Source organism: Clostridium sp. KNHs214 (genome assembly GCF_000744935.1).
GTDB lineage: Bacteria > Bacillota > Clostridia > Clostridiales > Clostridiaceae > Haloimpatiens.
This window is the reverse complement of the sequence record NZ_JQMW01000011.1, coordinates 461,372-519,042: the sequence shown is the minus strand read 5'-3', so window position 1 is coordinate 519,042 and position 57,671 is coordinate 461,372. Positions and strand designations below refer to the sequence as shown.

General features: G+C 29.5%; 49 protein-coding genes, 1 pseudogene, 1 riboswitch and 2 other annotated features (1 of these 53 cut by a window edge). Of the genes and pseudogenes, 33 read left to right on the top strand and 17 right to left on the bottom strand.

Translation table 11 applies throughout. The annotated features are described in order from the left end of the window. Window positions 1-4,450 carry the 3' portion of a glycoside hydrolase family 94 protein gene (locus tag CC89_RS10995; protein WP_035292121.1) on the top strand. Its footprint begins 4,121 nt before the window's first position, so only the last 4,450 of its 8,571 coding nucleotides appear in the window; its start codon lies off the left edge, out of view; the stop codon is at window positions 4,448-4,450. Window positions 4,451-4,594: 144 nt separating this feature from the next. On the opposite strand, the gene CC89_RS10990 is transcribed toward CC89_RS10995, so the two are convergent. Then, entirely contained in the window at window positions 4,595-4,789 is a 195-nt protein-coding gene (locus CC89_RS10990) for a hypothetical protein (protein WP_035292119.1), read from the bottom strand. Between the two features lie 468 nt (window positions 4,790-5,257). Here CC89_RS10990 and CC89_RS10985 point away from each other — a divergent pair, with 468 nt between their 5' ends. From CC89_RS10985 to yidA, 6 genes and pseudogenes are all read left to right on the top strand, one after another. Continuing rightward, window positions 5,258-5,641, top strand: coding sequence for a desulfoferrodoxin (locus CC89_RS10985; RefSeq protein ID WP_035292118.1), 384 nt, complete (start codon window positions 5,258-5,260; stop codon window positions 5,639-5,641). 104 nt (window positions 5,642-5,745) lie between these two features. Beyond that, window positions 5,746-5,982: a binding site (T-box leader), on the top strand. A gap of 64 nt (window positions 5,983-6,046) precedes the next feature. Beyond that, a complete protein-coding gene (trpS, locus tag CC89_RS10980; RefSeq protein WP_035292116.1) occupies window positions 6,047-7,045 on the top strand; it encodes a tryptophan--tRNA ligase in 999 nt (332 codons plus the stop codon). A 750-nt stretch (window positions 7,046-7,795) separates the two neighbouring features. Further along, complete coding sequence (locus CC89_RS10975) at window positions 7,796-9,106, top strand: hemolysin family protein (RefSeq protein WP_035292114.1); 1,311 nt, start codon at window positions 7,796-7,798, stop codon at window positions 9,104-9,106. A gap of 310 nt (window positions 9,107-9,416) precedes the next feature. Further along, window positions 9,417-9,613 (top strand): annotated as a pseudogene (locus CC89_RS21135) (MerR family transcriptional regulator); the annotation flags it as partial. After that, window positions 9,591-10,760, top strand: a complete 1,170-nt coding sequence (locus CC89_RS10970; RefSeq protein ID WP_185750745.1) for an RNA-guided endonuclease InsQ/TnpB family protein — start codon at window positions 9,591-9,593, stop codon at window positions 10,758-10,760. The pseudogene CC89_RS21135 and the gene CC89_RS10970, both read left to right, overlap by 23 nt. Before the next feature lie 164 nt (window positions 10,761-10,924). Continuing rightward, on the top strand, window positions 10,925-11,755 hold the full coding sequence (yidA, locus tag CC89_RS10965) for a sugar-phosphatase (protein ID WP_035292111.1): 831 nt from the start codon (window positions 10,925-10,927) through the stop codon (window positions 11,753-11,755). Window positions 11,756-11,836: 81 nt separating this feature from the next. On the opposite strand, the gene CC89_RS20545 is transcribed toward yidA, so the two are convergent. Beyond that, window positions 11,837-11,995 (bottom strand): DUF5670 family protein, encoded by a 159-nt coding sequence (locus CC89_RS20545; protein ID WP_185750744.1) that lies wholly within the window; start codon window positions 11,993-11,995, stop codon window positions 11,837-11,839. 324 nt (window positions 11,996-12,319) lie between these two features. On the opposite strand from CC89_RS20545, the gene CC89_RS10960 reads away from it, so the two are divergent. Beyond that, window positions 12,320-13,912: a peptide chain release factor 3 gene (locus CC89_RS10960; RefSeq protein WP_035292109.1), complete on the top strand. Its 1,593-nt coding sequence runs from the start codon at window positions 12,320-12,322 to the stop codon at window positions 13,910-13,912. A 672-nt stretch (window positions 13,913-14,584) separates the two neighbouring features. On the opposite strand, the gene CC89_RS20540 is transcribed toward CC89_RS10960, so the two are convergent. Then, a complete protein-coding gene (locus CC89_RS20540) occupies window positions 14,585-14,752 on the bottom strand; it encodes a hypothetical protein (protein ID WP_185750743.1) in 168 nt (55 codons plus the stop codon). Window positions 14,753-15,661: 909 nt separating this feature from the next. Here CC89_RS20540 and CC89_RS10955 point away from each other — a divergent pair. From CC89_RS10955 to CC89_RS10930, 6 genes are all read left to right on the top strand, one after another. After that, the gene (locus CC89_RS10955; protein WP_035292108.1) at window positions 15,662-16,816 is read left to right on the top strand and encodes an AlbA family DNA-binding domain-containing protein; all 1,155 of its coding nucleotides are present in this window, start codon (window positions 15,662-15,664) and stop codon (window positions 16,814-16,816) included. Between the two features lie 81 nt (window positions 16,817-16,897). Then, complete coding sequence (locus CC89_RS10950) at window positions 16,898-17,308, top strand: hypothetical protein (protein WP_035292107.1); 411 nt, start codon at window positions 16,898-16,900, stop codon at window positions 17,306-17,308. 150 nt (window positions 17,309-17,458) lie between these two features. After that, complete coding sequence (gene tyrS, locus CC89_RS10945) at window positions 17,459-18,676, top strand: tyrosine--tRNA ligase (protein WP_035292106.1); 1,218 nt, start codon at window positions 17,459-17,461, stop codon at window positions 18,674-18,676. Between the two features lie 117 nt (window positions 18,677-18,793). Continuing rightward, window positions 18,794-20,512 (top strand): ring-infected erythrocyte surface antigen domain-containing protein, encoded by a 1,719-nt coding sequence (locus CC89_RS10940; protein WP_035292105.1) that lies wholly within the window; start codon window positions 18,794-18,796, stop codon window positions 20,510-20,512. Window positions 20,513-20,525: 13 nt separating this feature from the next. Continuing rightward, window positions 20,526-20,786, top strand: a complete 261-nt coding sequence (locus tag CC89_RS10935) for an EscU/YscU/HrcU family type III secretion system export apparatus switch protein (RefSeq protein ID WP_035293554.1) — start codon at window positions 20,526-20,528, stop codon at window positions 20,784-20,786. Window positions 20,787-20,802: 16 nt separating this feature from the next. Continuing rightward, window positions 20,803-21,492, top strand: a complete 690-nt coding sequence (locus CC89_RS10930) for a metallophosphoesterase (protein WP_035292104.1) — start codon at window positions 20,803-20,805, stop codon at window positions 21,490-21,492. Between the two features lie 75 nt (window positions 21,493-21,567). On the opposite strand, the gene CC89_RS10925 is transcribed toward CC89_RS10930, so the two are convergent. Together CC89_RS10925 and CC89_RS10920 are read right to left on the bottom strand one after the other, a co-directional pair. Further along, complete coding sequence (locus tag CC89_RS10925; protein WP_035292103.1) at window positions 21,568-22,572, bottom strand: methyl-accepting chemotaxis protein; 1,005 nt, start codon at window positions 22,570-22,572, stop codon at window positions 21,568-21,570. An 11-nt stretch (window positions 22,573-22,583) separates the two neighbouring features. Beyond that, window positions 22,584-23,372, bottom strand: coding sequence for a DUF2225 domain-containing protein (locus tag CC89_RS10920; protein ID WP_051931728.1), 789 nt, complete (start codon window positions 23,370-23,372; stop codon window positions 22,584-22,586). A gap of 128 nt (window positions 23,373-23,500) precedes the next feature. On the opposite strand from CC89_RS10920, the gene yjbM reads away from it, so the two are divergent. Next, window positions 23,501-24,289, top strand: a complete 789-nt coding sequence (gene yjbM / locus CC89_RS10915; RefSeq protein ID WP_035292102.1) for a GTP diphosphokinase — start codon at window positions 23,501-23,503, stop codon at window positions 24,287-24,289. Between the two features lie 176 nt (window positions 24,290-24,465). Here yjbM and leuS read toward each other — a convergent pair whose 3' ends face one another. The 5 genes from leuS to CC89_RS10890 form a co-directional block, all read right to left on the bottom strand. Continuing rightward, window positions 24,466-26,904, bottom strand: coding sequence for a leucine--tRNA ligase (gene leuS / locus CC89_RS10910; protein ID WP_035292101.1), 2,439 nt, complete (start codon window positions 26,902-26,904; stop codon window positions 24,466-24,468). A 113-nt stretch (window positions 26,905-27,017) separates the two neighbouring features. Further along, window positions 27,018-27,222, bottom strand: a binding site (T-box leader). A 97-nt stretch (window positions 27,223-27,319) separates the two neighbouring features. Further along, window positions 27,320-27,832 carry a hypothetical protein gene (locus tag CC89_RS10905; protein WP_035292100.1) on the bottom strand — a complete coding sequence of 171 codons (513 nt, stop codon included), beginning with the start codon at window positions 27,830-27,832 and terminating at the stop codon, window positions 27,320-27,322. Window positions 27,833-27,844: 12 nt separating this feature from the next. After that, complete coding sequence (locus tag CC89_RS10900) at window positions 27,845-28,462, bottom strand: J domain-containing protein (RefSeq protein ID WP_035292099.1); 618 nt, start codon at window positions 28,460-28,462, stop codon at window positions 27,845-27,847. Further along, a complete protein-coding gene (locus CC89_RS10895) occupies window positions 28,446-29,327 on the bottom strand; it encodes a DUF5685 family protein (protein WP_035292097.1) in 882 nt (293 codons plus the stop codon). Before CC89_RS10895 ends, CC89_RS10900 begins: the two co-directional genes overlap by 17 nt. Further along, window positions 29,327-29,875 (bottom strand): class IV adenylate cyclase, encoded by a 549-nt coding sequence (locus CC89_RS10890; RefSeq protein ID WP_035292095.1) that lies wholly within the window; start codon window positions 29,873-29,875, stop codon window positions 29,327-29,329. Before CC89_RS10890 ends, CC89_RS10895 begins: the two co-directional genes overlap by 1 nt. A 140-nt stretch (window positions 29,876-30,015) precedes the next feature. Between CC89_RS10890 and CC89_RS10885 the strand changes: the two genes are divergently transcribed. From CC89_RS10885 to CC89_RS10870, 3 genes are all read left to right on the top strand, one after another. Continuing rightward, the gene (locus CC89_RS10885) at window positions 30,016-30,237 is read left to right on the top strand and encodes a hypothetical protein (protein WP_353601274.1); all 222 of its coding nucleotides are present in this window, start codon (window positions 30,016-30,018) and stop codon (window positions 30,235-30,237) included. Window positions 30,238-30,376: 139 nt separating this feature from the next. Then, on the top strand, window positions 30,377-30,655 hold the full coding sequence (locus CC89_RS10880; RefSeq protein WP_035292093.1) for a spore coat protein: 279 nt from the start codon (window positions 30,377-30,379) through the stop codon (window positions 30,653-30,655). Window positions 30,656-31,157: 502 nt separating this feature from the next. Continuing rightward, window positions 31,158-32,381 (top strand): IS701 family transposase, encoded by a 1,224-nt coding sequence (locus CC89_RS10870; protein ID WP_035288835.1) that lies wholly within the window; start codon window positions 31,158-31,160, stop codon window positions 32,379-32,381. 562 nt (window positions 32,382-32,943) lie between these two features. Here CC89_RS10870 and truA read toward each other — a convergent pair. Continuing rightward, complete coding sequence (gene truA / locus CC89_RS10865; protein WP_035292090.1) at window positions 32,944-33,681, bottom strand: tRNA pseudouridine(38-40) synthase TruA; 738 nt, start codon at window positions 33,679-33,681, stop codon at window positions 32,944-32,946. A 657-nt stretch (window positions 33,682-34,338) separates the two neighbouring features. On the opposite strand from truA, the gene CC89_RS10860 reads away from it, so the two are divergent. Then, entirely contained in the window at window positions 34,339-35,373 is a 1,035-nt protein-coding gene (locus CC89_RS10860; RefSeq protein ID WP_035292088.1) for a nucleoid-associated protein, read from the top strand. Between the two features lie 86 nt (window positions 35,374-35,459). On the opposite strand, the gene fba is transcribed toward CC89_RS10860, so the two are convergent. The 3 genes from fba to CC89_RS10845 form a co-directional block, all read right to left on the bottom strand. Next, window positions 35,460-36,407: a class II fructose-1,6-bisphosphate aldolase gene (gene fba, locus CC89_RS10855; RefSeq protein ID WP_035292086.1), complete on the bottom strand. Its 948-nt coding sequence runs from the start codon at window positions 36,405-36,407 to the stop codon at window positions 35,460-35,462. A gap of 348 nt (window positions 36,408-36,755) precedes the next feature. After that, complete coding sequence (locus CC89_RS10850) at window positions 36,756-37,136, bottom strand: DUF4363 family protein (protein ID WP_035292084.1); 381 nt, start codon at window positions 37,134-37,136, stop codon at window positions 36,756-36,758. After that, complete coding sequence (locus CC89_RS10845) at window positions 37,133-37,825, bottom strand: YetF domain-containing protein (protein WP_035292081.1); 693 nt, start codon at window positions 37,823-37,825, stop codon at window positions 37,133-37,135. The genes CC89_RS10850 and CC89_RS10845 overlap by 4 nt, the downstream gene beginning before the upstream one ends. A 124-nt stretch (window positions 37,826-37,949) precedes the next feature. Between CC89_RS10845 and CC89_RS10840 the strand changes: the two genes are divergently transcribed. The 3 genes from CC89_RS10840 to sdaAA all read left to right on the top strand — a co-directional run bounded on the left by CC89_RS10840 (window position 37,950) and on the right by sdaAA (window position 41,344). Beyond that, window positions 37,950-39,608, top strand: coding sequence for a nucleoside kinase (locus tag CC89_RS10840; RefSeq protein WP_035292078.1), 1,659 nt, complete (start codon window positions 37,950-37,952; stop codon window positions 39,606-39,608). 172 nt (window positions 39,609-39,780) lie between these two features. After that, on the top strand, window positions 39,781-40,464 hold the full coding sequence (gene sdaAB / locus CC89_RS10835) for an L-serine ammonia-lyase, iron-sulfur-dependent subunit beta (RefSeq protein WP_035292076.1): 684 nt from the start codon (window positions 39,781-39,783) through the stop codon (window positions 40,462-40,464). Window position 40,465: 1 nt separating this feature from the next. After that, a complete protein-coding gene (sdaAA, locus tag CC89_RS10830) occupies window positions 40,466-41,344 on the top strand; it encodes an L-serine ammonia-lyase, iron-sulfur-dependent, subunit alpha (protein WP_035292074.1) in 879 nt (292 codons plus the stop codon). A gap of 678 nt (window positions 41,345-42,022) precedes the next feature. Here the strand turns inward: sdaAA and CC89_RS20535 are convergent. Next, on the bottom strand, window positions 42,023-42,181 hold the full coding sequence (locus CC89_RS20535) for a hypothetical protein (protein ID WP_185750742.1): 159 nt from the start codon (window positions 42,179-42,181) through the stop codon (window positions 42,023-42,025). An 853-nt stretch (window positions 42,182-43,034) separates the two neighbouring features. Here CC89_RS20535 and cax point away from each other — a divergent pair. After that, window positions 43,035-44,099 carry a calcium/proton exchanger gene (gene cax, locus CC89_RS10825; protein WP_286161341.1) on the top strand — a complete coding sequence of 355 codons (1,065 nt, stop codon included), beginning with the start codon at window positions 43,035-43,037 and terminating at the stop codon, window positions 44,097-44,099. Window positions 44,100-44,159: 60 nt separating this feature from the next. Next, complete coding sequence (locus CC89_RS10820; RefSeq protein WP_035292070.1) at window positions 44,160-44,489, top strand: hypothetical protein; 330 nt, start codon at window positions 44,160-44,162, stop codon at window positions 44,487-44,489. Between the two features lie 37 nt (window positions 44,490-44,526). Here CC89_RS10820 and pssA read toward each other — a convergent pair whose 3' ends face one another. Continuing rightward, complete coding sequence (gene pssA / locus CC89_RS10815) at window positions 44,527-45,039, bottom strand: CDP-diacylglycerol--serine O-phosphatidyltransferase (RefSeq protein WP_035292068.1); 513 nt, start codon at window positions 45,037-45,039, stop codon at window positions 44,527-44,529. A 195-nt stretch (window positions 45,040-45,234) separates the two neighbouring features. On the opposite strand from pssA, the gene CC89_RS10810 reads away from it, so the two are divergent. From CC89_RS10810 to CC89_RS20530, 3 genes are all read left to right on the top strand, one after another. Then, window positions 45,235-45,663, top strand: a complete 429-nt coding sequence (locus tag CC89_RS10810; RefSeq protein ID WP_035292066.1) for a CBS domain-containing protein — start codon at window positions 45,235-45,237, stop codon at window positions 45,661-45,663. A 141-nt stretch (window positions 45,664-45,804) separates the two neighbouring features. Beyond that, a complete protein-coding gene (locus CC89_RS10805) occupies window positions 45,805-46,689 on the top strand; it encodes a YegS/Rv2252/BmrU family lipid kinase (RefSeq protein WP_035292064.1) in 885 nt (294 codons plus the stop codon). Between the two features lie 489 nt (window positions 46,690-47,178). Beyond that, a complete protein-coding gene (locus CC89_RS20530; RefSeq protein ID WP_185750741.1) occupies window positions 47,179-47,469 on the top strand; it encodes a hypothetical protein in 291 nt (96 codons plus the stop codon). Here the strand turns inward: CC89_RS20530 and CC89_RS10795 are convergent. Then, a complete protein-coding gene (locus tag CC89_RS10795) occupies window positions 47,466-49,505 on the bottom strand; it encodes a YgiQ family radical SAM protein (RefSeq protein ID WP_035292062.1) in 2,040 nt (679 codons plus the stop codon). The two genes, CC89_RS20530 and CC89_RS10795, sit on opposite strands and share 4 nt — an antisense overlap. Window positions 49,506-49,771: 266 nt before the next feature. Then, a riboswitch (M-box (ykoK) riboswitch) is annotated at window positions 49,772-49,945 on the top strand. A gap of 263 nt (window positions 49,946-50,208) precedes the next feature. Here CC89_RS10795 and CC89_RS10790 point away from each other — a divergent pair. The 6 genes from CC89_RS10790 to CC89_RS10765 all read left to right on the top strand — a co-directional run bounded on the left by CC89_RS10790 (window position 50,209) and on the right by CC89_RS10765 (window position 57,539). Beyond that, entirely contained in the window at window positions 50,209-51,471 is a 1,263-nt protein-coding gene (locus tag CC89_RS10790; protein ID WP_035292060.1) for a magnesium transporter, read from the top strand. 1,400 nt (window positions 51,472-52,871) lie between these two features. Then, the gene (gene sleB / locus CC89_RS10785) at window positions 52,872-53,570 is read left to right on the top strand and encodes a spore cortex-lytic enzyme (protein WP_035292058.1); all 699 of its coding nucleotides are present in this window, start codon (window positions 52,872-52,874) and stop codon (window positions 53,568-53,570) included. Window positions 53,571-53,910: 340 nt separating this feature from the next. Next, window positions 53,911-54,609, top strand: a complete 699-nt coding sequence (locus CC89_RS10780) for a lysophospholipid acyltransferase family protein (protein ID WP_035293547.1) — start codon at window positions 53,911-53,913, stop codon at window positions 54,607-54,609. 54 nt (window positions 54,610-54,663) lie between these two features. Next, complete coding sequence (gene nth / locus CC89_RS10775; protein WP_035292056.1) at window positions 54,664-55,302, top strand: endonuclease III; 639 nt, start codon at window positions 54,664-54,666, stop codon at window positions 55,300-55,302. Window positions 55,303-55,519: 217 nt separating this feature from the next. Then, on the top strand, window positions 55,520-55,774 hold the full coding sequence (locus CC89_RS10770; protein WP_035292054.1) for a hypothetical protein: 255 nt from the start codon (window positions 55,520-55,522) through the stop codon (window positions 55,772-55,774). A 106-nt stretch (window positions 55,775-55,880) separates the two neighbouring features. Further along, a complete protein-coding gene (locus tag CC89_RS10765; protein WP_051931724.1) occupies window positions 55,881-57,539 on the top strand; it encodes a PAS domain-containing sensor histidine kinase in 1,659 nt (552 codons plus the stop codon). The last annotated feature ends 132 nt before the right edge of the window (window positions 57,540-57,671 follow it).

Here is a 57,671-nt window from a genome sequence, read left to right as displayed (position 1 = left end):
ATATTTTATGCCTCTTTTAATAATGAGAGATTATAAAGATACGCTACTTCATGAGACCTACAATGCTGTACTTCAAGGGCAAATAAACTATGCATCTTCTAAGGGAGTGCCTTGGGGAATATCTGAGTCTGCTTTTTATTATTTCGATAGAGATATGAATTATCAGTATAAGGCTTTTGGAGTGCCAGGTATAGGTGTAAAGCGTGGATTAGCAGATGAACTAGTGGTATCACCGTATTCCACAGTACTGGCTATGCAGGTAGATAAAAAGGGATCCATAGCTAATTTACATGCTTTAGAAAAGTTGGGTGCTCTAGGTAAATATGGATTTTACGAAGCTATAGATTATACAAAAAATAGATTAAAAGGTAAGGATAGTAGAGTAGTAAAATGCTTTATGGTACACCATGAAGGCATGAGTTTCATGGCATTAGATAATGTATTAAATGGTAGTATACTTCAAAAAAGATTTCACAATATACCTAGAGTTAAAGCTGCGGAGCTATTATTGCAGGAAAGAATACCAAAGGCAATAGTATATGATAGAGAAGAAAACTATTCCAAAAAAGAAAAAAATGAAACTGAAAAGAGAAACATTATAGTTAGACAATATCATTCTGCTAAAACAGCCATTCCTAGAGTGCATTTATTATCTAATGGAGAGTATAGCTTAATGATTTCTAATAGCGGAAGTGGATATTCTAAAAAGGGAGATATGCATGTATATAGGTGGAGGGAAGATGTAACCTTAGATGACAAGGGAATGTTTTTTTACATTAAGGACCTTAAGGATAATCATTATTATAGTGCTACTTATGAACCTTGTAAAAACCAGGGAGAAGATTATCAGGTTTTATTTTCTTTAGATAGAGTGGGTTTTAAAAGAAAAGATGGGGATTTAACTACTTTTACAGAAATAATAGTTTCTGGGGAAAATAATGGAGAGATAAGAAAAATAGCCATAACTAATAATAGTGCTGAGGAGAAAGTTTTAGAGGTAACTAGCTATTGTGAGGTAACTTTAAATAATTACAGTAGTGATTTGGTACATCCAGCATTTCAAAATTTATTTATACAGACAGAATACAATGAGGAAAGAGAATGTATAATTGCCACAAGACGTGGAAGAAAGAAAGAAGAAAAAAAACCTTGGCTTATGCAGGTATCTACAGTCAAAGGTCAGTCAGTAGCGGCGGTGCAATATGAAACCAGCAGAGCTAATTTTATTGGCAGAGGGAGAGACCTTAAAAATCCTATATGTATGGATAATGATACTCCTCTTAAAAATACAGTAGGCACAGTTTTAGACCCAATAATAGCTATAAGAAGAAAAATAAAAATACAGCCAGGAAGTAACTGTGAGGTAATTTACACTACTGTTTTAGGAGATTCTAAGGAAGAATTAATAGAACTTGCTAAGAAGTACAGTGAATATGGAAACATAGAGAGAAACTTTACATTAGCTTGGACTGAAGCACAACTAAATATGAAGTACTTAGGAATAAAATCTTCTCAGGCCAACTTATATCAATCAGGAGCTGCTAATATAATATTTACTAATTTATCCCATAAAGGAAGACAACAGTGGATTAAAAACATTAAAAGCTCCCAAAAGGATTTATGGAAGTATGGTATATCTGGAGATTTACCTATAGTGCTCCTTATCTGCAGAGAAAAGAAACATATTGATTCTGTAAGGCAAGTTATAAAAGCTCATGAATATTGGAATTCTAAGGGACTTACAGTGGATTTAGTAATATTAAATGAGGAAGAAGTTTCGTATATGGAGCCAATTCAAAACTTAATAAGAGAACTTATTTTAGGAAGTCCTTTAAGAGAGAAACAAAATAGAAATGGAGGAGTGTTTCTATTAAATAGGGCTTCTATGGAACAGGAGGATATTAATTTTATAAAAGCAATTGCTAGAATAGTTATAGATGGAGAAAAGAATTCATTTATAAATTGCATGAAGGATGGAGAAGAGCAGTACAGGGAAGAGGCAACATTACAGGTAGCACATAAAGATTATAATATACAAGAATATAAGTATGAAGTGGGAGAATTGCAGTATTTTAATGGCTATGGAGGGTTTTCGCCACAGGGACATAAGTATATTATTATTTTAAAGGATAGCAAGGACACTCCAGCTCCATGGATAAATGTAATAAGCAATAAATGGTTTGGATTTCATGTATCAGAAAGAGGAAGCTGTTATACTTGGTGTTTAAATAGCAGAGAAAATAAAATAACCACTTGGTCCAATGATCCAGTGATAGACCCTAGTGATGAAGTGATTTACTTAAGAGATGAATTTACTGGAGAGTTATGGAATGTGACCCCTTCACCTATAAGGCATAAGAAAGAGTACGTTATAGAGCATGGCTTTGGATATTCTACTTTTACTCATGCATATAATGGTATACTGGGAAAACTAACAATGTTTGTACCTATAGACCAAAAAGTAAAGGTATGTAATCTTACCCTTAAAAATTTATCTTCAGAATCAAGAGAAATATCTGTTACCTATTATTCAAGATTGGTTTTAGGAGTAGCACCGCAGCAGACGGCAGCATATATATCCACTTATTTTAATGAAGAGAAAGGTTATATATATGGAAGTAACCCTTATAATGAAAGCTTTGGAAATCTAAAGGCCTACTTAAAAGTTATAGGAGGAAAAGAAGAGAGTTATACAGGAGATAGAAAAGAATTTATAGGAAGAGGTGGAGATTATAAGTCGCCAAAAGCATTGCAAAACAGGAAGCTTTCCAATACAGTAGGTGCAGGTATGGACCCTTGTCTAACTTATAGTTCTAAAGTACATTTAGAGCCTAATGAGGAAAAAATATTAGTGATTTTATTAGGACAGGAAGAGGATATAAGTACCATAAACAAAATAGTTTCGTCCTATGAAGATGTAAATTATTCTTTCAATAAATTAGAAGAAGCTAAGAATTATTGGAGAGATATTCTGGGAACCATAAGGGTTAAAACACCAGAGCCTACCTTTGATATTATGATAAATGGTTGGCTTGTTTACCAAACTATAGCTTGTAGAATATGGGCAAGAACTGCATTTTATCAATCAGGAGGCGCCTTTGGATTTAGGGATCAATTGCAGGATGTTATGCCATTAGCTTATTTGGATAGCAGTTTTACAAAAGAACAAATTCTATATGCTGCATCTAGACAATATTTAGAGGGAGATGTGCAGCATTGGTGGCATCCTATTGTAGATAGTGGTATAAGAACTAGATTTTCTGATGATTTATTGTGGCTGCCTTATGTAACGGCAGATTATATTAAAAACACTGGAGATTACAATATTTTACAGGACGAGGTGTCCTATCTAGAAGATGAGCCTTTAAAAGAAGGGGAAGATGAAAGATATAATATATCTAGAGTATCTAAAGAAAAGGGAAGTATATATGAACATTGTATAAGAGCTATTGATAAATCCTTAAAATTTGGAGTTCACAACATACCTTTAATGGGCAGTGGCGATTGGAATGACGGTATGAGTACTGTAGGTAATGAAGGTAAAGGTGAAAGTGTATGGCTTGGATGGTTTTTATACAGTATATTGGATAACTTTGTTAAGCTATGTACAGTTATGGATGATAAAGAGAGAAAGGATAAGTATGAGGAATATAAAGAGTTTATAAAAGAAAACTTAGAAAAAAATGCTTGGGACGGAAAGTGGTATAGAAGAGCTTATTTTGATGATGAAACTCCACTGGGTTCTAGAGAAAACGAAGAGTGTCAAATAGATTCCTTAGCTCAATCCTGGGCTGTAATTTCAGGAGCAGGAGACAAAGATAGAGTAAAAGAGGCCATGAAGTCCTTAGATAAATATTTAGTAAAAGAGAATAAAGGCATGGTACTTTTATTAACGCCTCCTTTTTATAAGTCTAACTTAGAACCTGGATATATAAAGGGATATGTGCCGGGAGTAAGGGAAAATGGAGGTCAATACACCCATTCAGTTACCTGGGTAATAAAAGCTTATGCAAAAATGGGCAAGGGGGATAAAGCTTTAAGAATATACAACATGATAAATCCTATAAATCACACTAGATCCTATCTAGAGTGTGAAACCTTTAAAACAGAGCCTTATGTAATGACCGCTGACGTTTATGGTAAAGAACCTCATGAAGGAAGAGGCGGTTGGAGTTGGTATACGGGAACTTCTTCTTGGATGTATAGAGTGGCTGTAGAGGATATACTTGGTATTAAATTAAAGGGAGAAAAGGGTTTTACTATAGAACCTTGCATTCCGAATGCTTGGAAGGAGTACTCTATTACCTATAGAAGGAATAATGCTCTATACAATATAAAAGTTTTAAGGGGAAACAAAAAAGAAGTAAAATTAGATGGAAGAGTTTTAGAAGATTTAATAATACCCTACCTAGATAAGGGAGAATACAGTGTAGAAGTTTTAATAATGTAGGCAATAAAATATTATGGCAATATGTAAAGTTTCATTATAGTATGAGGAAAGAAAAGGCCATATTGATGAATAATAAGTTCTAGTTGTCTACAAAAATTATAAGCTTCTTAGAATTAAAGTTCCTAAGAAGCTTATAATTGTGTTTTAAATATCCTCTCCATCATTATAGGTATAATCAAATTCTGGATAGGATATATTATTAACTATAATATTATCTGTAATATTATCTGGTAATTCTACACAGTCCTTTTTAGAACAAGAGGTTACCTTTTTAGGTTCTTCTTCTAAGTAGTCTCTTTTATTAGGGCTATAGGGAATTTTATTATTTTTGTTTTTCATTAATTGCTCACTTCCTTCCTCTATATAACTATGTATAGTATGTGAAATTTTAAAGTTAAATAAACAAAGTTTTTCGTGCTATAGGGGGTATTATATTGAGGCACATATAATAAGCTTTTACGAGTTAATAAATATAACTTAATTTTCGTACATAAATTTGAATTTTTTGAATTTATATTTTATCAAAACTCTTAAAAGAGTTTTACATTTAAATTTTCAATTTTTATTTTATAATTGCCAAAGTTGAATAAATATAATTTATAGAGATTTATAATTTGCAAAGAGTTTCAAAGGTTTATAAGTATTTACAGAGGAATAAAAAGAATTCTAAATTGTGTTAGAAAATTAAATAAATTTAGAAGGATTTTAACTATTTATATAGAAATAAAACAATAGGCATTATTAATAAATGTTAAATAATAAGTATTATTTATAAATAATAATATATTATAATGAGGAGGGATTTTAGTGACAGAATTAAAGCAAGTTTATAAATGCGAAATATGCGGAAATATAGTAGAGGTAGTGAACAAGGGCGCTGGCACATTAGTTTGTTGCGGCAAGCCAATGACATTGAAAAAAGAAAATACTACTGACGCAGCAACAGAAAAGCATGTACCAGTTATAGAAAAAGTAGAGGATGGCATATTAGTAAAGGTTGGAGAAGTTGCTCATCCAATGACACCCGAACATTATATTCAATGGATAGAACTTCATACAGATGATAGAGTGTATAGAAAATTCTTAACTCCAGAGGATAAGCCAGAAGCATTGTTTAAAGTAAATGAAGAAATAAAATATGCTAGAGAATATTGTAACTTACATGGCCTTTGGAAAGGCGAAAATAAATAATTTTATAGTGTGGGAATAGAAATTTAAATAGTATAGGAATAGAAAATTAAGTGTTGACAAAAGCATAAACTAGGAATATCATAATAAATAATTAACAATATATAATATAATCTTTGAAGAGAAGCAAGTAGGTTTAAAAACAGGTTTTCAGAGAACTGTAGATGGTGTGATTACAGTAGCTATGATTAAACTGAATGGGTCTCGGAGATTCGGGATGAATTTCAGTAGTTCTTGACGTAAGCCTTACGTTATAGAGGCAGGATATTATTATGTATCTTTTAAAGGAGAACTATATTATAGTTTCTCAAAGTTAGGTGGCACCACGTATATACGTCCTATGGATTTATCCATAGGACTTTATTTTTTATAAAAAAACTTATTTAGAGTTATTTAGGAGGCAAGAAGATGGGAGATAAGAAAGTAATATTTAGTGGAATTCAACCCTCAGGAGATTTAACTTTAGGCAACTATTTAGGAGCTATAAAAAATTGGGTTAAATTGCAGGATGAATATGATTGTTATTTTTGTGTTGTAGATTTACATGCTATAACTGTAAAACAAGAGCCAAAAGATTTAAGAAGAAGAACTTTGGAATTGTTATCTATATATATTGCATCAGGAATAGTTCCAGAAAAAAATACTATGTTCATACAATCACATGTGCCACAGCATTCAGAAGCAGCATGGCTTTTAAATTGCTTCACCTATATGGGGGAGCTATCAAGAATGACTCAATTTAAAGACAAATCAGCTCGAGCAGGGGCAAGTGTAGTAGCAGGACTTTTAAATTACCCTGTGCTTATGGCAGCAGACATACTTCTATATGGAACAGATTTAGTTCCAGTAGGTAGAGACCAGAAACAGCATTTAGAGATTACAAGGGATATTGCAGAAAGATTTAATGGTTTATACAGTCCTACATTCACTATACCAGAACCGTATATACCAGAAGCTGGCGCAAAAATAATGGATTTACAAGATCCTTCAAAGAAGATGTCTAAATCTGCAGATAATCCTAATGGATTCATACTAATAATGGATCCACCAGAGGTAATAAAGAAAAAAATAAATAGATCTGTAACAGACAGCTTAGGAATTGTAAAATATACAGATGATCAGCCAGGAGTTAAAAATTTAATAAATATACTAAGTGTAATAAAAGGCATAACCCCAATGGAAATAGAAAATTACTACCAAGGTAAAGGCTATGCAAAATTTAAAAATGATGTGGCAGAAGCGATAATAGGCGAATTAAGTCCAATACAAGAAAAAGTAAAAGAACTAATAAATAATAAAGAGTATCTTCAAGGTATATACAAAAGCGGTGCAGAAAAAGCTAGATATGTAGCTAATAAAACTTTAAGAAAAATGAAGAAGAAAATAGGATTCATTCCAGAAGAATAAATTTCAAGTAAGTTCCGTAGGAAAAAACTGCCTTTAATTCCGTGATAAAATTGAAATTTTGGACTGTGAACAATACGCTAAGAACTTCTAAATGTTTTGAAATTTAAATTCCCTAAAGCTTTCAAACTCACTCGTTCCTCGTTCAAACATGAAAGCTTCTTAACGGGTCTTTAAATTTCAAAACATAAGAAGTTCTAAAGCTAGTTCAATAGCCCTAAATTTCAATTTTATCACTCCATTAAAGGCAGTTTTTTCAGTTACAGAGTAATTGCTTCGTGGGTGGGAGACATCCTACTGAAGGAGGATTTTCCTCCACTGCGTTATGGAAAATCTTTAATTTATAAAAAAGAAAGGGCTCATAATATTTTTTTAGGCGAAGCTTTTCGTTTAATCTACAAATCCAGTTACTAATAATATTTTGACGTAAGGTACTGGTTTGTATAAATCTTAGCTTTAATATTTAGGTTACCGGTCGCTAATAAAAGATCTAAGTTACGCTAGTAAAGCTAGAGTGCTAGTGTGCTAGGGGCCATATTAGGGTGCTAGAGTGCCAGAGTGCTAGGGGTCTAGTTAAGGTGGATTTTTCGCTAGACGAAAAATTTTTTAATTAAAAAGTGGGCAGGAAAAGCGAAGCTTTCCTGCCCACTAGCTCACTGATTTCGCTCTCTTAATTTTCTTACGGTTAGCATGAAAAAATAAAATAATGGGATAATAATAACTATAGAGACTTGTTTTAAGGGGGAAATATTTATGGATTCTTCTGCAGATAACTTATTTCTGAAGATATTTATTATACTAATATTAGTGTTAATTAATGCATTTTTTGCTGCGGCAGAAATGGCCATTGTGTCTTTAAATAAAAATAGGGTTAATATGTTAGCAGAAGAAGGAGACGAAAAAGCAGTGCTTTTAAACAGGCTCACAGAAGAACCTAGTAAGTTTTTAGCTACCATTCAAGTAGGAATTACTTTAGCAGGATTTTTCGCTAGTGCTTCTGCGGCTACCAGTATATCTTTAAGGATGGCACATTTTTTAAGAAAATTTAATATTCCATATAGTCCTCAAATTAGTATTATAATAGTTACTATTATATTGTCATATATTACTTTGGTATTTGGAGAATTAATTCCTAAAAGAATTGCTCTTCAAAAGTCACAGGTTATAGCTATGTTTGCAGTAAAACCTATTATATTTATATCTAAAATAACTTCTCCTTTTGTAAGATTGTTGTCTAGCTCTACTAACGCACTAGTGAGATTATTTGGATTTAGCACAGATAATCTGGAAGAAAAGGTATCCATAGAAGAAATAAAATCTCTAATAGATGTAGGCGAGGAACATGGGATAATAAATAGTACAGAGAGAGAAATGATAAATGGTATATTTGGATTTGATGATAAATTAGCTAAGGAAATAATGACGCCTAGGACGGAGGTGTTTTCTATAAATCTAGATGCACCTATGCAAGAAAGTATACAGAAAATAGTAGAAGAAAAATATTCTAGAGTTCCAGTTTATGAGGAGGATACAGATAATATTATAGGGATTCTTTATACTAAAGATTTGTTTGCTTATATAAATAAAAATGAGAAAATAACTGTAGACTATATAATAAGCATATTGAGACCTGCTTATTTTGTTCCAGAAACAAAAAATATAGATCATCTATTTAAGGAACTACAAAGTACAAAAAATCACATGGCTATTTTAATTGATGAATATGGAGGATTTTCTGGTATCGTTACCATGGAGGATTTAATAGAGGAGGTTATGGGAAATATATTAGATGAATACGATGATAGGGAGCCAGGAATAAGGAAAATAGATACTAATACCTATTTAGTAGATGGCCTGCTTTCTATAGATGAGGTAGATGAATACCTAGATTTACATTTAAAATCTAATAATTCAGATACCATAGGTGGGTTTGTAATAGATTTATTAGGGTATATTCCCACTGATAACGAAGAAAGAACAGTAGAATTTGAAAATATAGTATTTAAGGTAGAAAAAGTGGATGAAAAGAGAATAGAAATATTAAAAATGTATATAAATACATAAATCAGCTGGCGTTATTTATTAAAATGAGTTAAATCTATTGCTATTATTAATTGACGGTGTAAATGTAAACATTAATTTATATCAATAAGTCCCCATATTAAGCTCTATAATATGGGGATTTTAAAATGTTTAAAAAAATTACAAATGAAAATGTATACAAATGAAATTGATTTACGCCAATATTATTTTGTATGATATAATGTTTACGGTTGTTTATTAATTTTTTGGGAGGATATCTTTAGTTACTAAAAATATATACAAATGTACTTAGAAATAGTAAAATGTACTTCTAAAAAGGAAGTGAGTGCATTTGAAAAGTAATAATTATAAACCAAATGAATTTGCAGAGTTAATTAATGTATAAGTTAGAACATTACAAAGATGGGATAACGAAGGAATATTAAAAGCATTTAGAACACCAACAAATAGGAAATATTATACTTATGAGCAATACAAAGAAAATATAAGAAAAAGATAAAGGAAGATGAAGAAGTTGAAAAAAGCATACAAAATAGAAATTAAACCAACAGAAGAACAGATAACAAAAATTCATCAAACTATTGGTGTAAGTAGGTTCATATACAATTTTTATATTGCTCATAATAAAGAAGTTTACGAAAAAGAGAAAAAATTTATTAGTGGTATGGATTTTTCTAAATGGCTTAATAACAAATATATTCCTAATCATCCTGATAAAGCTTGGATTAAAGAAGTGTCTTCCAAAGCTACTAAACAAGCCATTATGAATGGAGAAAAAGCATTTAAGAAATTCTTTAAAGGGGAAAGCGGCTTTCCTAAATTTAAGAAAAAGAAAAATCAAGATGTTAAAGCTTACTTTCCAAAGAACAATAAAACAGATTGGACTATTGAAAGACATAGAGTTAAAGTACCAACTTTAGGTTGGATTAGATTAAAAGAATTTGGATACATTCCAGTTAACTCTATAGTTAAAAGTGGTACAGTAAGTCAAAAAGCAGATAGATATTTTGTTTCAATTTTAGTTGAGAAAGCTATTAAAGTAGATAATAAACCTTATTCAGAAGGAATAGGCGTAGACCTTGGACTAAAGAATTTTGCAATTTGTAATAATGGTTTAACTAAAAAGAATATTAACAAAACTAAAATAGTTAAAAAAGAAGAAAAGAAACTAAAACGTGAGCAAAGAAAACTTTCAAGGAAATATGAAAGTTTAAAATTAAGAAATAAAAAAGAGAAAGGAGAAGCTACTCGTCAAAATATCCAAAAACAAATAGTCAAGGTACAAAAGCTTCATCAAAGACTTACAAATATAAGGACTGATTATATAAATAAAACAGTGAATAAGTTAATAAAACAAAAACCAAGTTTTATAACTATCGAAGATTTAAATGTAAGTGGAATGATGAAGAATAGACATTTAGCTAAAGCGATTGCTGGGCAAAAGTTTTATGAATTTAGAATTAAACTTATTTCAAAAGCTAAACAAAATGGCATTGAGATAAGAATAGTTGATAGATTTTATCCAAGTAGTAAAATGTGTAGCTGTTGTGGAGCATATAAGAAAGATTTAAAACTATCTGATAGAGTTTACAAATGCAGTTGTGGGCTTTCTATTGATAGAGATTTAAATGCTTCAATAAATTTAGCCAATGCTAAAGAATATAAGATAGCTTAATTAAACAAGCACTTATATGTGTACCCAAGGCTATTTGGGGAATTAACGACTGTGGAGTACTATACAAACTGTAGTAGCTTAGGCAAGGCAGAGTACATTGAAGCAGTAATAATCTCAATATGGATACATTTGACCATATTTTGAGTAGCAGGAAGCAAGTTATTATGTTTAAATTATTGGCAATAGATTTAGATGGAACCTTATTAAAAAATGATAAGACTATATCAAAGGTCACATACGAAGCAATTCAACGTGCTAGAAAAAAGGGTGTAAAGGTAGTTTTAGCTACAGGAAGACCTATAAAGGGAATTAGTAGATACATAGAAAAATTAGATTTATTAGATGAAGATGACTGTTCCGTTGCTTTTAATGGAGCCGCAGTTCAATTTAATAAGACTGGAAAACTTATATATGAACAAAATATGGAAATAGAAGATATTAAATATTTATATAAATTAAGCAAAGGATTAGGAGTAAACATACATGCATTAACTCCAAATGAATGCATAACCCCTAAGATTAGTGAGTATTCATTACTTGAGGCAGAAATTAATAAGATTCCATTAAAAGTAGTAGACTTCGATAATTTAGATCCTGATACTAATATAGTAAAGATAATGATGATAGACAAGGAAGAAATACTTTCTAAAACAGTAGAACAGCTTCCGGAAGAAGTATATGAAAAATATAGTGTTTTAAGAAGTGAACCATACTTTTTAGAATTTTTAAATAAAGAAGTTAATAAAGAACAAGGAGTTAAAAAATTAGCTGAAGGGTTTGGTATAAAGAAAGAAGAGGTCATATGTATAGGTGATGCAGGTAATGACATTCATATGATTCAATATGCAGGACTTGGAGTAGCTATGGAAAATGCCATGGTAGAAGTAAAAAGAATAGCTGACTACATAACCTTAACTAATGAGGAAGATGGAGTAGCTCATATTATAGAGAAATTTATATTAAATAAGATAGAAATCCCTGAATTTTTAAAATAGATAGGTTATTTTTTGAATGTGTTTAAGCTAATAAATACATATAAACTAATAGCTGCGAGTAATTATATTGCCACTAGCAGCTTATTTATATATTTTTTTTCTGTTTAATATAACATCTAAAATAAAAACTATTATAGCTAAAGCTAATAATAAATTTATTAAATATCCACCAACCTTAAATATTAAAGCTATTACCCAAAATAAAAATATTATGCTACCTAACCAACGTAAAAAATTCATGGCGAATCCTCCATATAAACAAATTTTTTAGTTTTAGAATTACACATGATTATAAATATTCAGCTATTAAAATGACTTAAATTCCATGTAATTATTATTTACTAATAAGATATATTTATTCAATAATATAGGGATAAAAAACAATATGAAACCAAAGAACTCTATTTATACTATTGAAAAACTTCTTTCTTATTTGATATAATATAAGTTGTTATAAAAAAAGACATTTAGAATTTAAGAATAAGAAATAGCAGAGAATAGAATTAAGGTCTGTATATACAGACCTTTTTAATTACAATATATACAAAGAAAGAGGAGAGAATATTGTCAGATTTGAGAAAAGAAATAGAGAGAAGAAGAACTTTTGCTATAATATCTCACCCAGACGCAGGAAAAACTACATTGACAGAAAAATTATTATTATACGGTGGAGCTATAAGAATGGCCGGTTCAGTTAAGGCTAGAAAGACAGCTAAGCATGCTGTTTCTGACTGGATGGAAATAGAAAAGCAAAGAGGTATTTCCGTAACCTCATCAGTAATGCAATTTAATTATCAAGGGAATTGTATAAATATACTAGATACTCCAGGGCACCAAGACTTTAGTGAGGATACATATAGAACATTAATGGCAGCAGATAATGCAGTAATGGTTTTAGACGGAGCTAAAGGTGTAGAGGCACAAACAAGAAAGTTATTTCACGTATGTAGTATAAGAGAAATTCCTATCTTTACTTTTGTAAACAAAATGGATAGAGAAACTAAGGATGCTTTTGAACTAATGGATGAATTAGAAAATGAATTAGGAATAAAATCTTATCCAATGAATTGGCCAATAGGATGTGGTTTGAACTTTAAAGGTATGTATGACAGAGAAAAAAAAGTAGTAAAGGTGTTTAAAGGTGGAAATCATGGTCAAAGTAAAGCAGAAGTAAGTGAAATGTACTTAGAGGATGAGGCTACAAAGGAATTTATAGGAGAAGATTTATATAATAAGTTAATAGAAGATATAGAGCTTTTGGATATGGCTGGAGAAGATTTTAATATGGAAAAGGTGAAAAATGGTTCCCTTACTCCAGTATTTTTTGGAAGTGCTATTACAAACTTTGGAGTACAGACTTTCTTAGAGGAATTTTTAAACATAACTACGCCACCACTTTCAAGAATGTCAGATGTGGGAGAAATAGATGCATTTGATAAGGAATTCTCCGCTTTTGTATTTAAAATACAAGCTAATATGAATAAAGCTCACAGAGATAGAATTGCATTTATGAGAATATGCTCAGGAAAATTTGAAAAGGGCATGGAGGTTTACCACGTACAGGGAAAAAATAAAATTAAATTATCTCAACCACAACAATTTTTGGCTCAAGAGAGAGAAATTGTTCAAGAGGCATATGCAGGGGACATAATAGGAGTATTTGATCCAGGTATATTTAGAATTGGAGATACATTATGTGAAGCTTCTAAGAAGTTTGAATTTGAAGGAATACCTATATTCGCACCAGAACATTTTGCTAGGGTTAGACCAGTAGATACCATGAAGAGAAAGCAATTTGTGAAGGGAATAACACAAATTTCTCAAGAGGGAGCCATACAGGTTTTTAGAGAACCGCATATAGGTGCAGAAGAGCTTATAGTTGGAGTTGTAGGAGTTCTTCAGTTCGAAGTTTTAGAGTATAGATTAAAAAATGAATACAATGTAGACATTAAATTAGAAAGACTTCCTTTTAGAAATATAAGATGGATTGAAGAATGCAATGGTGAAGTAGCTGGTTTGAGTGTAACTAGTGATACAAAGATAGTAGAAGATTTAAAAGGCAGAAGTTTATTACTTTTCCAAACAGATTGGGGAATAAGCTGGGCCTTAGAGCACAATAAAGGACTAGTTTTATCAGCTATAGCTAAGAGCGAATAGTAAGCATAAATTGTGAAGCAAGTGTCATAAGAAAAATCTGTCTTTAAGTCCACAATAAATATATTTTTTAAGACTGTTCGCAATACGCCAAGAAATTCTAATGTTTTCAAATTTCAATCTCCTAAAGCTTTCAAACTCGCTTCTAACGGCGCTCAAACATGAAAGCTTCTTAACGGGTATTGAAATTTGAAAACAAAGAATTTCTAAGGCTAGCTCAATAGTCTAAAAAAATATATTTATTGTTACCTTAAAGACAGATTTTTCGGTTCATACGTACATTACTTATGGGGGAGATAGCCTACTGAAGGATGATTTTCCTCCACTATGTTACGGAAAATGTTTAATTAAATAAATGAGATAGCAAAAAGCTATAATTATTTTATTAAATGGAATAGTTATAGCTTTTCTTTTAGGGCTTTAAAAATCTTTTATTGGCGACAGCCAGCCTAAATACATAGGCATGATTAGGATTTATACAAACCAATGCTTTACGTCAAAATATATTAAATTTTATTTACTGTTTTATTTTTATAATTAATTATTTACGTATACATAACTTTAACTGTGGAATGTATTTAAAAATTAAATTATTAAAAAATAAAACCTTGAGACATATAATATCCGAAGGTTTTTAATATTAGTTTTTATTTTATAATATAAGAAGATTACGGATTAAGAGATGTATTTTTCGTAAATTCTGTTACTATTCTTATCATGAATTTTTCCAGTAAAACTATATCCCATGGCTTCCCAAAAAGGAATACCATTATCAGCATTAGCCGTTAAGTAGATGTTGTTTGTGCCATTTATGGCAATTATTTTCTCGATAAAATTGCACATAGGATTATCTGGGGTATTAATGAAAAACCAATTATATCATCATTTTTATAGCATAGGAACAGCCATTATTTATATTTATGTGTTTCTTCACCTATGATATCTATAATTTTAGGAATTATATGTTTAGGAATGTTATCCTCTGCTTACTTGAACATATTTCATCAAAATAGTCAGTAAATAATGTTAAAAATTCTTTATAATGATTGATGTTTTCCTTGTCGTATAAGATAAATGTTATTTTTAAATTATAACATATTATTTGAAAATAATGATAATTATGATAGAAATAATTATAGTTTTATTGCTTACTATATACTTAAAGTTGCATATATTTACTTACTAGCCTTTAAGAAAAGTGCAGAATTATATATTACAATTAATCAAAATATTATTAGTGACTGAGAATTGTGGCTTAAACGAATGGCTCCGCCTAAAAAATATTATGAGCTCTTTCTATTTATAAATTAAAGATTTTCCATAGCGAAGCGGAGGAAAATCATCCTTTAGTTAGCTGTATTCCCCCATAGATAGCTTATGCATGAACCGAAAAATCACACTTTAAGGGAGTGAAACAATTGGAATTGGGGACTATGGAACTAGCTTTAGAACTTCTTATGTTTGCAGATTTCAATTGCCGTTAAGAAACCTTCTTGTTTGAGGGACGCAAGGAGCGAGTTAAGGTTTTAGGGGATTGAAATCTGCAAACATGTAGAAGTTCTTAGCGTATTGTGATTAGTCCCAAATTACAATTGTTTCACGGACTTAAAGTGTGATTTTTCTTATTGCACTTGCTTCACAATATTCTTATGTTGTAAATTTAATAAAAATTCTGATAAAATGTTATATAATGAAATAATATAAAATAGGAATAATAAAATAGTATTACAAGAATGTTTTGGAGTGATAATTTTGGATAAAAAGAAGCTGGAAAATCTGTTAAAAAGACAAGAGGGTCCTAAATTAGATTTTAAACAAAGCTTAGATATAAATACTGATACAGGTAAAAAGGAATTGGTTAAGGATGTATGTGCTATTGCTAATTCTCAAGGGGGAAGAGGGTACCTTATAATTGGAGTAGAGGATAAGACTAAAAATATAATAGGGATAAATTCTGAAGATGTGGTGGAGGAACAAATACAGCAGGTGGTAAGTTCTAGATGTGATCCGCCTATACCAATATCTGTAGAGAAAATGAAGTATAATGGCAAAAATTTAGCTATAATAGCAATATATTATGGGGAACAAAAACCATATCAGGTTAGAGATAATGGAGCTTTTTATATAAGAAGAGGTTCTACTACAGATATAATGAGAAAAGATGAGTTAGTCTCTTCCTTTGAAAATAATATGAATTTAAATAGTGAGCTTTGTTCTATAATTAAAAGTAGTCCGGAAGTTTTGGATATAGAGCTTATTAAAAAATATTTTAAGTATAATAATATAGAATTAAATGATGAAAATAAATATATATTAATGGAAGGAGCCTCTATTATAAATAGAGATAGGGATACTAATGAATATTGTGTTACCTTAGGAGGGCTTTTAGTATTTTCAAAGGTAAACAATATTTTTCTTCCACAAAATATTATAAGGATAGTAAATAGAATAAATAAATCTCAAGGAGAAGTTTTTATAATAAAAGGTGAGCTTTTAGAAATGATTGATGAAGTAGAAGAAAAACTCTACGATATTTTGCCAGAGAGCTATCCTATTTATGCTCTTTTGGAGGGAGTTAAAAATGCTGTGCTTTATAGAGATTACACTATTTTTACTAGGGAGATAGAAATTATAATAAATTGTAATAGTGTGGTTTTATGTAGTCCGGGAGTTTTAATTAGGGAAAAAAGTATTCAATCACCTAATTATGTTAAAAGGAATATGTGGATATATGAAAAATTAATAACTATTGATGAAAAGAAAAGATTTAATCATGGAGGCACTGGTTTTACTAAGATTAAGAGGGCATTTAAAAAGTATGGCAAGGTATTATTTATCAATTCACCAGGTGGAAGCACTTTTAAAATTGTATATCCTGGAATAAAAAATATAAATAATATTCTTTAAGGTTAATATTGCAAAAATATTCTGAATATTATATAATATATAAAACAGCACCTAAATATTAGAGTAAGGGGTTGATTTAAAATGATTTGTGTTTTTTGTGGTGAAAAAGGTTCAGGTAAAACAAAAGAGCTTATAAGACTAGCTAATGAAAAGGCATTAACTAGCAAGGGAAATTTAGTGTATATTGATGATGATTTCAGACCAAGTTGTGAGCTTAAGAGCAGTATTAGATTTATTTCTACAGATGATTTTGTTTTAAAAGATTATAAGAGTTTTTATGGTTTCTTGTGCGGCATTTTGTCAGAAGACTACGATATTGAGACTGTTTTCATAGATGGTCTAGGGAATATTGTAAAAGAAGGTCTTCAGGATGCGGCACATTTATTTTACTATTTAGAAGACTTGTCAGAAAGATACGAAGTGGATTTCTATATAAACATTAATGAAGTAGAGAGAAATGTGCCTGAGTTTGTAAAAAAATATATAGCATAAGGCATTTAATATACCTATGTGCATTTCTTATAGCGTAATTGCTGTTGTTAAAAGATATCTAAAATGATATAATTATTTTGTTAATAGGTTAATGTCTCCCCTTTCAAATAAAGGGGAGTTTTATTTTAAGTTTATAGGGAGGAATTAGCCGTGAGTAATGTTTATGATATTCTATCAGAACGTGGTTATATAAAGCAAACCACTCATGATGAAATAAAGGATATTTTAGGTAAGGAAAAAATCACATTTTACATAGGATTTGATCCTACTGCAGATAGTCTTCATGTAGGACATTTCATAGCTCTTATGTTTATGGCTCATATGCAAAGAGCAGGACATAGACCTATAGCGCTAGTTGGCGGTGGTACTGCTATGATTGGAGACCCTTCAGGTAGAACCGATATGAGAAAAATGATGACAAAAGAAATTATAGATCATAATGTTAGCTGTATAAAAGAGCAGATGAAAAGATTTATAGACTTTACTGATGATAAAGCTATACTTGTAAATAATGCAGATTGGCTTTTAGATTTAAATTACATAGAGTTTATAAGAGATATAGGATCTTGTTTTTCTGTAAATAAGATGCTTACAGCAGAATGTTTTAAACAGAGGTTAGAAAAGGGACTTTCATTTTTAGAATTTAACTATATGCTTATGCAAGGGTATGATTTTCTTGAACTTAATAAAAAGTACAATTGTACTATGGAACTAGGGGGAGATGACCAATGGTCTAACATGTTAGCGGGCATCGATCTAGTTAGAAGAAAGGAATCAAAACAAGTCTATGCCATGACTTGTGCTCTTTTAACTAATAGCGAAGGAAATAAAATGGGTAAAACAGCTAAAGGAGCTCTATGGTTAGATCCTAAGAAAACTTCTCCTTATGATTTCTATCAATATTGGAGAAATGTAAATGATGCAGATGTAGAAAAATGCCTTGCACTTTTAACTTTTGTTCCTATGGAAGAAGTTAGAAGATTAGGAGCTTTAAAAGATGCACAAATTAATGAAGCTAAGAAAGTATTAGCTTATGAAGTTACAAAGCTAGTGCATGGGGAAGATGAAGCTAAAAAAGCTCAAGAAGCAGCAGAAGCTTTGTTTGGTGCAGGAAATAAGATGGATAATGTGCCAACAGTAGAAGTAGGAAAAGATAAAATAGGATCTTCTCTACTAGAAGTATTAGTAGAAGGTGGAATAGTTCCATCTAAATCAGAAGGAAGAAGACTTATACAACAAGGTGGATTAACAGTTAATGAGGAAAAGATAACTGATGTTAATAGTAAATTAGAAGAAAACTTCTTTCAAGATGGTTCAGCATTAGTTAAAAGGGGAAAGAAAAAATTCTACAAACTTCAGCTTAAATAATAATGTCCTTTAAATATTAAGTATATTATAGAGAGTTAAGAGTTAAACAACTTTTGGCTCTTTATTTTTGTGAATTATACGATAATAAAAGAAAGGAGTTTTAAAGGGGGACTTTAAATGCCAGAAATAAGAAATATACCAGGAGTATACCAGGTAAATACTAAAAGAAATCGTGAAAAATTAAATTTTGAATTGGGAGAAAAGTTTTTAGCTAGAATTATAGATGTAGGAGAAGAAGAGATTTTACTTAAACTTTTGGACGGTTGGAAGTTTCCTGCTAAACTAAAAAACCCTTTAGATTATATGCCTAATGGATTAGTTAAGTTTGAAGTGGATGGATTTGAAGATGGAAAGCTTATACTGAAATTAATTCAAGAACAATTATCTCAGCATGGAGATAAAGATGGCATTGAAGAATTTTTAAAAAATAATAATATGAATTTAAATAAAGAGGATTATAGTCTTTTAAGGGAAATGATAAAACATGAAATTCCTCTAACTAAAGAAAATATAACTTATATGAAGAACATGGATAACTTAATGAATAAGATACATAGTGAAGAGTACATGGAGAATTTTATATATAAATATATATCTAGTAAGGGTATATCAGTAGATTCCGCAGAAGGTAATGAAATAAAAGATTTATTAAGGGGATTTTTTAGCTCGCTTGAAAAGCTAGATCTAGAAGATATTTTAATTTTATATGAAAATAATATAGATATTTCGAAAGAAAATATAGATGGTTTTATAAATGTATTTAAGGGTTCAAAGGATATTTTCACATTGTTAAAGGGGTTACAAGAAAAAGGTTTACAGGAAAGTGTTGGCACTACTGAAAACAATGATAAAGAAAAACTAGTGGGAAACAACTCGAAGGAAACTGTACAAATAGAAGTTAAAAGTGATAATATAGAGTATAAATCACAAGAAAAAACAGCTTCTACTGAAAATAATATAAAAAATAATACTAAAAACAATATGCAAAATAGCACTGATAATAATACCGAAAAAAATACTGAAAACAATACACAGAATGATGTTGAAAATAGTACTGAAAATAGTATTAGAAAAAGTATGGGAAAGAATGTTGAAAAAAACATAGAGAACAGTGGTAAAAATTTAGAAGTCAGTAGTGAAAATGATAGTGGAAATAATAAAAATAATAATATAAATAATGAAAAAGGTATAGAAAGCAATATCAAAAATAATATTCAAAAAAGTGGTGAGAATAAAATTAAAAACGTTCCTGAAAATGCAGCTGAAGATATTAGTTTGAAGGACTTACACAAGGAAGTTAAAAATCAAGTAGAACTTAAAACAAATGAAATGAAGAATATAATAAAAGATTTGCTAGATAATATAATAAAGTCAGATTCAAAGAGTTATCCTAAAGTAATGGAAATGCTTAAGGATAATATTAGTAATTTTAAAATATTTAATTCTTTAAGTAATGAATACTATTATTTAGATTTGCCAATAAATATAAGGGACAATGTTTATCCTTGTAAACTAGTGATAAAAGATGGAAGAGAAAAAGGAAAAGTTATTGATACTAAAAATGTAAAAATAGCTACTTCTATTAAAACTATGAATATGGGAGTGGTGGATACGTTTATTAGGGTGGATAACTCTATAATGAATGTAGAAATAAAATGCCAACGAAATTGGGTCAAAATAGTGGAAAAAAATAAAGATAAATTATTGGAAATGCTAAGTGATAGCCTTTATAATATTTATATAAAGGTAAGTGAAAAAGAAGAGGAGTTTAATTTATCTAATTGTAGAGAGTTTTTTGGGGATTCTGGATTAAATAAATTAAATGTTAAAGTGTAGAATGGAGAAAGTTATGGATAAAAAGAATAAAGCTGCAGCTTTAAAATATGATACGAATTATGATGCCCCTATAGTTACAGCAGCAGGCATGGGGGAAATCGCTGATAAAATATTAGAAAAAGCTAATGAAAATAATGTGCCAATAGTGTATAATGAAGAACTAGCTAATTTACTATTGAATGTAGACGTAGGCAGCAGCATACCCTATGAATTATACGATACAGTAGCAAAAGTAATAGCTTATGTAATGGACGTAGACTCATCAATAAAATAATAAAGGAGTTATAAATATGGCATTATATGCTTTATCGGATTTGCACTTATCTTTAAGTGCAGATAAACCTATGGATATCTTTGGAGATAACTGGAGAGATCACGATGAAAAGATAAAAAATAATTGGATGGATAACATAAAGGAAGAGGATACAGTTTTAATAGCAGGAGACATATCCTGGTCCATGAATATGGAAGAGGGAATTAAAGAACTACAGTGGGTTAATTCTTTGCCAGGAAGAAAAATATTTGTCAAAGGTAACCATGATTATTGGTGGACGAGTATAACTAAACTTAATAATCTGTATGAAGATATGAATTTTATACAAAATAATCATTTCACGTATAAAGATTATGCGGTTTGTGGTACTCGAGGATGGGTGATACCTTCTGGAGATAACTCTACAGAACACAATAAAAAAATATACAGCAGAGAATTAATAAGGTTGAAATTATCTCTAGACAGTGCTAAAAAAAATGGATTTCAAAAGACTATAGCAATGCTTCATTATCCACCTACTAACGATAAGTTTCAAAATACAGAAATTATAGATTTGCTAAAAGAATATAACGTTGAAAAAGTGATATACGGACATTTACATGGTCCGGCCTTAAAAAAACTTTTTCAAGGAAATATAGATGGTGTAGAGTATATTGTTTCTTCAGCAGATTATTTAGATTTTAAACCTATAAAGATATTAGATTAAAAACTTATATTAGAAATTATAAATAGTAAGAGAGCATGGGTTATTGAAGATACAATAGTCTATGCTCTCTTATAATTAATCTATAAAATTTTTAAATTCATCCTTTGCAGAATGCAAATTATCTATAGAGGAATTTAAAGTGTTTATATATGAATTTTGTTCTTCTAAGGTTGCGGATACATTAGAGTATAAAGAATCATTATTGACCATATCTGATTTTAAATTTTCTATATTATCTACTAGGGAATTAGTCATAGCAGAAGCGTTTACTAAAGTATTTATACTATTGTTTATTTCACAGATAGTTTCATCAATTGAAGATTTAACATCTACAAAGGAGTTTTTAGTATTTTTTATAGTCTCAGTTTGGAAAGTTAAAGCTGATTGACCATTAGATACTGCTGAAGAAGTGTTTAATATATCTATTTTTATTTTATCTAATATTTTTGTTATATTTTCTACAGCTTCTTTTGAATTTTCAGCTAATTTTCTAACTTCATCTGCTACTACTGAGAAACCTTTTCCAGCCTCACCAGCTCTTGCTGCTTCAATGGCTGCATTTAGAGCTAATAGATTGGTTTGATTAGCAATTTGACTTATGGAATCTGTTATGATGTTTACAGAATCTATTTTGGCCACTAAATCATTTACTATAACAGATGAACTATCAAATGCTTCTTGTAGTTCATCTAGAGAAGAATCAAGTGTATTTAAATTTTTTATCCCATTGTCTGCAGCAGAATTTGCACCTATTACTTTAGTATGTGCATCATTAATTTTGAAAGCTACATCTTCCATATTAGTATTAAAATCTTTTATTTTGTCTAAAGTATTGTTTACGTTAGTTGTGTGTGATAATGAAAGACTACTTATTTGATCAAAACAATTAGCTATATTACTATTACTAGAAGCTAGTTCATTAAATGGGTTGATTATACTATTCAATGAGCTTTCAAAAATATTATATAAATTCAAAAGCTCAGATTTATTCATAGCTATATCAGCATTGTTTGAATTTATATTGTTAGATAAGTTTTCATTTGTGCCTAATTTTTTATTTTTTCTAGAAAGTTTAAACATTAAATATCCCCCTAACTATTTAGAGATTTTATTAAATCTCTTTGATCTCTTGCAAGTTCTTTTAATTTAAATTTTACACCTGGATGAGTTATAACTTTGCTAAACCATAACAAGGCTTTTTCTTTATTACCAATTCTCCTATTAAGTTCTCCAATTAAGTATGTGATAGTATATCTATCCATGCCATATATAGGTAGACACTCTTTATAATAAGCATCTTCAAAACCAGTGAGAGCTTGGTTTAAAAATTCAGTCTCATTTTTATCATCATTTTTTAACCTATACATCCAAGCTAATTTTAAACAAGTCATAGCTTTTTTACTGGAGACAGTTTCTCTTACATAATAGTTCAATAGAGCCAATTTATATCTTTCAATGGCTATAGCTATGTCGTATTCTTTAGGATATTCTCTTTTTTTCCATTTACAAGAGATTTTTTCTTTTATTAAGTTCTTTTCATGACTTTTTATTTTTAAAAAATCTGACTTCATAGCTGAATAACCACAACAAGGGCAAACCCATACATCGTAAAAGTAGGGGTTTATGAATCTATATCTTATAAAAAAATCACTGTCTTTTGTATCCATAACATAAGCAGAGGTTTTTACCGCTTTTTCTTTAAATTTATTACTACAAACGGGACAGGTGATATCTTTTTGATATAAAAAATTCAATCTGTTATTGGCATCTTTCCCCATATGCTTTTTCTCTTCTTTCTCACTGTCAATATAATATAAGCTTACATTCTTTATATCGTTAAAACCTAGTTTTTCTAAACCAGAAAATATATTATCGTTCAAGTTATCACCTCACATAATTCATAAAAATATTATAACATATAATTATCACTTGTATAATATTTTGGTATAATAGAGTAATAGATATAAACTAGGTTAACAAAAATAGGATAGAAGAGGATGAAGAGCATATGGCGATAATACAATGGAGTGGATTCTTAATACCATATTTTCAAGCAGTGGAAGAACTCAAGGTTAAATTTAGAAGTGTAAGAAGAGAGTATAGAAAAAAGAACGAGTATTCTCCCATTGAATTTGTAACAGGAAGGGTAAAAGAAATTTCAAGTATACTTGAAAAAGCTAATAAGTTCAATATACCACTGGAAAGAATAGAATATGAAATGGAAGATATAGCTGGCATAAGGATAATGTGCCAATTTGTAGATGATATAGAAAAGGTTGTGGAACTAGTAAGAAGCAGAAAGGACATGCAAATTGTTTATGAGAAGGACTATGTTACTAATGTAAAGCAAAGTGGATATAGAAGTCATCATGTGATAATTAAGTACCCTGTAAATATGGCTGAAGGACAGAAAATGATATTGGCAGAACTTCAAATAAGAACCTTGGCCATGAATTTTTGGGCAACAATAGAGCATTCATTGAATTACAAATACAAACATGATATACCAGATGACGTAAAAGTAAAATTAAAGAGTGCCGCTGATGCAGCTTTTAATTTAGATGAGGAAATGTCTAAAATAAAAGAAGAGATAAAGGATGCACAAAGACTTTTTGAAGTGAAATCCAGTATAGTATCAGATATAATGAATAATATATTGGTGTTAACGTCCATAGGTAAAGTAAATGAGGCTAATTTATACAGAAAGCAGTTGGATAGGCTTATAGAAAAGGGAGAAGTATATGAATTGAATGAACTTTTAAATTTAACTCAGAAAATTGTTGATAGATATAAATAAAAAATTTATAATTCCTAATCTCCAGCCTCTAATCCCCAACGATATAAGTGGGGATCCGGGACTGGGGACTAGGGAGTTATTTTATTAGCAGTTATTTAATTCAACTTTCGCAGTTATAAAATAAAAATGTAAAATGAAGAATAAAGTTCTTTTGGAAATTAACTATTACTTAATAACTATTTTGCAACTATATTTACAAGTCTACCTTTAATTACAATTACTTTTTTTACATCTTTGCCTTCTAGATTTTCTTTAATTTTTTCATCATCTAAAGCAGCTTCTTTTATAGCCTCTTCATTTAAACTAGAAGATATATTTATTTTAGATTTTATTTTACCGTTTATTTGTATAGCTATCTCTATTTCATCTTTAATTAGAGCTTTTGGGTCAAATACTGGCCAGCTTTGGTTGAATACAGATAAAGCCATTCCCATTAGTGACCACTGTTCTTCTGCAAAGTGTGGTGCAAAAGGAGCAAGTAATTTTATAAAATCCATTACTGTTTCTTTTAAGAAATTAGAGTTTATAAGTTCTTCATTGCAATACTTTGATAGGGAAGTATTGAACTCCATAAGTCTTGCTATAGATGTGTTAAATTGAAGCTTTTCAGCATCATCAGACACACTTTTTATAGCATAATGTCTTGCATAGTTAAGCTCTTTTTCTTCCTTATCCATAGAGTTTTTAATGTTTTTCTTTGAATTCATTTTATCCATACAGCTTTGAAGAGTTCTTTCTATTCTATCTATAAATTTAGATACGGCCTTTATACCTTCATCGCTCCATGCTCCGCCTTCTTCATAAGCAAATCCAAACATCAAGTACATTCTAAATACATCTGAACCAAACTCTTTTATATATTCATCAGGGGATATTGTATTTCCTTTAGACTTACTCATCTTTTGTCCATCAGGTCCAAGAATAAGTCCTTGATGTCTTAAAGCTTTAAAAGGTTCATCAAAATTGATATATCCCATGTCCCTAAGAGCTTTAGTTACAAATCTAGCATATAGAAGGTGCATACAAGCATGTTCAGGACCTCCTACATACATATCAACAGGCAACATTTTATTAACTTTGTTGCTATCAAAAGCCTTTGAAGAGTTGCTGTTGTCAACATATCTTAAGAAATACCATGATGAGCAAACAAAAGTATCTAAAGTATCTGCCTCACGTTTTGCAGGGCCTCCGCATACAGGGCAAGTTGTATTTATAAATTCATCACATTTCGTTAATGGTGATTTTCCATCAGGAGCAAATTCTACATTGTATGGAAGCTCTACAGGAAGTTTATCCTCCGGTACTGCCACAGTTCCGCATTTATCACAATATACTATAGGAATAGGAGCACCCCAGTATCTTTGTCTTGATACAAGCCAATCTCTAAGTCTATAATTAGTTTTTCCAGATCCACAGCTTATGGATTCAAGTTTTTTAACTATAGCTTCTTTTGCTTCTTGTGATTTAAGACCGTTAAATTCTTCACTGTTTACAAGAGTTCCATATTCAGTGAAAGGAAGTTCCTTTCCGCCATCTATAACCTTAACTATAGGAAGATTATATTTTGTAGCAAAGGCAAAGTCTCTATCATCATGAGCAGGCACTGCCATAACTGCTCCAGTACCATAAGTTGCAAGTACATAATCTCCAACCCAAACAGGTACTTCTTTACCATTAACAGGGTTTATAGCATAAGAACCAGTAAACACACCAGTTTTTTCTCTTGCTATAGATTGTCTTTCTATTTCAGATTGTTTTTTAGCTGCAATTTTATAATTTTCTACAGATTCTTTATACTCATCTTTGGTTAATTCATCTACTAAAGGACTTTCAGGAGCTAAAACCACATAGGAAACTCCAAATAGGGTATCTGCTCTAGTGGTAAATACATCAAAAGATATGGAACTGTCCTTTACCTTAAAAGTAACTTCTGCACCAGTAGATTTTCCAATCCAATGTCTTTGCATAGCTTTAGTTTTTTCAGGCCAATCTAGTTCATCTAGTTTTTCTAAAAGTTCTTCTGCGTAGTCAGTTATTTTAAGGAACCATTGAGTCAAATCCTTTTTGGTAACTTCTGTATCACATCTTTCACAGCAGCCATCTATTACTTGCTCATTAGCTAAAACTGTGTTACAACTAGGGCACCAGTTTACAGGAGCCTTTTTCCTATAGGCTAATCCTTTCTCATAAAGTTTTAAGAAAACCCATTGAGTCCACTTGTAGTAATCAGGTTTACAGGTTACCACTTCATGATCCCAGTTAAACATAGCTCCCATAGCTCTTAATTGTGCTTCCATAGTTTCTATATTTTTATCTGTAGAATCTTTTGGATGAATTCCAGTTTTTATAGCATAGTTTTCAGCAGGAAGTCCAAAAGCGTCGAATCCCATAGGTTGGAATACATTATATCCTTGCATTCTTTTCATTCTAGCCCAAGAATCTACAGGTCCATAGTTGAACCAGTGACCAGCATGAAGTTTACTTCCAGAAGGATAAGAAAACATTTCTAATGTATATAATTTAGGCTTATCGCTATTATCATCAAAATTATAGAGGCCGGATTCCTCCCATTTCTTTTGCCATTTTTGGTCTATATTTGTTCCATAATTGCTCATATATATACTAGATTAAGAAAACTCGGAGAAACTTAATCCTCTCCCTTCCTCTTTATTTTTATTTATTGTCCAAGTTTTTATATTTTTACAAATAAAAAAATCCTTCATCTCTATTAAGAGACGAAAGATTTATCCGCGGTACCACTCTTTTTAGGCCTTAATAAGTAAAGCCTCTCTTTAAAATATAACGGTTTAACCGTATCTGTTTTTTACAGATATGCTCTAAGGCAAGTTCACATTATAGCATCACTGTTTTGCACCACCCAACAGCTCTCTTTAAATGCATCTAATATTACTACTCCTTGTCATTGCCTTAAATTATTAAATTTAAAAACTATATTACTAATTTATTATATACAAAAAACTAATATTGTCAATAGAAGTTATTTAAATTTTCTCATAAATTATTTAAAATTTAGTTTTTCATTTGACCAAAACGAGTATTTAAATAACTTATAAATACTGTAAGTATATAATCATAAAATAGAAATACAAATTGTGAAGCAAAAAATATTATATACTTATATTTAAGATAGCTTGCGGTAATACTTTCCATAAAAATAAATTTAAAAAGAGTATATACTGAAATTAGAAAAATATTAAAGAGTAAAAGTTTTAACAAAATTTCTAAGGGCATTTTTCTAAGCTTCTCAATATAAAATTTTATTATTCCATATATGCCAAAGAATAGTGTATATGCTACTACAGTACCTCTAGGACCTAAAAGCCATAAACTGACTATTGAAGAAACTAGGTATACAAGCAGTGCATACTTAATATTTAGCAGCAATATGCATAAAGGAATAATTAATGAAGCGGCTCCAAGAAAAAATAATCTATTGGTGTAAATAATACTGCTTAGATAAATAAATAAAATACTTAAAGCTGCAAATAAGCCTCCCTTGGCGGTGTAAGAGGCTTTACTCATAGTAACCATCTCCTAACAACAAGAAATCAAATTTCCTCCGCAGCATTCACAACATGAATCAGCACACCAAAGTCCAAAACATAATCTGCACATGTCGTTATCGGAATCATTTCTAGTCCTATAACTTTGTCTATAAGAATTATTCATCCTTTGTATTTGATTGTAGGCATCTCTGTATTCAGTATTATTAGGTTCTAAATTATAAGCATTAGTTAAATGTGTTAAGCCTTGGTCATACCATCCTTTTTTCATATAAAGTATACCCGTTAAGTAATGCCATTCTGCATTTCTATTCATAACTTTGCTTAACTTTGCTTCTGCTTCCTTTAAATTATTATTTTGAATATCCATTCTTATATATTGATATGCCATATTGTCAGAATAATTATTGTCATTACTATAGCTATTGTTACTACTATAATTATTATTATTACGTCCATTATTATGACTTTTTACTAAATAATCATAGGCTTCATTAATTTCTCTCATTTTAGTTTCTGCTAATTCTCTTAAGGGATTATTTTCGTATTGATCTGGATGATATTTTTTAGCTAGCTCTCTATAGGCCCTTTTGATATCGTCTATAGAGGAATTTTCACTTATTCCTAAAACTTCATAGGGATTGCTCATAGTTCACGTCACTCCTTTTAAAAACTTTATCCATTTTTTCCATTAAACCAAACATAAGTATATTTTCTAGTAAGGTTTTATTTTTATTTATAGGTAATTTTCTCATATATATAAGGCAATTATTTGCACAAGTAACTAATGTAAAATCTATTCTTCCTTCTATTTCTTGAGAAAAGTCTATAAAGGATTTTTTTTCTGTATTTAAATAGTGATTTATAGGATTAAATTTATGTTTTTTCATATCATCTTCTAAATCATCAAAAGCATCAATTATGTATATCCACTTTCCTAAATTATATCCCAACCAATATAAATTATCCTGAAAGTTTTCTCCAGAAAAATAATTGCTTAAAAGGAAACCTGTAAGGTCAGCAAAGTTGTGGGAATACTCATCTAGGTTATACTTGTATGTAGCGTTTTCCATAATATAAAGATTTTTTAATTTACTTTCAATAGTAGCTTGTACAATTTGAAGCTCTCCAGGTATATTCTTCAAATATGGAGTTAAAAATCCACTGAGTATTTTACTTTTTATACTCTTATCATCATTGAAATCATCTAGAAGCTTGTAATAAAATAAAATTACATTGCAAAAAGATGCATAATCTAATGCAGGGTTATTCTCCATTATTAAGTTTTTCTTTAAAGGATGCACAGGACAAAAGCATTTTTTAAAGGAACCATCATTATTACTTAAAGAATGAATAATTATAGCCAAAAATGTCATGTCGTAATTTAAAGAAAATCTAGGTAAATTTCCGTAGTTAGTTTTAATACTTTTACATAACCCGCAGTAATAAGATTTGAACTTATAATATTCCTTAACTTTTAACTCGGGAATGCAGGGAGTAACATATCCAAACATTATAATCCTTTTGTAACTCCTTTATCTTTTAATATTTCATATATGGTTTTTGAAGTAGTATCTTCCATAGTGTAACCTAAAAGAGACACCACTTCCTTTAGCTGAGCTTCGTAGCAGCTTTCAATTTCAATATATGGAAAAGGGCAAAAATCTTTTTGGTTAATATCTATTTCAATTAAAGTGTCTTTAAATTTATAGCTTTCTCTGTATTTTTTTATTTCCTGTATAAGGCACAAACCAAGGGATTCTAAAATATTCTTACCAGCCTGGCTGCTTAAAATTTCTGTTTCATGTTCCTCCATTATTTTGTATTTCTCTGAACTTAATAATTTTTTTACTGTCATGTAATTTGTGGTTTTATTATTTATCAAATTTTCCACAATTCTTATTCTAGCATAACCTTTATTATTTAAAAGTTTTTTATCTGGAAAATCATAAATTAAATTTATCTGATTTTCTTCCTTTACCTTAGTGCAACCTAAAGAAAATAATTTAGTCCGTATAACATCTACATCTATATTTACAATTCTAATTTCCATTTCTTTCAAAACAATCACTCCTTGCTACTAAAATATTATATCATAGTGAAAATTTAACCACAATTGAATTAAGTGCTTCAAATATTTATAGCCATAAAGGAAACAATAATAAATGTAGTTACAAATAATTTATAGGAGGGTGAAAATTTATGAATATGAATACTATAAACACAGGAAATAAGCAAATAGACGCTAGAAATTTAAAAACATTGGAAGACCAACTAGCTTATGAAGCTTTAATGAACAAAAAATGTAGTCAATATGCTGAATACTGCACAGATGCAAATTTAAAGCAAGTTTGTCAGCAAGGAGCAGGAATACACAAAAATAACTTTACAGCACTAAAGAATTATTTGGATTCTCATAACTAAATATTAAGGTAGCTTTATTTTTATTCAGAAATAAAATATCACATATCAATTAAATAAAATTTATAAGTTTTTTTAAATGAGTTATTTATAGAAGCTATTTGGGAAGGTAAAAATATAAATTAAGAAAGGATGATATTAAATGACACATCAACCATCATTTACAGAACAAGAGTTAATGCAAGATATACTTGCTACAGAAAAACAAGTTATATCAGCTTATAGCACTGGAATAACTGAATCATCATGTCCAAATTTAAGAAATGTATTAGTGGATAACTTTAGTCGTACACAAGATATTCAATATAAAGTTTATGACGCCATGAGACAAAAAGGATGGTATCAAACTAAAGATGCTCAAGACAATGAAGTTCAACAAGCTAAAAGTAAATCTACTACAATGATGAATTCACTAAAATAGAACGGAAGTTAGTGGGCTAGCGTGCTAGGAATAATTGAGAATTAAGGTTAATTTTTTTCATTACATTATAAAAAATTTAATAAAAAAGCAAAGACTCTAATTTTATATATTGTAAAATTAGAGTCTTTATTTTAGTCCTTATTAAATCTTAAATATTTTTTTAGAAGAGATATTTTATAGTTTCTAATTTTAGAGATGTCATGATTATAAGCATATATACCTATTAATGTAAGTACAATACCAATACCTAAGCAAAAACCGTTTAAAATATCAGGTAAGATAGAATTATGATTTGTAAATAAGTAAATTGCAATAAAAATTAAACCAAATGAGTGATAATTATTTAGTTTTTTCATAAAACCACCTCAATATTAATTTATAACTTAACTTCTGCAAAATAAAAAGTTGAATTGGTACTATTACCAAAAAATAAATATGGCACACTGACTTTTTCCGTGTAAAATATAAGTTACAACACAAATATTACCCGGAGGTGGTCAGTATGCCAAATAAATTTAATAATATTATATCCATTAATGATGAACTTTACAATTACTTAAATGATGTAAATTATGGAATGAGTAAACCGCAATTTCATCATATAACCACTATTATTAATGGATTAATAAATTTAGATGGCACAAAGTCTTTACTTAAAATCTCAGAACATATACTAACTGCTAAAAGTAGTAGCTCAATATATAGATTTTTGAGTCACTCCAAGTGGGACGATAGTCTCATTGATAGAAATCGCATTAACTATTTAAATTTACATTTCAATAAACTCATAAAATCAAAATCCGTAGGATTCTTAGTGATAGATGATACCGTGAATCCTAAAATACAAGCAAAGAAAATGCAAGGATTAAGCTATAATCACTGCCATACAGAAGGTAAAACTCTTTGGTCTCACTGTGTAGTTACTTCTAATTTTGTTGCAGGGAATATGTCTATCCCTTTAACCTACAAGCCTTATTTAAGTGAAGAAAACTGCAAAAAACACAATAAAACTTTTATGGGAAAGTCGGATATAGCTTTAAATTTTATTAGTTCTTTTGAAAAACCTACTAACTGCGATAAAGTATATTGTCTTGTTGACAGTTGGTATACTAGCGAAAAGTTAATAAACGGTTGTATGCTAAAAGGTTTTAACCTTATTGGTGCTTTAAAATCTAACAGAAAAATTTCTCCATTAGGAATCACAATGCAAATTAAGGAATTCGCTAAATATATAAATCCAGCTACCTTAGATGTAGTTACCATCGAAGGTACTGAGTATAGAATATATAGATACGAAGGTAAAGTTTCAAAGTTTGAAAATGCAACAGCCTTAATTTGCTATGAAGTTGATGGAGATGGCTTCAAAGATCCTGTATACCTAATGTCTACGGATGTAGAACTTAACAACGAGGCTATAATAAAATACTATCTAAAAAGATGGAGTATTGAAACTAACTACAAATATCTTAAAACACACTTAGGATTTGATGAATATAAAGTTCAAGGTATACTCTCTATCGAGAGATACTTTCTGCTTACATTTTTAGCAATCAATTTCCTAGAGATTTATAGGTTATATCATCTTAAGGAGCTTAAAACAATTGGAGATACCATAAAATCCATCAAAAGCCTAGCGGCTAAAGAACTAGTATATTTTGTTTATGAGCAAGCTAAAAAAGATGTACCTATAGAAAAAGTACTTACCGAGCTAAAGTTAGCCTGTTAGAAAAATTTGTTAGTTATTTATAGGATAACTATAAGTATTACCAATGTAATAATATTCATATATATAAATATTTATCCATAAATGGATTTTTAGCTTTTAAAATTAAAGAAGTTAAGTTTATAACTTATTTTATGATTAACCCACAATAAGGTAGAATGTAATGGAATTATGAAATTTCTCCTCCATGACTTGCATAAGATCTAGGAACAATAAATTTAATTTAAGAAATTCTAATCTTTTAGCCATATAAAATTATCTAACGCTCACATTCAGGGTCCTGCCTCAGGTTCGGTAGCCTGGCGTCCTTGCCAGGCTTACGATAATTTTATCTGTCTAAAAGAAGAATTTCTAAAATTAAATTTAAATAGTTCCTTCGCTTCTTATGCAAGTCATTCCAGAGAAATTTCATAATTCAAGCAATGTAATACTTATTGTGGGATAATCATTTTATACTAATTATATCATGAATGTAATACAATATACATATTTATACAAATATTATCTCTTTGTTATTAAAACTAAAAGTAGAATTTTCTTATGGCATTTATATTGTAATTCTTATTTAATAAATTACCCTAGTTAAAAAAAGTCCATGAGCTGGGGCTGTAGGACCAGACTCGCTGCGGTCCTTTAGGGATAATAAATTAGGTATGGAATTAGGGGATATGTTTCCAAGACCTATTTCTATAAGTGTGCCAGATAATATTCTAACCATTTTGTATAGAAAGCCATTTCCATGAAAAATCATATCTATATTTCCATCTACCTCCATTATGTCAATGGAATAAATCTTTCTAACAGTAGATTTCTTTTTAGATTTTAGTGCTGTAAAAGATTTGAAATCATGCTCACCTATTAAAAAAGAAGCTCCTTCTCTCATTTTATTAATGTTTAATTTAGTAGGAATATGATAAGAATACTTTCTTGTAAATACATCATGAAATACATTATTGCATATTTTATATGTATATATTTTTGCCTTTGCATTATACCTAGAATGAAAGTTTTCATCTACTTCTTCCACTTTTTTTATTACTATGTCCTTTGGCATATATGTATTGCAATAGTGAAAAATATCTTCTGTGGAGGCGGTGCAATTTGTTTTAAAGTTTGCTATGGCATTTTCTGCATGCACTCCTGCATCGGTTCTCCCTGAGCATATAAGTTCTACTTTTTCTTTAGTAAATAAATTTAGAATGCTTTCCATCTTTTGTTGTATGGTATTGGAGGTACTTCCAAGTCTCTGCCAACCTTGATATTTAGTTCCATCATATTGAATGGTTAATTTTATGTTTCTCATAATGTTGCTCCTTTTTATTTTTACATGTTAAATACATAAATTAATTATCATGATTAACCCACAATAAGGTACAATGTAATGGAATTATGAAATTTCTCCTCCATGACTCGCATAAGAGCTTGGAACAATAAATTTAATTTAAGAAATTCTAATCTTTTAGCCATATAAAATTATCTAACGCTCACATTCAGCGTCCTGCCTCAGGTTCGCTAGCCTGGCGTCCTTTTAAGGGTTACGATAATTTTATCTGTCTAAAAGAAGAATTTCTAAAATTAAATTTAAATAGTTCCTTCGCTTCTTATGCAACTCATTCCAGAGAAATTTCATAATTCAAGCAATGTAATACTTATTGTGGGATAATCATTATCATGCGTTTACATGTATACTGAATATAAATAGTGTAATTTACATTATTTCATATAATTTTAGATTAAACAACTCAATTTGTAAACATACTAATGTTATGATATTATTTTTTTAGAGCAAGTGTACTTATGTATAAGTTTTTACATAAAGTATACTTTTTATTATTATAGCCATAAATGAGAAAAAATACCGTATAAATCATAACTACTAAAATTGTAAATAAAAATTAGAAGTTATGCTACAGTTTTTTATTTGTATTAATGTGAAGTTTAGTGAAAAAGGGTGGTAAATATGGAATACGTAAATGATATAGCTATAAATGAAGGCATAATACATGTATTGGATAATAATGGACATGAGCCATTATTAAATGAACGTGTGTTAACTATAAATGATGAAATATATGAATTTCTATTAAAGCATGTTCAAAAGGTATTTAAGGATGAAGAGTTAAAATATGCTTCTTTTAAACAAAATAGAAATGTTATAAAAGATTTGTCCCAGGAATATTTAAAAGGAGAGAATAGTCTTTTAGAGGTTTCAAAGGAATTAGCTAATCAAATGTTTTCTCTTATGAAATCTAATGGAAATATACCTTCTTGTGATCTTATTGTAGTGAGTATATCCACAGAATATGGACCTATGCTAGGTATTCTTAAAATGGACTATATAAAAAATTATTCCCATAAGGTAGAGTTTAAGGATGGAAAATTTGATATAGATATAGTAGCTCAGCTTACAGGACTTCCAACCAGTGGTCAAAAAATTCAAAAGGCTGCTTTTATAAAATTATTGAATGAGGATAATGAAGTAGATTTAATGGTTTTGGATAAACAGAAAAAGACCAAGGATAAAGAAGAGTATGGCTCTAATTACTTTATAAATAATTATTTAGGCTGCTTTATAATAAATAATGAAAGGGATATGACAAAAAATTTTTTAAATGCTGCGGAAAAATGGACTAGAAATAATTTAAGTGAAAATGCAGATGTAGCTGAAAAAGTGAGAACTACTATTAAAAAAAGGGTAAAAAACGGAGATGTGGTAGATGTAAATGCCATAAGTGATGAATTATTTCTAGAGCCAGAAGTTAGAGATAACTTTAGAGGTTTTGTTAAAGAATCTGGAGTAGAAGATGAAATAAAAGTTGATAAAGAATGGGTTGAGAAAAAGTTAAAAAGGGTTAGACTTAAAATAGATAAAGATATAGATTTATATATTGACGAGGAAACCTATGGAGATAATAGTAGATTTGAAATCCAAAGGAATGGAGATGGAACTATAAACATGGTAATAAAATTTGTTAAGAATTATATTGAAAAATAAGCAAAATAATAATTCCCAATCCCTAGTCCCTAATCCTCAAATGAGTATGGGGATTAGAGATTGGTGACTGGAAATTAATAGAGAAATTAGTTATTTGAGTTTTCAGAACCTAATATATTGTCTATTTTACCTTCAACTAATTTTTGTATTGCATCTCTAGCAGGCCCTAAGTATTTTCTTGGGTCAAATTCCTTTGGATTTTCACCAAATACTTTTCTTATAGAACCAGTCATAGCTAATCTTAAATCAGTATCCATGTTTATTTTGCATACAGACATTGAAGAAGCTTTTCTTAACATTTCAGCTGGAACACCTTTGGCACCAGCTATGTTTCCGCCATAATTGTTGCACATTTCAACATACATAGGATCTACAGCAGAAGCTCCGTGAAGAACTATTGGATAGTTTTTGAATCCATTAGCGTCTAACTTATCAGTGATTTGTTGAAGAATGTCAAATCTTAGTTTAGCCTCTCCTTTAAATTTATAAGCACCGTGGCTTGTTCCTATAGCTATAGCTAAAGAATCAACACCAGTTCTTTTAACAAATTCTAAAGCTTCATCTGGATCAGTGTATATAGCTTCATGTTCAGCAACTTTAACGTCGTCTTCTACTCCGGCAAGTCTTCCAAGTTCAGCTTCAACTACAACTCCTCTTTCGTGAGCGTATTCTACTATTTCTTTTGTTCTTTTTATGTTTTCTTCAAAATCATAGTGAGAACCATCAAACATAACAGAAGTGAATCCAGCATCTATAACTTCTTTTACTGTTTCAAAATCTGGACCATGATCTAAGTGAAGAGCTACATCTATACCAGTTTCTTCTATAGCAGCGTCAACCATTTTTTTCAAATAGCTAGCTCCAGCGTATTTTAGAGCGCCCTTTGATACTTGAAGTATAACTGCAGAATTTCTAGCTTTACAACCTCTTACTACACCTTGAATTATTTCTAAGTTGTTAATGTTGAAAGCTCCTATTGCGTATTTGCCTTCAAAAGCTTTTTGGAACATTTTTTTAGTAGTTACTAATGCCATTTATATACCACCTTTCAAATATGTTTAGGACATACTGTGTCCCACTGGGACAACTAGTTACACTTAATATTATAAAACATTAAAAAAATATTTTCTATACTTATTATAATTTATTTTATAAACTTAATAAAGTAATGCCATTAAGGCTATTATAAAGTACTGTTTGCATAATCAACAAAGGTTTTATTATGGATACTTTACATAAGTATTAAATATAGCATATTATGCTCACGTTGAATATAATTAATATACAATAAATACAATAATATTATACACTATTTTTCTATAAAAACCAAATATAGTGTATGCTAATTATAAATATATGTTAAGATATATTATGTGTGCATGTTAAAATATATTTTGTATATTAATTTTTTCAGAGTCTATTATGTTTTTTAAATAAGTTTTTACTACATGAATTTTTGCTAAGGATTCAGATTTATCCTTACATTGAACATATTGAGTTAATTGGAGTAGTTCATTGTTTATAGCATCTATTTTTTCATGATGTACAAATACTGTTAATTTATCATATTCTTTTTCCCAAGCATTTAATAGTTTTACTGAATCGTTATATCCATGCTCCCAAGCTTCCTCCTCTACAATTTGTTCTAGTTTGGCATTCTTTTGAAGAAGATTATTGCATACAGAGGTCATGTAGCGGGTGGAAAATGCAATGCCAAATATCATTAATATAAATATTATAAAGGAGATTACTATATTTTTCATGATTTATCACTCCTCTGATTATCTCTAAGTTGATAATAAAAATTGCTGCCGGAATCTAATATACCTATAAATACTTCACTTGCAGAATTTATATTATTTTTATGCAGTTGATTATTTAACCAATTCATATTTTTATTTGTTTTACTTAAATTTTCTTCATTGATTTTTCCATCTAATATTAAGGTAATTGGAAGTTTTTCTTGAGGAACATTTATACCTAAATCTTGTCTTTTAACTGGAGTCAATTGAGAGTTAGGTATTATTGAAAGCTGTCCGCTAGTTTCTAAAATAGCATATTCAATATCTTGTATATCAAAATAGCCATTTAATCTAAGCTCTTCCATTAAGTCGTTAACATTAATTCTTTGATGTCTAAGTTCTTGTATATTTATTTTTCCATCTTGTATAAGTATGCTTGGTTTACCGCAAATTAGTTTTTGAACTTTTTCACTTTTTAACTGAACTACGGAAATAATTATTTGCAGTATGAGCAATGTTAGAACGGGTATTATACCATTAATTAAAGGCATCCTGCTATCCTGCATGGGCATAGAGGCCAGCTCGGATATCATGATGGCTATAACTAATTCAAAGGGCTGAAGTTCGCCTATTTGCCTTTTACCCATTAATCTTAGAGCTAAAATAGATATAAAATATAGAATAGTAGTTCTAAAAATTAAAACAAACATAAATATTACCTCCCATGTAGTTATAGTTTTTATCTAAAGTAACAAAAATATAACACATAAAAAGCTACTTTTAATAAACTTTAAAGTATAATATTATTAACACTAAATTTTAGGAGATGATTTTTTGAATAAATTAGAATTAACTTTGAAAAGCGGTGAAAGTTTAAAAGTAAATGAAGGCACTAGTTTTTATGAATTTATGAAAGAGAATAATATCCCTATTAAATTTCCATTTATTTTAGCTAAAATAGATGAAGACATATTTGAATTAAATTCTCCTATTGAAAAAGAAGGTAAATTTGAATTAATGGATATCTCCACAGATATGGGTATGTCAGTATATATAAGAAGTCTTCAATTTGTTTTAATAAAAGCTGTATATGATATTTTCCCAGAAGCTTCTGTAACCATAGAGCACTCTTTAGGCAAGGGCATATTTGGAGAAGTGCATAAAGAGGAAAAACTAAATGAAGGTGATATTTTAAGAATTAAAAATAGAATGCAAGAAATAATAAATGCAGACATACACATAGAAAAAGTAAGCATAAATAAGGGAAAAGCTATAGAAATATTTAAAAAGTATTCTATGTACGATAAGGTTAGATTATTGAACCATTTGAATAAAGATACTGTAAGTCTTTATAGGATGGATGGTAGATACGATTATTTTTACGGCCCTATGGCATACTCTACAGGAATACTTAAGCTGTTTGATTTGATTTATTACAATACAGGAGTTATTTTAAGATTTCCAACGCAAGATGATATAAATGTTATACCAACCTATGAAGGATATAGTAAGCTAGCAAAAATATTTTATGAAACAGAACAATGGGGAAAAATACTTCATGTAGGAGATGTAGGAGCGTTAAATGACAAGGTGGAAAATGGAGATATTATAAATATGGTCAGGGTAGCTGAGGCACTACATGAAAAAAAGATAGCTATTATTGCTGATAAAATTCATGAGAGAGAGAAAGTTAAAATCGTATTAATTGCAGGACCATCTTCTTCAGGAAAAACTACTTTTTCAAGAAGACTTGGAATTCAACTTAGAGTCAATGGATTAATGCCTATACCAATATCATTGGATGATTATTTTGTAGACAGAGATGACACACCAAAAGATGAAAATGGAGAATACGATTTTGAATCTATAGAAGCACTGGATTTAAAACTATTTAATGAACATTTAAATAGACTTTTAAAAGGTGAGGAAGTAAAAATACCTACTTTTAATTTTAAAGTAGGGAAAAGAGAATGGCTAGGTAATACATTGAAAGTTCCAAACAATGGCATATTAGTGGTAGAGGGAATCCATGGTTTAAATGAAATGCTTACATCAACTATACCAAAAGAAAATAAATTTAAAATATATATAAGTGCTCTTACACAGTTAAATATAGATAATCACAATAGGATAGCTACTACTGATGTGAGGAAAATAAGAAGAATGGTTAGAGATTATTTATCAAGAGGATATGCAGCAGAAGAAACTTTGGCCATGTGGCCATCCATAAAACGTGGAGAAGAAAAAAATATATTTGTATTTCAAGAGGAAGCAGATATTATGTTTAATTCTACATTGGTTTATGAATTATGTATATTAAAAAAATATGCACTAGAGCAGTTAAGTTGTGTAAAACCAAATAGCCCTGTTTATTATGAGGCATTAAGATTGAAAAGTTTCTTAAAGTTTTTCAAAGATTTAGATGGTAAATATGTTCCAGATAATTCTATATTAAGAGAATTTATTGGCGGAAGTTGTTTTTATGAATATTAATTTCTACAGATAATAAAATATTATTAAAAAATAGTGACAAATTCTAAATTTAATTTATAATTAAATTAGCATATATTAAAGGAATTTTGAAATAAATACTGCATAATACAAAATAACATGACAAAAGAATACCATAATTTTAAAATATTTATCACTAAAAAGGAGAATACAAATGAAAAACTTTAGTGTATTTGATATTGTGGGGCCAATAATGATAGGACCAAGCAGTTCACATACTGCAGGAGCTGCTAGGTTAGCAAAAATTGCAGGAGTTATAGCGGGGCAAAAAATAGTAAAAGTAAAATTTTTGTTGCATGGTTCATTTGCTAAAACATATAAGGGGCATGGAACAGATAGAGCACTAGTTGCAGGTATATTGGGAATGGAACCTTGGGATGAAAGACTCAGAAACTCATTTGAAATTGCTAAAGAGCATGGGTTAGAAATAGAATTCGAAGAAGCAGATTTAGGAGATGTACATCCAAATACAGTTAAATTTGTTATAACTAAAGAAGATGGTGAAATAGTAGAAGTTACAGGTTCTTCTGTGGGTGGAGGAAATATATTAGTTTCTAATATTCAGGGAAGAGAAGTTCAATTTAGAGGAGATTATCCTACAGTAATAATTGAACAGGAGGACTCTCCAGGAATAATTTCAAAAATAACTAGCTTAACTTATGAGGAAAATATAAACATTGCATTTATGAGAGTATATAGGCAAAGTAAGGGATCTAAAGCTACCATGACTTTTGAAACAGACAGTCTTGTTCCTGAAAGGGTAATACGTAAAATAGAATCAGTTCCAGGCGTAGTAAGCGTAAAAGTTATAAATCCTGTAATGGAAGGAGAAGAATAAGATGTTTGTAGATACAGGGAGAGAACTTGCAAGTATATGCAATAAAGAAAATATTACTATATGGGAATATACTTTAAGAGAAGAAAGTAGAGAAACTGGTTTAAGTAAAGAAAAAATATTCAGTAGAATGCTTAAAAATCTTCATGTAATGCAGGAAGCTTCAAAAGAAGCTTTAGAGAGAGAAGTAATATCTATAAGTGGTCTTATAGGAGGAGATGCAAAGAGACTTAAAGAGTACTCTGAGAGTGGAAATACCTTAACTGGAGAATTTATGGTTAGAGCCATGGCTAGGGCTATATCTTGTTCGGAAGTAAATGCAGCTATGGGTAAAATAGTAGCATCACCTACTGCAGGTTCCTGTGGTATACTTCCGTCAGTTATAATATCTGCAGGAGAAAAGTTAAATAAATCAGATGAGGATTTAGTAAAAGCTTTATTAACTGCATCTGGTGTAGGGATAATAATAGCAAAGAATGCTACATTATCTGGAGCAGAAGGTGGTTGTCAAGCTGAATGTGGCTCAGCAGCTGCTATGGCAGCAGCTGCTGTAGTTGAAATGATGGGTGGAACTCCAGACATGGCTTTAGACGCTGGTTCCATAGTTATTAAGAATATATTAGGTTTAGTATGCGATCCTATAGCAGGTCTTGTGGAAGTACCTTGTGCTAAGAGAAATGCATCAGGAGCAGTAAGCGCCCTTACCACTGCAGATTTAGTAATGGCAGGGGTAAAGAGTAAAATACCTTTTGATGATTCAGTTTTAGCAATGTATAGAGTAGGTAAGCAGCTTCCATGTGAATTAAGAGAAACAGCTCTTGGAGGCCTTGCAATTACTCCAACAGGCTTAAAACTTAAAGAACAAGTCTTAGGAAAACAATAAGCATAAATTGTGAAGCAAGTGTCATAAGAAAAATCTGTCTTTAAGTCCACAATAAATATATTTTTTAAGACTGTTCGCAATACGCCAAGAAATTCTAATGTTTTCAAATTTCAATCTCCTAAAGCTTTCAAACTCGCTTCTAACGGCGCTCAAACATGAAAGCTTCTTAACGGGTATTGAAATTTGAAAACAAAGAATTTCTAAGGCTAGCTCAATAGTCTAAAAAAATATATTTATTGTTACCTTAAAGACAGATTTTTCGGTTCATACGTACATTACTTATGGGGGAGATAGCCTACTGAAGGATGATTTTCCTCCACTATGTTACGGAAAATCTTTAATTAAATAAATGAGATAGCAAAAAGCTATAATTATTTCATTAAATGGAATAGTTATAGCTTTTCTTTTAGGGCTTTAAAAATCTTTTATTGGCGACAGCCAGCCTAAATACATAGGCATGATTAGGATTTATACAAACCAATGCTTTACGTCAAAACATATTAAATTTTATTTACTGTTTTATTTTTATAATTAATTATTTACGTATACATAACTTTAACTGTGGAATGTATTTAAAAATTAAATTATTAAAAAATAAAACCTTGAGACATATAATATCCGAAGGTTTTTAATATTAGTTTTTATTTTATAATATAAGAAGATTACGGATTAAGAGATTTATTTTTCGTAAATTCTGTTACCATTCTTATCATGAATTTTTCCAGTAAAACTATATCCCATGGCTTCCCAAAAAGGAATACCATTATCAGCATTAGCCGTTAAGTAGATGTTGTTTGTGCCATTTATGGCAATTATTTTCTCGATAAAATTGCACATAGGATTATCTGGGGTATTAATGAAAAACCAATTATATCATCATTTTTATAGCATAGGTACAGCCATTATTTATATTTATGTGTTTCTTCACCTATGATATCTATAATTTTAGGAATTATATGTTTAGGAATGTTATCCTCTGCTTACTTGAACATATTTCATCAAAATAGTCAGTAAATAATGTTAAAAATTTTTTATAATGATTGATGTTTTCCTTGTCGTATAAGATAAATGTTATTTTTAAATTATAACATATTATTTGCAAATAATGACAATTATGATAGAAATAATTATAGTTTTATTGCTTACTATATACTTAAAGTTGCATATATTTACTTACTAGCCTTTAAGAAAAGTGCAAAATTATATATTACAATTAATCAAAATATTATTAGTGACTGAGAATTGTGGCTTAAACGAATGGCTCCGCCTAAAAAATATTATGAGCTCTTTCTATTTATAAATTAAAGATTTTCCATAGCGAAGCGGAGGAAAATTATCCTTTAGTCAGCTGTGTTCCTCCTCTGATAGCCTATGCATGAACTGAAAAATCTGTCTTTAAGGTAACAATAAATATATTTTCTAAGACTATTGAGCTAGTCTTAGAAATTCTTTGTTTTCAAATTTTAATGCCCGTTAAGAAGCTTTCATGTTTGAGCGCCGCCAGAAGCGAGTTTGAAAGCTTTAGGGTATTGAAATTTGAAAACATTAGAATTTCTTGGCGTATTGCGAGTAGTCTAAGAAAATATATTTATTGTGGACTTAAAGACAGATTTTTTTATTGCACTTGCTTCACAATATTCTTATGTTCTGAATAGATTAGTAGGGAGAAATTTAGTGAGGATTGATGAGTATGGGCAAAAATACTAAGATAATTATGGGAATATTTTCAGTGGTGCTTTTAATATTATTGAATACTCAATATTATATTATAAATATAATTAGTAGCTGTATACTGGTTATTATTTTAGCTGTATTATTAGGAAATGTAACTTCTAATATGTCTGTGTATTTGGGAGAAAAAAAAGGAGGGATGTTAGCAGCTACTATAGGCAATATACCAGAATTGATGATGGGAATTTGGTCTATTAAATATGGAATGATTCCCATGGCTAAAGCTGCTTTATTGGGGTCCATAATAAGTAATATGCTTTTAGGATTAGGAATAGGAGTTATATTTGGAGGTTTGAAGTATAAAGAACAAAAATTTAATAAGATAATAGCTAGAACAAATTTTAATATGCTGATTTTGGCTATGTCAGCTATTATAGTTATAAGTTCTTTAAATAGATATACATTATATCCTTTAGGGAAAGATGTATTAAAATCTATAAGTGTAAAGGTGTCTTTGGTTTTGATAATTGTATATTTATTGGGATTAATATTTTCTTTTTATACCCATAAAAATTTGTTTTTAGTAAGTGGAAGGGAAATGGATGAAGGCAAAGTAAAGGATAAAGTAAAGGTAGTTTTGACTTTTACAAAATTAATTGTAATAGCTGTAATACTATATTTTATAAGCGAAAAATTAATGTTTAATGTAAAGACTTTAGTACAAACTAAAAGAGTTTCACAAGAATTTTTGGGTATAATACTTATACCTTTGCTTGGTAATATCGGAGAAAATGTCACCACAGTTATGTGTGCTTTAGATAATAAGATAAATATGAGTATAGAAACAGCTATAGGTTCTAGTATACAAATATCCTTATTTGTTACCCCTTTATTAACTATTTTATCTTGTTTTTTATTAGAGCCTATGACTCTTGTGTTTTCTTCCTTTGAAATAATAATCAGTGTTCTTGCAATAGGTATGTCATTTCTAGTATTCCAAGATGGAAAAAGCTACTGGTTTGAAGGAGCTATTTTGGTCTCCATATATATAATCATTACATTGGCATATTATTATATAAGATAGTAATAATATATAATGTTGGTATATATAATTTTATATAACAAGAGTTATAAAGGTGATTAGGTGAGCAATAGAAGAATAATAAATAATTATTTTATAGATGTGAATAACCTAGCAGATTTATTAGTTAAATTAGTGAATTCTTATAGACTCTTAGTAGGTGGGGCAGATGAATTAAATAAAATAGCATTAGCTAGTAAAACTGATGTAAGAAGAGCTATAAAAAGAGCAGATAAATTAGGTGACATAATAGATGAGCTAGTAAAAACTTTAGAGGAGACGGGAGAAAACTACTCAGAATATTGTAAACTAAAGTCAGATATTATAAAGGATAAATTACAATATGATTATATACTTACAGAAATTGATGAGGAACTTAAACTTAGTGAATAAAAAAGTATGAGAAAAAACTCATACTTTTTTATTCTTATTATACTTTTTTGAATTTTAAACGACTTATCATTAAATAAGATAAAGTTATCAATAAGATAATCGAAATCATTGCATTGGAATTACGGTTGATTGTTGCTAAAGAATATAAAGCTACAAACATACCAGCTATGGTTATAGGTATTCCTAAAAATACATTATCAAAATAAGTAGAATTATATCTAGCTAACCTGTAAGCGCCTGCTACAGGAAATAATAAAGCTAATGCATAGCCGATAACTCCAAAGGTTACAAAGTTATTCATTTTAAACATAAGCAATGATGGAGCTACACCAAAAGAAACTAGGTCTGCCAAAGAATCTAATTCTTTCCCCAAATCACTAGACACTTGCAAAAATCTTGCTATTCTTCCATCGTATCTATCCATAAGTCCAGCTAATAAAACAAATATACATGCTAATTGAAGATTTCCCTCAAAAGTCATGATTATTGAAAGTATTCCACAAACTAAATTGCCAAAAGTAAATAAGTTTGGTATAGCATTTTTAGCCATTATAGCAATCACTCCTAAAATTTTACACATGGTAAAAACTATTTAGATTAATTTTACCTTATTTTACTGAATAGTTTAAGCTTTTTTAATAAAATTAACACAAAATTTATAATTACTTTTTTTGTAAGCATAAAAAGTAATTAATAGCGCAAAATAATATTCGAACTATATTTTAATTTATGGAGGTGCTTCAATATGAAAATAAGAGAGATAATGACTAGAGAAGTGGCTACTGTTAATTATGAAGACACTGTAGAAAGAGCAGCTCAATTAATGCAAAAGTATAATGTAGGTTCAATTCCAGTATGCCAAGGAGAAAAGGTTATAGGAATAGTGACAGATAGAGATATAACCTTAAGATCCGTGGCAAAAGGACAAAATGTTATGAGGCAATATGTTAGGGATATAATGTCATCTAATCCTGTGACTGTATCAGCAGATGGTGACGTACATGAAGCCTCTAGAATAATGAGTGAAAGACAAATAAGAAGATTGCCTGTGGTGGAAAATGAAAATTTAGTTGGTATGGTTTCTATAGGTGATTTAGCAGTGGAACCTAAACTTTCTGATAATGCAGGAGCTGCTTTAAGTAACATTTCTGAACCATCTACTCCACAGATTTAATAAATAAAATTTATGTAAGTATAAATAAAATCCATAAGATTATTTACTCTTATGGATTTTTTTTGATAAATGATATATTATTAAAAGGTAAATAGTCTATAATTATAATTAAGAAAATAGATTTGCTAGGAGAGAAGAAGAATGGGAAAGGTAAGATTTATTTATAATCCATATTCAGGAGAAAATTCTATAATATCAGATATAGATAATGTTATAAGGATACATCAAAAATATGGCTATAGTGTAGTACCCTATAGAATAAGCTTTGAATATAGTGTAGAGGAAGCTTTTAATGATTTAGATGATGATTATGACTATGTATTAGTAGCTGGAGGGGATGGCACAGTTGATAATGTTGTAAATACTATGAAGGATAAAGGAATAGATTTACCTATTGCGATACTTCCAGTGGGGACAGCTAATGACTTTGCAAAATTAATAGGAATGCCTCAAAATCTAGAAGAAGCTTGTGAGCAAATATTAAATAGTAAAGTTAAAACTGTTGATTTAGGAAAAATAAATAATAAATACTTTATAAATGTAGCTAGTACGGGTCTTTTTACAGATATTTCTCAAAAAACAGACACAAATTTAAAAAATGCTATAGGTAAGTTAGCTTACTATGTTAAAGGAATAGAACAGCTTCCAAGGTTTAGAAAGTTAAGTATAAATGTAAAATCAGAAGAAGTTAATTATGATGGCGATATGTTTCTTATGTTGGTTTTTAATGGACGAACCGCTGGCAATTTGAATTTAGCTTATAAGGCAGAAATAGATGATGGACTTTTAGATGTAATAATTATAAAAGCGTGTGCTATAAAAGATATGCTGCCTTTGTTTATAAAAATAGTAAAGGGCGAGCATTTAGAAAATGTTAATGGACTAATTTATTTTAAAACAGATAATTTATATATAGAATGTCACGAAGATATTGTTACAGACATAGATGGAGAGAGGGGACCTGATTTTCCACTTAACATAAAATGTATAAGAGGCGGACTTAAGATATTAGGTATACAACAGTAACTATAAGTTATTTTTAAGGATGCATACTTGTAAGTATTACAGTTATATTGATGAATACAGCAATAGTAATAAAATTTTATTTAGTTTAATATATATTAAGTATATTAATTTATTTTGGAGTATAAATTGAAGTATATATATTTGACTTTATTATTGTTTATGTTTTATATAAGCTATAGGGGATTCTTAATATGCAAAAAAGCACCTTTTAAAATAAAAATATTAACCTATATAGCTGTATTATGTATCATTATTAGAAATATAGCTCTTATTATAATGTTTATAACTGAGAATTTGACATATTTATACTTTTTAAAACCTCTTATATATTTAAACTTTATATCTATGCCTATAATAGTATGTATAATCCTGTGTATATTGGCTAGAAGTAGCAAAATAAATTTTTCATACTTATTTATAGTATTTTTTGCATCAGTGGCAATATATATTTTATTTATTTTAAAGGGACAGATATATATTATACTCAATATGGATTTCGGTTATATGGTAAATATGATTAATGCTGAACAAATTAAAAATATTGCATTAGCTTTTTATACTTTATGCTGCATGTGGTTTATAGTACTGATTAAAGAGAAAAACTCAAATAAATTACTTATAGTATTTTCAGCAATAGCGTGTGTAGTATCTATTGCAGAAATATTATTAAATATAATAAGCATGGAATTTATTCCTAATCTATTAATAAGTAATTGTTTATGGTTGATTTTATTGGATTATATATTATATAAGATAAAAAGAGAAAGACACATTAATTAGTGCCTTTCTCTTTTATTCATTCTAGTATTTTTACTTTTGGTAATAGTATTTTTATTTTTAGTGCTTTTATTTTTAGTAATAGTATTTTTATTTTTAGTGCTTTTATTTTTAGTATTAGCATTTTTATTTTTAACATCAGTATTTTTAGATTTAGTATTTTTGCTATGGGTACTATTGAAATCATCAGTGCCCTTTACAGACTTTGCTTTACCATGGGAACTTCTATTTTTTCTTATAAGCCTAGGAGGAATTAAGCAATCTTTGCCAAAGCCTATTAAGTCCTCTCTACTAGCTTTTATAAGTGCTTCTTTAACTAAATTATAATTTTCCTCTTTGGAAAATTGAAGTAATGCCCTTTGCATATTTTTTTCATGCTGGCCCTTAGGAACATATACTTTTTCATTAGTTAGAGGATTCATACCCGTATAGTACATAGTTGTTGAAAGGCTACCTGGAGTGGGATAAAAATCCTGCACTTGCTCTGGGGTATATCCCATTTTTTTAATGTATATAGCCAGTTCTATGGCAGCAGTTAAATCACTCCCAGGATGACTGGACATTAAGTATGGAACTAGGTATTGTTTTTTATCAAGTTTTTTATTTATAAGGAAATATTTATCCACAAACTTTTCATATACTTCTCTAGTGGGTTTTCCCATTTGTTTTAATACCTTTGGAGAAATATGTTCAGGGGCTACTTTCAATTGACCACTTATGTGATATTTGCATAAGTCCTCAAAAAACGCTGTATTTTTATCGTGAATTAAATAATCATATCTTATACCTGAACGTATAAAAACTTTTTTAACTCCTGGTATCTCTCTTATTTTTCTAAGCATATTTAAATATTCTGTGTGGTCTATTATAAGATTCTTGCAAGGCGTAGGGAAAAGACAAAGTTTATTTTTACAAGTGCCTAGTGTCTCCTGTTTTTTACAAGCCCTGTGTCTAAAATTAGCAGTAGGACCTCCTACGTCATGTATATATCCTTTAAAATCATCTAATTTAGTTAAAATTTTAGCTTCCTTCAAAATAGATTCTTGACTTCTATTTTGAATTACTCTTCCCTGATGAAAGGTCAAAGCACAAAAAGAACAAGAACCAAAACATCCTCTATGGCTGGTCAAGGAAAATTTCACTTCATTAATAGCTGGAATGCCACCGTCTTTTTCATATATAGGATGATAGTTTCTAGCGTAAGGCAAATTGTATACTATATCCATTTCCTCTATGCTTAAGGGACATTGAGGAGAGTTTTGTATTATAAATCTATCGCCATGTTTTTGAACTAAAGTTTTCCCATTTATAGCATCTTGTTCAAAGTATTGAAGCTTAAAAGCTTCTGCATAGGCCTTTTTATTTTCTGAAACCTCTTCAAAGGATGGTATTTTTAGAAAGTCTTTAATTTCATCTATGTTATTAGTGCTATAAACAGTTCCTTTTATATTATTCATACTTTCTATTTTCATTCCATACTTAAAAAGATTTGCTATTTCCACTACGGTTTTTTCACCCATGCCGTATATTAATAGATCAGCTTTGGAGTCTAATAAAATGCTTCTTCTTACTTTATCAGACCAGTAATCATAGTGAGCAAATCTTCGCAAGCTAGCTTCTATACCACCTAGTATTATAGGTATATCTTTGTAGGCCTCCTTAAGTTTATTTGAATACACTATAACAGCTCTATCTGGCCTATAGCCGCTTTTCCCTCCTGGAGAGTATAAATCATCGTGTCTTTTCTTTTTAGCGGCCGTATAGTGGTTTACCATGGAGTCAATGTTTCCTGAATTTACAAGAAAGGCATATTTAGGTTTCCCTAGAATTTTGAAAGCATTAGCATCTTTCCAATCAGGTTGAGATATTATGCCAACATTAAAACCTTCATGTTCTAAAACTCTCCCTATTATAGCTGTCCCAAAAGAAGGGTGATCTACATAGGCATCACCAGTAACTATTATAAAATCTAATTGTTCTATTCCTCTATCTAAAAGATCTTTTTTGTAAATGGGTAAAAATTTATTATTTATAGTCATATATTGCTGTTTCCTCCAATTTACTAAATTCATATAATAATTTATAGATGTGCAATTTCATTTCATATGATGTTCTCATTAATAGTTATCAACTATTAATATTAACACAATTAATATATAATATTAAATAGAAATTTATAAAATAAATTTTTTATGTAAAAGTATACACAGCTTAAATGCATGAGAAATTTTATTGCATTTTAGAAGTTTTATAATATAATAATATTACAGAGATAATTTTAAATAAAGTTTAAATAAAGTTTAAATAGTAAATTTGTTAGGTGAGGCTCCTATATAGATATACGCTACTGCCCGGAAACATCGAGAGATGCCAATGGGTCAACAGATACTACCGAAAATAAGGTTTTATCTAATGTAGCTGAATTTAGTTATAAATTCAAAGCTATATAGTGCTAAAGCTCGTACGAATTATTTAATTTGCATGAGAAGAAGGGCCTAATAGTAGCTCTTTTTTTATTTTGGAAAATAATTAATAAGGTGGTGAAATTTCATGGAGGGTGATCCTCAATTACCGGCGATTAATAATAATGATTCAAAAAATCGAATAATAAAGAGAAGTATTTGTGATGATTAGTTATAGGTGTTTTTCCATGTTAAAATGCGTTTTAATAGGGAAAAGCATCTATAAACTAGTCTTATATATATGTTCATAAATACTTCTCGAGTACAAGGAGGGGTCTTTATGAAGAAAATATGCAGTTTTTATCTAAATAATATATTAAACAAGAAGATTTATGATGAATTTGACGAATGTGTAGGAATATTAAAAGACATTTATGTAACTACAGAAAAAGGATACCCTAGAGTTATAGGTTATAAAGTTAAGGTTAACAGAGAGGTATTTAATTATGAATTTAGAAATATAGAGTTTTTTGAGGAGACTGGAAAGATAACTATAAAAGTGAGAGGAGTAAGGGATATAATACCTAGGAAATATTCTTACTTGCTTTCAAAACATCTTTTAAATAGAAAGATTGTAGATATAAACGGCAAAAAAGTTATAAAAGTAGATGATTTAACATTAATTCAAAATGTATCAGAAATAAAAATAGTGGCAGTAATATCAGGAACATTGGCATCTGCAAGAAGAATAGGTATTGAAAAGTTTGTGGCAACAGTATATAAGGTTCTTCATAGAAAGCTTAAAGATAGTATGGTAATGTGGGAGAGTGTTGAGTCAATAGAAATGGTAGACAAAAATTTAAAAATATCAGTACCCTATGAAAAGTTATCAAAGCTTCATCCAGCAGATATAGCTGACATATTAGAGGAACTGGATACTGATGATAGAAAAAGAGTTTTTGAAAGTTTAGAAAAGGACTTAGCAGCAGATACATTGGAAGAAGTAGAACATGATGTGCAGCAGGATATATTAAAGAATGTAAATAGTTTTAAAATTAGAGAAGTTTTAGATAATATGCCTAATGATGAAATAGCAGATATGCTAGAGGATATGGAAGAAGAGGAAAGAGAGAAAATTCTTTTAAATTTAGATAAAGAAGATGAAAATGAAGTAAGAAACTTAATGCAGTATGAAGAAGAGGCTATTGGAAGTATAATGAATAAAGATTTTATAACTTTAAATGTGAATATAACTGCTGAGGAAACTATAGAAATTTTAAGAGAAACTAAACCAGATGAGGAGTCTATTTATAATATATATATCATTGATGAAAAAGAAAAGCTCCAAGGCATTGTTTCTCTAGTGGATTTAGTAACTAATTCTCCAGAAAGCAAGCTTGAAGATATAATGTATTCCGATATAGTTTCTATAAAAGATGATGATAGTATAGAAAAAGCAGTGGAATATGCTTTAAAATATGATTTATTATCTATACCAGTAGTAGACAAAGATGAAAAGCTATGTGGCATAGTTATAATAAATGATATCTTAGATGAAGTTGTTCCTTTAAAAGTAAAAAGAAAATTTAAAAAAGCAGTATAAGAATATATTGTGAAGCAAGTGCCATAAGAAAAATCTGTCTTTAAGTCCACAATAAATATATTTTATTAGACTGTTCGCAATACGCCAAGGAATTCTAATGTTTTCAAATTCCAATACCCTAAAGCTTTCAAACTCGCTTCTGACGGCGCTCAAACAATGAAAGCTTCTTAACGGGTATTGAAATTTGAAAACAAAGAATTTCTAAGGCTAGCTCAATAGTCTAAGAAAATATATTTATTGTTACCTTAAAGACAGATTTTTCAGTTCATGCGTACATTGCTTCTAGGGGAGATGGCCTACTAAAGGATGATTTTCCTCCGCTACGCTATAGAAAATCTTTAATTTGTAAATAAATGAGAAAGCGCTCATAATATTTTTTTGGGCGGAGCCTTTCGTTTACTCCCTAGTCATCAAATGTTTTTTAGTACTAGGTTATAGTTTCTAGATGTTAGAATTTGTTATTATAATACATATTTATGTTTTTTAACCTATATGACGATCATTCATTATAAATCAACAGGCTCACGCCAAAAAAACTTTTAAGTGTTAAACTTCTGACTAATAAATAATTGCTTGTCAAAATAAAGCACTAAATAAAGCCTAATATATTTTGCCGTGAGACATTAATTTATATCTCACATTTCGCAGGTTAAAATTACCTATTAAATAATTTCTAAAAATATATCTCTAAACTAAGATTATTTGATATTATTAAATTTACAAAACTTAGTTTAGAGGAATCAAGATGAATATTAAAAATATTTAGATTTTAACGGTAATGAAAATTATGCGTTAGTTATAAAATCAAATAAAATAATTTATTGGTATTTTATACATGCGAAATATAAGTTATATAAATCCTAATCATGCCTACGTATTTAAGGTGGCTAGCGCCAATAAAAGATTTTTAAAGCGCTAAAGAGAAAAGTTAAAACTATTTCATTTAATGAAATAATTTTAACTTTTCCATTTTACTTTTTTATCTAAACTAAAGATTTTCCATAACGTAGTGGAGGAAAATCATCCTTTAGTTAGCTGTATTCCCCCATAGATAGCTTATGCATGAACCGAAAAATCACACTTTAAGGGAGTGAAAAAATTGGAATTGGGGACTATGGAACTAGCTTTAGAACTTCTTATGTTTGCAGATTTCAATTCCCGTTAAGAAACCTTCTTGTTTGAGGGACGTAAGGAGTGAGTTAAGGTTTTAGGGAATTGAAATCTGCAAACATGTAGAAGTTCTTAGCGTATTGTGATTAGTCCCAAATTACAATTATTTCACGGACTTAAAGTGTGATTTTTTTTACGGCACTTACATCACAATTTTTCTTATTTCATGTATTTTTTTTGATTTTGGGCGCAAAATAACATTATTAGAAAAACAAAAGGGGTGCCTAAATGTGAAAAAAGAAATTATAAGTAGAATGATAGTTTGCTTTATAAGCATTACACTTACATATGCAGTAGGGGAAATATATACAAGAGATTATAAAAAGGCAATTCAAACTGAGGCATACTACTATGGAGCTAAGGCAGATATAATATATAAAGTTCAGTACAACTTAAAAAAGTGGGGATACTATAAAGGAGAAATAGATGGAATTTATGGTTATCAAACTTTTCAAGCAGTAAAGGCTTTTCAGGCTAAAAATGGACTTCAAGTAGATGGTGTAATAGGGGCTAGAACTTTAAGTGCATTAGGCTTAAGTACTGGAACTACTACATCTTCTCCTGGATATTCCTCTAATAATGCAGATGTAAATTTATTAGCTAGATTAATAAATGGAGAGGCTAGAGGAGAACCCTATGAAGGTCAAGTAGCAGTAGGTGCAGTGGTTTTAAATAGAGTAAGAAATCCTCAATTTCCATCTAGTGTGGCTGGAGTAATATATCAACCAGGTGCATTTACGGCTATAGTGGATGGGCAAATAAATGCAAAAATAGAGGAGTCCTCCATAAGAGCCGCTAGAGATGCACTTAATGGCTGGGATCCTTCAGGAGGAGCTATGTATTATTTTAACCCTGCTAAGGCTACAAGTAAATGGATATGGTCAAGGCCATTAATTAAAATCATTGGCAAACATAGATTTTGTAAATAGTAAATTTGGCAAGAAAGTCTTCCTTTATTGTTTGGAAGATCTTCTTGCCATTCTAATATAGGCAATAGCTTGTTTTAGTGGCAATTCACAATAGACTTTTAAAGAATTTCCATCTATAATATATTTAGAATGATTATAGTAGAATAACATAAGGTATATGAAAAGAATTAACAAGTCAAATATGCTAGTATGTTTGACGTCAGACAAGGAAGCAGGTTCCGCTTTTGGTGGACTATCGCCCGGTTCTGCTGACGCAGTATGGCGTAAAATAGACTAGCATAATGACTTATTATTTATTTGAATGTGCCTAAGAGTAATTTAAGTGAAGGGTGGAAATGAAATGATATCTGGATTTATGATACAGCTTATAAATATGTTGCCTGATAAATTATTGATATGCTTATCAAAAAAAATATTAAATAACTATATAGATAAATACGCTAATATAAAATTAGAGGGTAGAGAAAATATAAATAAAATAAAAGGACCTACTTTATTTGTAAGTAATCATTTAAGTAATTCAGATGGACTAGTTCTTAATAAAATTTTAAAAGAAAAAAATCCTACCTTTGTTGCAGGAGTAAAATTAAGTGAAAATAAGCTTACAAGATTAGGAATACATATGGTGAAAACTATACCTATAAAACCTAATAGTGCAGATAAGGATGCTATATCCAATGTAGTGAAGACTCTAAAAGATGGACAAAATGTACTTATATTTCCAGAAGGGACTAGAAGTAGAACAGGAGCAATGATAGAAGGTAAAAAGGGAACATTTTTAATAGCTAAGATGGCTAGAGTTCCAATAGTTCCTATTGGTTTATCGGGTACGGAAAAGCTGCTACCAATAAATGATCAGGATATGGGCAAAGAAAAGTTTCAATATGCAGACGTTTGTGTTAATATTGGTGAGCCTATAGAGCTTCCTAAGATTAATAAAGATGAGGATAAAAAGGATTATAGGGAAAGAGCTATGAATTATATTATGAAAAGTATAGCTAATTTAATACCGGAGGAGTATAGAGGAAGGTATAAATAATTAGTGTTTTATGAATAAATGTGGTAATAGGGATTTCTGAAGGAAGTGTTTATAATGGATGAAAACAGTATTTCTAAGGTTTTGGATATATTAAGTAAGACTTATGAGGGAGCTAAGTGTGCATTAAATTTTAACTCTCCATATCAGTTATTGATTTCTACTATATTGTCTGCTCAGTGTACTGATGAAAGGGTCAATAAGGTAACAGCAGAACTATTTAAAGAATATGGAACTCCAGAAAAAATCATAACCTTAACCATAGAGGAACTAGGGGAGAAGATAAAATCTTGTGGACTTTATAAGAATAAAAGTAAAAATATATTAGGTGCTACAAAGGATATAATAGAAAAGTTTAATGGACAGGTACCTAAAACTATGGAGGAACTTACAAGTCTTGCGGGTGTTGGAAGAAAAACTGCTAATGTGGTTTTAAGCAACGCCTTTGGAGTACCTGCCATAGCTGTGGATACTCATGTGTTTAGAGTGTCTAATAGAATAGGCATAGGAAAAGGTAAGAATGTAGATATAGTAGAAAAAGAACTTATGAAAAACATACCTAGAGAAATGTGGAGTGATTCACATCATTATATAATATGGCATGGAAGAAAAATATGTAAAGCAAGAAAACCAGAATGCGAAAATTGTCCTATAAGTTTATATTGTGAGTTTTATAGAAAAATTGATGATAAGTAAAATTTAACAAAAACATCGTTTGGATTTAATTTAATTATATCTAAATGATGTTTTTTTTATATAATCCACTTGTAAAAAAATGGAATTAACCTTATAATATATACTACAGACTAAATGGAAATAAATTGAAATAGACATATAAGATAATACTGGAAGATATTTAATATTAAAATTACATTGCTATAATGTTAACTTTATTAGATAGGAGGAAGGTAAAATGAGAATGAAAAGAGCAAAACGAAGGAGAAGAGAAAGGAATAATATAATATTAAAGAATGTAATTATGGCAGCAATTGTAATATTAATAAGTTTAATCAGTTATTATAATACATTTCATTTAAAAGAACAGACTTCTTGGATTATTCAATTAGATAGGAATAACCCCAGTGGATATATTAAGGTGTATAGAGAAAATATAAAAAATTATAGTGAGAAAATTATTCATATTATTAAATTAAGCTCAAAATATTAGAAAAGTATTCATTTTAAAGAAGGAATTTACAAAAAATCCGTAGAATATAAAGGTATACATCAAGGATGTGATGTATAAGGACTTTATATTTGGGGGTGAAATAACAATGGTAGGGGAGATTTTCAATGATGGAGAATTAGATATATATAAAATTGCCAAGGAGGTTACCGAAAACTCAGTAAAATTTAAATCAGTAACAGAGTTAGATTCTGTAATTACATTTATATACGATGATGATAAGTGTATATATATGAATTCTGTTGCAGAGAAATATACGGGATATTCTAATGAAGAAATTATAAATATGAAATTTAGTCATTTGTTTCATAAAGATTGTAGAAAAGATTTATTTAATATGCATTCGAATGTTAAAAAAAAGAAGAAAAAAGGTGCTAATGACATCAAACTTATAAGCAAAAATGGAGAGGAAAAATGGGTTCAATTTATTAATGGAAAGATAAACATCAGTGGAAAGGAATTTATTTTAGGTTTAGCTTTTGATATTACTAAAAGAAAAAAAGTTGAAGAGGAGTTGGAAGAAAGTAAGAATAGATATAGAAGACTTCTCAAATTTATGCCTGATGGTGTTGTAGTCCATAAAAATGGAATTATTAAATATTGTAATGATTATTATGCTAATTTAATTGGATACAAATCTCCTCATGATATATTAGAAAAAAATATATATAGCTTAGTGGGTGTTCATGAAAAATATGTATCAATTAATCAACAAAGATTAGATAGGGTTAAAAGAGAAGGAGTTATTCCTTCAACAGAAGAAAAATTTGTAAGGAAAGTTGATAATAAAATTATAGAGTTAGAAATCACCTGTACTTTAGTTCCTTTTGAAGATGATATTTCAGTTATGGAAATAGTAAGAGACATATCAGAAAAAAATAGAATAGAAGAACTAAAAGAAAAAGTTAAGAAAAAGACTATTCAACTAAAAGAACGTAAAGAATATGATAGAATAAGAAATGAATTTTTTGCAAATATTTCTCATGAGTTAAAAACCCCTGTAAATGTTATATTTTCGGCACTTCAGGTTATGGAGTTATACAAAAAAGATGAAATCAAATCTAATGATTCTAAATTTAATAAATATTTAAGTATAATGAAACAAAATTGCTATAGGTTAATAAGAGTAGTGAATAATCTTATAGATATTACTAAAATTAGTGCCGGATTTTATGAAATACATATGTGTGATTGTAATATAGTAAATCTTGTGGAGGATATATCCCTATCAGTAGGAGATTATATAGAAAAACATGATATACAGCTAATTTTTGATACGGATGTAGAGGAGAAGATTATGGCTTGCGATCCAGATAAAATAGAGAGGATAATTTTAAATTTATTATCTAATGCTATTAAATTTACTGAGCCTGGGGGAAGTATATATGTAAACATGTATGATAGGGGAGATTACATAAATATAGTAGTTAAGGATACTGGTATAGGAATACCCAAGGAGAAACAAAAAGAAGTATTTAGTAGATTCACTCAAGTAGATAAATCTTTATCTAGAAACAGAGAGGGCAGTGGTATAGGACTTTCTTTAGTGGAGTCTTTAGTAAGAATGCATGGAGGAATAATTTCTTTGAAGAGTGAGGAAAATAAAGGTACTGAGTTTACAATAAAGCTTCCAGTAAAGCTGGTTGGAGAAAATTGTAGTTGTTATCAAGAGGATTCCATAAAAAAATACAACAATATTGAAAGAATTAATATAGAGTTTTCAGATATATATAATAATCATAATTAACTGTATGAAACTAGGAAACTTAGAAATTGGTGTGGTTACCGTTATCTCTAACTTTTGTAGAAGGTATAAGTATTGTAGTAGTTAGATATGAAATAAAAAATTAAATTGAATAATAAATTGGTGTGTAAAGTT

Bases quoted from the DNA above. Each gene is read 5' to 3' on its own strand.
- CC89_RS10990 (WP_035292119.1), bottom strand. From the start codon at position 4,789: ATGAAAAACAAAAATAATAAAATTCCCTATAGCCCTAATAAAAGAGAC.
- trpS (WP_035292116.1), top strand. From the start codon at position 6,047: ATGGGAGATAAGAAAGTAATATTTAGTGGAATTCAACCCTCAGGAGAT.
- CC89_RS10975 (WP_035292114.1), top strand. From the start codon at position 7,796: ATGGATTCTTCTGCAGATAACTTATTTCTGAAGATATTTATTATACTA.
- CC89_RS10970 (WP_185750745.1), top strand. From the start codon at position 9,591: ATGAAGAAGTTGAAAAAAGCATACAAAATAGAAATTAAACCAACAGAA.
- yidA (WP_035292111.1), top strand. From the start codon at position 10,925: ATGTTTAAATTATTGGCAATAGATTTAGATGGAACCTTATTAAAAAAT.
- CC89_RS20545 (WP_185750744.1), bottom strand. From the start codon at position 11,995: ATGAATTTTTTACGTTGGTTAGGTAGCATAATATTTTTATTTTGGGTA.
- CC89_RS20540 (WP_185750743.1), bottom strand. From the start codon at position 14,752: ATGTGCAATTTTATCGAGAAAATAATTGCCATAAATGGCACAAACAAC.
- CC89_RS10950 (WP_035292107.1), top strand. From the start codon at position 16,898: ATGATTTGTGTTTTTTGTGGTGAAAAAGGTTCAGGTAAAACAAAAGAG.
- CC89_RS10940 (WP_035292105.1), top strand. From the start codon at position 18,794: ATGCCAGAAATAAGAAATATACCAGGAGTATACCAGGTAAATACTAAA.
- CC89_RS10935 (WP_035293554.1), top strand. From the start codon at position 20,526: ATGGATAAAAAGAATAAAGCTGCAGCTTTAAAATATGATACGAATTAT.
- CC89_RS10930 (WP_035292104.1), top strand. From the start codon at position 20,803: ATGGCATTATATGCTTTATCGGATTTGCACTTATCTTTAAGTGCAGAT.
- CC89_RS10925 (WP_035292103.1), bottom strand. From the start codon at position 22,572: ATGTTTAAACTTTCTAGAAAAAATAAAAAATTAGGCACAAATGAAAAC.
- yjbM (WP_035292102.1), top strand. From the start codon at position 23,501: ATGGCGATAATACAATGGAGTGGATTCTTAATACCATATTTTCAAGCA.
- leuS (WP_035292101.1), bottom strand. From the start codon at position 26,904: ATGAGCAATTATGGAACAAATATAGACCAAAAATGGCAAAAGAAATGG.
- CC89_RS10905 (WP_035292100.1), bottom strand. From the start codon at position 27,832: ATGAGTAAAGCCTCTTACACCGCCAAGGGAGGCTTATTTGCAGCTTTA.
- CC89_RS10900 (WP_035292099.1), bottom strand. From the start codon at position 28,462: ATGAGCAATCCCTATGAAGTTTTAGGAATAAGTGAAAATTCCTCTATA.
- CC89_RS10895 (WP_035292097.1), bottom strand. From the start codon at position 29,327: ATGTTTGGATATGTTACTCCCTGCATTCCCGAGTTAAAAGTTAAGGAA.
- CC89_RS10885 (WP_353601274.1), top strand. From the start codon at position 30,016: ATGAATATGAATACTATAAACACAGGAAATAAGCAAATAGACGCTAGA.
- CC89_RS10880 (WP_035292093.1), top strand. From the start codon at position 30,377: ATGACACATCAACCATCATTTACAGAACAAGAGTTAATGCAAGATATA.
- CC89_RS10870 (WP_035288835.1), top strand. From the start codon at position 31,158: ATGCCAAATAAATTTAATAATATTATATCCATTAATGATGAACTTTAC.
- truA (WP_035292090.1), bottom strand. From the start codon at position 33,681: ATGAGAAACATAAAATTAACCATTCAATATGATGGAACTAAATATCAA.
- CC89_RS10860 (WP_035292088.1), top strand. From the start codon at position 34,339: ATGGAATACGTAAATGATATAGCTATAAATGAAGGCATAATACATGTA.
- fba (WP_035292086.1), bottom strand. From the start codon at position 36,407: ATGGCATTAGTAACTACTAAAAAAATGTTCCAAAAAGCTTTTGAAGGC.
- CC89_RS10850 (WP_035292084.1), bottom strand. From the start codon at position 37,136: ATGAAAAATATAGTAATCTCCTTTATAATATTTATATTAATGATATTT.
- CC89_RS10845 (WP_035292081.1), bottom strand. From the start codon at position 37,825: ATGTTTGTTTTAATTTTTAGAACTACTATTCTATATTTTATATCTATT.
- sdaAB (WP_035292076.1), top strand. From the start codon at position 39,781: ATGAAAAACTTTAGTGTATTTGATATTGTGGGGCCAATAATGATAGGA.
- sdaAA (WP_035292074.1), top strand. From the start codon at position 40,466: ATGTTTGTAGATACAGGGAGAGAACTTGCAAGTATATGCAATAAAGAA.
- CC89_RS20535 (WP_185750742.1), bottom strand. From the start codon at position 42,181: ATGTGCAATTTTATCGAGAAAATAATTGCCATAAATGGCACAAACAAC.
- cax (WP_286161341.1), top strand. From the start codon at position 43,035: ATGGGCAAAAATACTAAGATAATTATGGGAATATTTTCAGTGGTGCTT.
- pssA (WP_035292068.1), bottom strand. From the start codon at position 45,039: ATGGCTAAAAATGCTATACCAAACTTATTTACTTTTGGCAATTTAGTT.
- CC89_RS10810 (WP_035292066.1), top strand. From the start codon at position 45,235: ATGAAAATAAGAGAGATAATGACTAGAGAAGTGGCTACTGTTAATTAT.
- CC89_RS10805 (WP_035292064.1), top strand. From the start codon at position 45,805: ATGGGAAAGGTAAGATTTATTTATAATCCATATTCAGGAGAAAATTCT.
- CC89_RS20530 (WP_185750741.1), top strand. From the start codon at position 47,179: ATGGATTTCGGTTATATGGTAAATATGATTAATGCTGAACAAATTAAA.
- CC89_RS10795 (WP_035292062.1), bottom strand. From the start codon at position 49,505: ATGACTATAAATAATAAATTTTTACCCATTTACAAAAAAGATCTTTTA.
- CC89_RS10790 (WP_035292060.1), top strand. From the start codon at position 50,209: ATGAAGAAAATATGCAGTTTTTATCTAAATAATATATTAAACAAGAAG.
- CC89_RS10780 (WP_035293547.1), top strand. From the start codon at position 53,911: ATGATATCTGGATTTATGATACAGCTTATAAATATGTTGCCTGATAAA.
- nth (WP_035292056.1), top strand. From the start codon at position 54,664: ATGGATGAAAACAGTATTTCTAAGGTTTTGGATATATTAAGTAAGACT.
- CC89_RS10770 (WP_035292054.1), top strand. From the start codon at position 55,520: ATGAGAATGAAAAGAGCAAAACGAAGGAGAAGAGAAAGGAATAATATA.
- CC89_RS10765 (WP_051931724.1), top strand. From the start codon at position 55,881: ATGGTAGGGGAGATTTTCAATGATGGAGAATTAGATATATATAAAATT.